The sequence below is a fragment of the Solibaculum intestinale genome (assembly GCF_040096205.1).
In the GTDB taxonomy this organism is placed as follows: Bacteria; Bacillota; Clostridia; order Oscillospirales; family Acutalibacteraceae; genus Solibaculum_A; species Solibaculum_A intestinale.
This window is the reverse complement of record NZ_JBBMFD010000021.1, coordinates 1-43,966: the sequence shown is the minus strand read 5'-3', so window position 1 is coordinate 43,966 and position 43,966 is coordinate 1. Positions and strand designations below refer to the sequence as shown.

The 43,966-nt window shown below is 56.8% G+C and carries 42 protein-coding genes; 19 read left to right on the top strand and 23 right to left on the bottom strand.

Annotated elements, in window-relative coordinates; all coding sequences use genetic code 11:
* Window positions 1–172 precede the first annotated feature (172 nt).
* The gene (locus WMO26_RS10840; RefSeq protein ID WP_349220356.1) at window positions 173–418 is read left to right on the top strand and encodes a helix-turn-helix domain-containing protein; all 246 of its coding nucleotides are present in this window, start codon (window positions 173–175) and stop codon (window positions 416–418) included.
* On the opposite strand, the gene WMO26_RS10835 is transcribed toward WMO26_RS10840, so the two are convergent.
* Genes WMO26_RS10835 through alaS form a run of 6 tightly spaced genes read right to left on the bottom strand, consistent with a single transcriptional unit; the run spans window position 408 to window position 7,909 of the window.
* On the bottom strand, window positions 408–1,034 hold the full coding sequence (locus WMO26_RS10835) for a ribonuclease M5 (protein WP_349220354.1): 627 nt from the start codon (window positions 1,032–1,034) through the stop codon (window positions 408–410). The genes WMO26_RS10840 and WMO26_RS10835 overlap by 11 nt on opposite strands.
* Before the next feature lie 17 nt (window positions 1,035–1,051).
* Window positions 1,052–2,083 carry a DNA polymerase III subunit delta gene (gene holA / locus WMO26_RS10830; protein WP_349220352.1) on the bottom strand — a complete coding sequence of 344 codons (1,032 nt, stop codon included), beginning with the start codon at window positions 2,081–2,083 and terminating at the stop codon, window positions 1,052–1,054.
* Window positions 2,084–2,101: 18 nt separating this feature from the next.
* Entirely contained in the window at window positions 2,102–4,318 is a 2,217-nt protein-coding gene (locus tag WMO26_RS10825; protein ID WP_349220351.1) for a ComEC/Rec2 family competence protein, read from the bottom strand.
* A gap of 33 nt (window positions 4,319–4,351) precedes the next feature.
* The gene (locus tag WMO26_RS10820) at window positions 4,352–4,888 is read right to left on the bottom strand and encodes a phosphoribosyltransferase family protein (RefSeq protein WP_349220349.1); all 537 of its coding nucleotides are present in this window, start codon (window positions 4,886–4,888) and stop codon (window positions 4,352–4,354) included.
* 30 nt (window positions 4,889–4,918) lie between these two features.
* Window positions 4,919–5,257 (bottom strand): histidine triad nucleotide-binding protein, encoded by a 339-nt coding sequence (locus WMO26_RS10815; RefSeq protein WP_349220348.1) that lies wholly within the window; start codon window positions 5,255–5,257, stop codon window positions 4,919–4,921.
* A gap of 21 nt (window positions 5,258–5,278) precedes the next feature.
* On the bottom strand, window positions 5,279–7,909 hold the full coding sequence (gene alaS / locus WMO26_RS10810; protein ID WP_349220346.1) for an alanine--tRNA ligase: 2,631 nt from the start codon (window positions 7,907–7,909) through the stop codon (window positions 5,279–5,281).
* A gap of 454 nt (window positions 7,910–8,363) precedes the next feature.
* On the opposite strand from alaS, the gene WMO26_RS10805 reads away from it, so the two are divergent.
* Entirely contained in the window at window positions 8,364–8,645 is a 282-nt protein-coding gene (locus WMO26_RS10805; RefSeq protein WP_349220345.1) for a DUF6809 family protein, read from the top strand.
* A gap of 119 nt (window positions 8,646–8,764) precedes the next feature.
* On the opposite strand, the gene WMO26_RS10800 is transcribed toward WMO26_RS10805, so the two are convergent.
* From WMO26_RS10800 to WMO26_RS10790, 3 genes are all read right to left on the bottom strand, one after another.
* Entirely contained in the window at window positions 8,765–10,369 is a 1,605-nt protein-coding gene (locus WMO26_RS10800) for a peptidoglycan D,D-transpeptidase FtsI family protein (RefSeq protein WP_349220343.1), read from the bottom strand.
* A gap of 130 nt (window positions 10,370–10,499) precedes the next feature.
* Window positions 10,500–12,062: a putative ABC exporter domain-containing protein gene (locus WMO26_RS10795; protein ID WP_349220341.1), complete on the bottom strand. Its 1,563-nt coding sequence runs from the start codon at window positions 12,060–12,062 to the stop codon at window positions 10,500–10,502.
* Complete coding sequence (locus WMO26_RS10790; RefSeq protein ID WP_349220340.1) at window positions 12,059–12,769, bottom strand: ABC transporter ATP-binding protein; 711 nt, start codon at window positions 12,767–12,769, stop codon at window positions 12,059–12,061. The genes WMO26_RS10795 and WMO26_RS10790 overlap by 4 nt, the downstream gene beginning before the upstream one ends.
* A gap of 238 nt (window positions 12,770–13,007) precedes the next feature.
* Between WMO26_RS10790 and spoIIP the strand changes: the two genes are divergently transcribed.
* The 3 genes from spoIIP to WMO26_RS10775 are packed head-to-tail and all read left to right on the top strand — an operon-like array spanning window position 13,008 to window position 15,124.
* Window positions 13,008–14,114 (top strand): stage II sporulation protein P, encoded by a 1,107-nt coding sequence (gene spoIIP, locus WMO26_RS10785; protein WP_349220338.1) that lies wholly within the window; start codon window positions 13,008–13,010, stop codon window positions 14,112–14,114.
* A gap of 6 nt (window positions 14,115–14,120) precedes the next feature.
* Entirely contained in the window at window positions 14,121–14,423 is a 303-nt protein-coding gene (locus WMO26_RS10780; RefSeq protein WP_349220337.1) for a hypothetical protein, read from the top strand.
* Between the two features lie 35 nt (window positions 14,424–14,458).
* Complete coding sequence (locus tag WMO26_RS10775; protein ID WP_349220336.1) at window positions 14,459–15,124, top strand: hypothetical protein; 666 nt, start codon at window positions 14,459–14,461, stop codon at window positions 15,122–15,124.
* Window positions 15,125–15,269: 145 nt separating this feature from the next.
* Here the strand turns inward: WMO26_RS10775 and WMO26_RS10770 are convergent, their stop codons facing one another.
* The 3 genes from WMO26_RS10770 to WMO26_RS10760 form a co-directional block, all read right to left on the bottom strand.
* A complete protein-coding gene (locus WMO26_RS10770; protein ID WP_349220334.1) occupies window positions 15,270–15,998 on the bottom strand; it encodes a hypothetical protein in 729 nt (242 codons plus the stop codon).
* Window positions 15,999–16,096: 98 nt separating this feature from the next.
* Window positions 16,097–18,097: a beta-galactosidase gene (locus WMO26_RS10765; protein ID WP_349220332.1), complete on the bottom strand. Its 2,001-nt coding sequence runs from the start codon at window positions 18,095–18,097 to the stop codon at window positions 16,097–16,099.
* Between the two features lie 205 nt (window positions 18,098–18,302).
* Complete coding sequence (locus tag WMO26_RS10760; RefSeq protein WP_349220331.1) at window positions 18,303–19,667, bottom strand: citrate/2-methylcitrate synthase; 1,365 nt, start codon at window positions 19,665–19,667, stop codon at window positions 18,303–18,305.
* Between the two features lie 237 nt (window positions 19,668–19,904).
* On the opposite strand from WMO26_RS10760, the gene WMO26_RS10755 reads away from it, so the two are divergent.
* Window positions 19,905–20,435, top strand: a complete 531-nt coding sequence (locus tag WMO26_RS10755; protein ID WP_349220329.1) for a hypothetical protein — start codon at window positions 19,905–19,907, stop codon at window positions 20,433–20,435.
* A 12-nt stretch (window positions 20,436–20,447) separates the two neighbouring features.
* Window positions 20,448–21,392, top strand: coding sequence for an ROK family protein (locus WMO26_RS10750; protein ID WP_349220327.1), 945 nt, complete (start codon window positions 20,448–20,450; stop codon window positions 21,390–21,392).
* Window position 21,393: 1 nt separating this feature from the next.
* Here the strand turns inward: WMO26_RS10750 and WMO26_RS10745 are convergent, their stop codons facing one another.
* The 3 genes from WMO26_RS10745 to WMO26_RS10735 are packed head-to-tail and all read right to left on the bottom strand — an operon-like array spanning window position 21,394 to window position 23,086.
* Window positions 21,394–21,864 carry a hypothetical protein gene (locus tag WMO26_RS10745; RefSeq protein ID WP_349220325.1) on the bottom strand — a complete coding sequence of 157 codons (471 nt, stop codon included), beginning with the start codon at window positions 21,862–21,864 and terminating at the stop codon, window positions 21,394–21,396.
* 40 nt (window positions 21,865–21,904) lie between these two features.
* Window positions 21,905–22,696 (bottom strand): hypothetical protein, encoded by a 792-nt coding sequence (locus tag WMO26_RS10740; protein ID WP_349220323.1) that lies wholly within the window; start codon window positions 22,694–22,696, stop codon window positions 21,905–21,907.
* Between the two features lie 33 nt (window positions 22,697–22,729).
* The gene (locus WMO26_RS10735) at window positions 22,730–23,086 is read right to left on the bottom strand and encodes a hypothetical protein (protein WP_349220321.1); all 357 of its coding nucleotides are present in this window, start codon (window positions 23,084–23,086) and stop codon (window positions 22,730–22,732) included.
* A gap of 115 nt (window positions 23,087–23,201) precedes the next feature.
* On the opposite strand from WMO26_RS10735, the gene WMO26_RS10730 reads away from it, so the two are divergent.
* Window positions 23,202–23,678: a metallophosphoesterase family protein gene (locus WMO26_RS10730; RefSeq protein ID WP_349220319.1), complete on the top strand. Its 477-nt coding sequence runs from the start codon at window positions 23,202–23,204 to the stop codon at window positions 23,676–23,678.
* A gap of 9 nt (window positions 23,679–23,687) precedes the next feature.
* Here WMO26_RS10730 and WMO26_RS10725 read toward each other — a convergent pair whose 3' ends face one another.
* Window positions 23,688–24,305: a CYTH domain-containing protein gene (locus WMO26_RS10725; RefSeq protein WP_349220317.1), complete on the bottom strand. Its 618-nt coding sequence runs from the start codon at window positions 24,303–24,305 to the stop codon at window positions 23,688–23,690.
* Window positions 24,306–24,531: 226 nt separating this feature from the next.
* Between WMO26_RS10725 and WMO26_RS10720 the strand changes: the two genes are divergently transcribed.
* The 9 genes from WMO26_RS10720 to WMO26_RS10680 all read left to right on the top strand — a co-directional run bounded on the left by WMO26_RS10720 (window position 24,532) and on the right by WMO26_RS10680 (window position 36,678).
* Window positions 24,532–25,614, top strand: coding sequence for a carbamoyl phosphate synthase small subunit (locus WMO26_RS10720; protein WP_349220315.1), 1,083 nt, complete (start codon window positions 24,532–24,534; stop codon window positions 25,612–25,614).
* A complete protein-coding gene (gene carB / locus WMO26_RS10715; protein WP_349220313.1) occupies window positions 25,607–28,804 on the top strand; it encodes a carbamoyl-phosphate synthase large subunit in 3,198 nt (1,065 codons plus the stop codon). Before WMO26_RS10720 ends, carB begins: the two co-directional genes overlap by 8 nt.
* Window positions 28,805–29,190: 386 nt before the next feature.
* On the top strand, window positions 29,191–29,769 hold the full coding sequence (locus WMO26_RS10710) for an ANTAR domain-containing response regulator (RefSeq protein WP_349220311.1): 579 nt from the start codon (window positions 29,191–29,193) through the stop codon (window positions 29,767–29,769).
* Window positions 29,770–30,045: 276 nt separating this feature from the next.
* Window positions 30,046–30,879, top strand: coding sequence for a diaminopimelate epimerase (dapF, locus tag WMO26_RS10705; protein WP_349220309.1), 834 nt, complete (start codon window positions 30,046–30,048; stop codon window positions 30,877–30,879).
* A 93-nt stretch (window positions 30,880–30,972) separates the two neighbouring features.
* Window positions 30,973–32,187 carry an LL-diaminopimelate aminotransferase gene (locus WMO26_RS10700; RefSeq protein ID WP_349220307.1) on the top strand — a complete coding sequence of 405 codons (1,215 nt, stop codon included), beginning with the start codon at window positions 30,973–30,975 and terminating at the stop codon, window positions 32,185–32,187.
* Between the two features lie 180 nt (window positions 32,188–32,367).
* Window positions 32,368–33,081 carry a phosphoribosylaminoimidazolesuccinocarboxamide synthase gene (purC, locus tag WMO26_RS10695; protein ID WP_349220305.1) on the top strand — a complete coding sequence of 238 codons (714 nt, stop codon included), beginning with the start codon at window positions 32,368–32,370 and terminating at the stop codon, window positions 33,079–33,081.
* Between the two features lie 158 nt (window positions 33,082–33,239).
* Window positions 33,240–34,658: an amidophosphoribosyltransferase gene (purF, locus tag WMO26_RS10690; RefSeq protein ID WP_349220358.1), complete on the top strand. Its 1,419-nt coding sequence runs from the start codon at window positions 33,240–33,242 to the stop codon at window positions 34,656–34,658.
* 579 nt (window positions 34,659–35,237) lie between these two features.
* Window positions 35,238–35,981: a peptidoglycan DD-metalloendopeptidase family protein gene (locus WMO26_RS10685; RefSeq protein WP_349220303.1), complete on the top strand. Its 744-nt coding sequence runs from the start codon at window positions 35,238–35,240 to the stop codon at window positions 35,979–35,981.
* A gap of 172 nt (window positions 35,982–36,153) precedes the next feature.
* Window positions 36,154–36,678, top strand: a complete 525-nt coding sequence (locus WMO26_RS10680) for a cob(I)yrinic acid a,c-diamide adenosyltransferase (RefSeq protein WP_349220301.1) — start codon at window positions 36,154–36,156, stop codon at window positions 36,676–36,678.
* A 127-nt stretch (window positions 36,679–36,805) separates the two neighbouring features.
* On the opposite strand, the gene WMO26_RS10675 is transcribed toward WMO26_RS10680, so the two are convergent.
* Window positions 36,806–37,075, bottom strand: a complete 270-nt coding sequence (locus tag WMO26_RS10675) for a hypothetical protein (protein WP_349220300.1) — start codon at window positions 37,073–37,075, stop codon at window positions 36,806–36,808.
* Window positions 37,076–37,229: 154 nt separating this feature from the next.
* Between WMO26_RS10675 and WMO26_RS10670 the strand changes: the two genes are divergently transcribed.
* Window positions 37,230–37,553, top strand: a complete 324-nt coding sequence (locus WMO26_RS10670) for a helix-turn-helix domain-containing protein (RefSeq protein WP_349220298.1) — start codon at window positions 37,230–37,232, stop codon at window positions 37,551–37,553.
* Window position 37,554: 1 nt separating this feature from the next.
* On the opposite strand, the gene bioB is transcribed toward WMO26_RS10670, so the two are convergent.
* Window positions 37,555–38,523 (bottom strand): biotin synthase BioB, encoded by a 969-nt coding sequence (gene bioB, locus WMO26_RS10665; RefSeq protein WP_349220296.1) that lies wholly within the window; start codon window positions 38,521–38,523, stop codon window positions 37,555–37,557.
* A 188-nt stretch (window positions 38,524–38,711) separates the two neighbouring features.
* Between bioB and WMO26_RS10660 the strand changes: the two genes are divergently transcribed.
* The gene (locus tag WMO26_RS10660) at window positions 38,712–39,128 is read left to right on the top strand and encodes a hypothetical protein (protein WP_349220295.1); all 417 of its coding nucleotides are present in this window, start codon (window positions 38,712–38,714) and stop codon (window positions 39,126–39,128) included.
* 111 nt (window positions 39,129–39,239) lie between these two features.
* On the opposite strand, the gene WMO26_RS10655 is transcribed toward WMO26_RS10660, so the two are convergent.
* From WMO26_RS10655 to WMO26_RS10635, 5 genes are all read right to left on the bottom strand, one after another.
* The gene (locus WMO26_RS10655; RefSeq protein ID WP_349220293.1) at window positions 39,240–39,761 is read right to left on the bottom strand and encodes a hypothetical protein; all 522 of its coding nucleotides are present in this window, start codon (window positions 39,759–39,761) and stop codon (window positions 39,240–39,242) included.
* Window positions 39,762–39,891: 130 nt separating this feature from the next.
* Window positions 39,892–40,542 (bottom strand): HAD family hydrolase, encoded by a 651-nt coding sequence (locus WMO26_RS10650; RefSeq protein ID WP_349220292.1) that lies wholly within the window; start codon window positions 40,540–40,542, stop codon window positions 39,892–39,894.
* A 150-nt stretch (window positions 40,543–40,692) separates the two neighbouring features.
* Window positions 40,693–43,074 carry a cation-translocating P-type ATPase gene (locus tag WMO26_RS10645; RefSeq protein WP_349220290.1) on the bottom strand — a complete coding sequence of 794 codons (2,382 nt, stop codon included), beginning with the start codon at window positions 43,072–43,074 and terminating at the stop codon, window positions 40,693–40,695.
* A gap of 323 nt (window positions 43,075–43,397) precedes the next feature.
* Window positions 43,398–43,685, bottom strand: a complete 288-nt coding sequence (locus WMO26_RS10640; RefSeq protein ID WP_349220288.1) for a phage holin — start codon at window positions 43,683–43,685, stop codon at window positions 43,398–43,400.
* A partial coding sequence (locus tag WMO26_RS10635) for a hypothetical protein (protein WP_349220286.1) occupies window positions 43,682–43,966 on the bottom strand: 285 nt, incomplete at its 5' end. The genes WMO26_RS10635 and WMO26_RS10640, both read right to left, overlap by 4 nt.

Sequence of the window (43,966 nt, the reverse complement as noted above, 5' to 3'; positions counted from 1 at the left end):
ATCTGTGTTCATTTCTTTCGGCGACGCGAAAGAAATGAACACGAAGTCAGGTAGAAATCGAACGTCAGATTCCGACGAATTGAAAGCGTAAAAAATAAAAAAATTTAGGGTTATTCTCCCTAATAAGCCGTGAAAAATTCTTCATAATAAAGGCCATGGAGGAGGGATCGAAATGAGCCGCTACCGCATCCTTCGAAAGCGCAATCGTCTTTTGCAGATTCAAATTGCGATGAAAACGGGCATTGATCAGAGCGTCTACTCGAAGATCGAATGCGGGCGCCGGGAGGCGTCCCTTTCTCAATGCCGGGAGCTTGCCAAGCTCTTTGGAACCAGCATGGATTACCTAGCCGAACTGACCGACGAAGAAACGCCCTATCCCAGAAGCAAAAAGGAAACCCGCAGTGGAATCAAACCTTGATTCCACTGCGGGTTTCTTCCGTGATAAGCGCCGCCACCGCCGCCCGGTATTCCTCCTTGGTGCAAACGGTGTTGAGCACCTGCAAGAGCGCCCCGGAAGACAGGTGCTCCGGCAGGTCCAGCGCCTTGAGCAAAAGCCCCCTGCGGCGCTTGCTGTCCGCCCGGCCGGTGATGCCGTCCTCGTATAAGTCCGCCGGGGTAATCGGCTCGCCCTGCGTCTGCGGCGCTTCGTCCAGTTCCTCGAAGGTGGCCCCCGCCCTTTTAAGCGCGTCGAGAATCACCTGCTTGGGAACCCCTTCCACCCCCAGCTTCCCTTCCTTGGAGGGCTGTGCCTTGCGGCTTTCCTTGCCCAACAGGTCGGGGATATACGCGTGCTTGACGTACTTCGTGGGGATGGAACCGCCCAAGTACCGGCGGATGACGAAGCCCGCCCCGTCGCTGTCAGTGAGGATGAGAAGGCCCCGGGTTTCGGCCAGCCGGCGAAAAAGCTTGAGCCGGTCCTTGTTTTTGAATATGGCAAACCCGTCCGTTTCCAGAATCAGCCCGTCGATGAGGGAGGAAAGCTTGATCTTGTCGTACTTGCCTTCCACGATCACCGCTTCCTTAATTTTAAGCAATCCCCGGCCCTCCTTTTCTATACCGCCAGCAGCCCGGCCACCGTCTGTTCCAGAATCACCCGCCGGTCGGTTCTCGACCCTTTGAGCATCCGGTCGGCCTTGCTGAGCAGCTCCAGCGCCGCCCGCAGGCGGGACAGGTCCAAAGACGCGCAGTCTCTCGCCGCGTTTCGCAGGCGGAATTCTTTCCCCCGGTAGTCAAAACAGGTCTTGAGGGCCTCCGCCGGTTCCCCGCCCATGCTAGCGACCTTTGCCCGGTATAAGTCCGCATAGGTGGAGCACAGCGCCGCCAGCAGCATCACCGGCTCCTCCCGGTTGGCAAACAGCGTATCCAGCAGGGAAAACGCCTTGTCCGCCTCCCTGCGGGTAATGGCCCGCACCAGGTCGAACGCGCCCGCGTCCAGAGTGGGGGTGGCCACCGCCTTGATCTGCTCTTTGGTGATCTCTCCGCTCCCCGCAAAAGCGCACACCTTTTCCAGCTCGTGGAACAGCGTCTGCATGTCGCTGCCGCACAGGGTCACCAGGTAGCTTGCGTTATGAGGGCTGAGGGTGCAGCCCAGCTTTGCCGCCGCCGCGCATAACGTTTTCCCCAAGGACGCCGCATCCCGCCGTCCCAGCTCCACCGAGCAGCCCACCGCGTCGATTTTTTTCACAAAGGTCTTCCATTTCGAGGACCGTTTCAGGTTGGCCTCCACCGCGTCCAGCCGGAAAATCAGCACGCAGGTTTCCGGCGGGTCCTTGAGAAGCTCGGTCATCTTGGCCGACTCGGAGGCGTTCACGCTTTCCGCGTCAAAATCCCGCACGATCACGCAGCGCTTTTCGGCCATGACCGGCAGCATCTCCACCGCGTCCGCGATTTCGTCCACCGACGACTCTTTCCACTCGAACTGCATCCGGTTAAAGTCGTCCATCCCGTCACCGACCGCCTTATCGGCCAGCTGCTTGCAGTAGAGCTTTTTAAGATAGTCCTCCGCGCCGTGCAGGAGATACACCCGCGAAAGGTCCCCTGCTTTGATTTGCTTTTTGAGTTCCAATTCATTGATGGCCGGCATGATCTGTCCTTTCTTCGTCTATCGGATTTTTTCTACCATCACATCCGCGTTTCCCCGGGTGCGCACCACAAAGGTGTCGTTGGGTACGGCGAAAGCGCTCTTTTCCAGAGCTTGCAGCCGGATGAGGGCGGGCGCGGACGTTTTCGTTTCTCCCGTCACCAGGACCAGCGGGCTTCCTACCTGATGAAAGGACGCCGGAAGGCTGGCGTGAAACACCGCCGCTTGCAGCGGGACACTTGGGCACGCCGACCCGTCCGCTCCCTCGGTGGCGAACAGCGTGGCCGTGGTACCGGCGCGGATGAGAATCAGGCTTTCCTCTCCTTGGGTTACAATCTGCAGCGTAACCCCGTCCCAAAGCGCGATTTCGCAGGAAGCGTAGGGCTGGCAGATGGTGTCCTCTTCTACGGCCTTCTCCAGCTTTTTCGCTTCGCTCCCGTCCTCCGGGAGCATGGCCAGCGTTACCTCATAGGTGTTGAGCAGCTCCGAAGCTCCCGACGCGTATTCGTCGTTCAGCTTGGGGAGCAAAAGAAGGTCGATGCTTTTGACCCCGTTTGCCGCCAGATATTCGTTGGTTTCCCATCCAATGTCCCATGCCCCGCCGCAGCCGATGACCGCCGCCCGGCCATCCTTGGTAAGCACCACCGACGAGCCGCCTTCTGACCCGATAACCGCGATCGAGGTGACGCCCCGGTTGAGAAGCTGCCCCGACAGAATCCCGCAAAAGAGCAAGATGGCGGAAAGCAGGGCGGTCATACGCAGCAGTGTCCCGTTTTTTCGCAGGAGAAGCGCTGCCGCTACCAAAATCAAGGTCCCGCACAGCCACAAAAGGAAATAATCCTCTGCCGTGCTCACGGTGGAGAAGGGGAGATGGGCGCAGAAGCGGGCCGCGCCCATAAGATACCGGGCAAGAAGCCCCGCAAGGAGCGAAAAGGGATATGCCAGGAAGGAAAAGGGGCCCAGCAGAGAAAGTACCGAGCTAAGCCCGCCCATCAGCAGCATCCCCGAGGCCGGGAACATCACCAGCACGTTGGTCAGCGGCGCGACCAGGGACAGCTGGCCGAACACCAGAATCAAAATCGGCGTGTTAAAGAGCGTCGCCGCCAGGGACTGGGCCACAATCCCGCTGCCTTTTCGAAGGAGGCCGCCCACTACCCGGATGTCCGGCATGCGGGAAACCATGGCTCTGTCCAGCCGGCCCGCTAAAAGAATGATGCCCAATGTGGCCGAAAAGGACATCAAAAGCCCGATTCCCGCCGCCGCATAGGGATTCAGAACCGTCAGAAGGAGAGCGGACAGCCCAAGAGAGTTGAGCGGGTCGCTCTGCCGGCGAAGGATTCCGCCGAAAAGCACCACCAGCATCATAATGCCCGCCCGCACCACCGACGGGGTAAACCCGGTCAGCGCCATAAAGAAGAAAACAAATCCCGCCGCAATCAAATTCTTGATCCATATCTTTCCCTTGAGACGCCTCAGCAGCAGCATCACAAACCCGGTCAAAATCACGATATGGGTGCCGGACACTGCCAGCAAATGGCTGATGCCGCTGTCCCGGAAATCCTGACGAACCTGTGGGTCGATGAAATCGTCCACACCCAGAAGCACCCCGTTGATGAGCTCGGCCGCGTCGGGTGCGAGCATCTTCCGATTTTGCTCGAGCATGGCTGCCCGAAGGGAAACGATGTGGGAATAGAAAGGCTTCGTGTCTGGCGTGGTGAACGAAAATCCGTCCTCGCTGCGCACCGTCAGGTAAACACCCTTGGTTTTCCAGTTAAGAACCGTGGGACTGTAGGGCTTCGAAAAGGTCACGTCCCCAGAGAATTCGTCGAAGGGCTCGGCGTTGAGCAAAAAGTCGTTGGTGTAGGTGACCCTGAAATTCTGGGGTGCACCGGGCAGATCTACCGAGGTGATTTGCAGAGTGTACCGGTACCGCCCGCCGGTGGTGTATTCCGGCAGGTCGGTGATATACCCGGTGACGCTGGCCGTTTGTCCATCCAAGCGGACAATGGGCGCGTAGGAAAACTGCTCGGTCAGGCAAAAGGAAGCCAGCGCCAGCGTGCACGCAAGCAAAGCCGCCGGAATCACACGGCCCTTGCGAAGCGCCGGGACCAGAAAGGCCGCAACCGCGCCTGCCGCCGTCATGACCAGAAACACGATGGCCGCCGTAAAACCCAAAAATGCGGCGGCCACCAGCGTCAGCAGCCAGGAAAAGCCAACCACCGCCAGAGTCCGTCGCATTTTGTCACCGCCTGTCTTTAAAAAACGTTTTGGTTATTTGAAGAACAAGGGGAGGGGTTCTAAAAAGAGAATGTCGTCCCGGTTTGCCGCGTCCCCTTCCGCAAGGACAGTGGCACGGCCCGCGATGAGCCCGCCCGCTTCCTTTACCAGCGCTTCAATGGCGTTTAAGGATTCCCCGGTGGAGATCACGTCGTCCACAATCAGCACCCGCTTGCCGCAAAGAGAATCCGCCTCATCCCGGTCCAGGTACAGCGTCTGTACCCGGGCGGTGGTGATGGACTTCACCTCAACCGCAATGGGATCGCGCATATAGAGCTTGGTGGCCTTTCTTGCCACATAGTACCGCTTCCCGCTCTGGCGGCTCATCTCGTAAGCCAGCGGGATGCCCTTGGCCTCAGCGGTCATAATTACGTCGAAGTCCGGGCTTTTTTTGAGCAGCTCCTCCGCCGCCTTTACGGTCAGCTCCGCGTCGCCGAACAAAATAAAGGCCGCAATGTCGACTTTCTCATTAAGAGGGCAGCGTTTTAAGGTGCGGGTCAGCCCGCAGATCTGCATGGTATAGCAATCCATTTTTTGTTCCCCTTTTTATGTTGGATGGGATTAACCCATCTGGCCCTGCAGCGGCCGGCCGCCCATGATGTGAAAATGCAGATGCTTGACGGTCTGAGCTCCGTCGTCACCGCAGTTGGTGACCACCCGGAAGCCGTTTTTGAGCCCCAGCTTCTTGGCAATGCCCGGGATTACCTCGAAAATGTGAGCCACCAGGGCGGAATTTTCCCCCGTAATGTCCGCCGCCGAAGCAATGTGCGTTTTCGGAATCACTAGCACGTGCACCGGTGCCTGGGGATTGATGTCTTCAAACGCGTATACCAGCTCGTCCTCGTACACCTTCGTGGACGGGATTTCTCCGGCGATGATTTTGCAGAAAAGGCAGTCCATATTCGGTTCCTCCTTGATGGATTATTTGTTGATCATATCGTTGACGATGGAGCTGACCGCTTCCAGCGCTTCGTCCAGCTTCGTCAGGTCCTTGGCGCCGGCCATGGCCGTGTCCGGCCGTCCGCCGCCCGAACCGCCGGCGATTTTCGCTACCGCTCTCACCAGGTTGCCCGCATGGGCACCCTTTTTCACTGCCTGCTTGCCGCAGGAGGCCGCGATGGTGGCCTTGTCGCCCAAGGTCCCCGCCACGACAATCACCGTGTCGTCCCGCATGTCCTTGACCTGGTCGCAGATGGCGCGCAGCGCGTCCGGCCCGGTGCCTGAGAAGAGAGCCGAGACGATATGAATGCCTTCGATGACCTCGGCGCCTGCAAAGAGCCCGTCGATGCGGATTTGGGCAATCCGGCTGTTTAGGGCCGCGATTTCCTTATCCTTGGCTTTCCCTTCGGTCATGGCCTGGGAAGCCTTCTGAGGCAGGTCCTCCACGTTTGGCACCTTGAGGGCAGCCGCCGTGCTGTGAAGAAGGCCGTTTAAATGGTTCATATAGTCGAGAACGCCTGCGCCGGTCACCGCTTCGATGCGGCGCACGCCGGAGGCTACCGACGCTTCCGAGAGAATCTTAAAGAGGCCCAGCTTCGCCGTGTTGTCCACATGGGTGCCGCCGCACAGCTCGATAGAAAAGTCCCCGGCTTTTACCACCCGGACCACATCGCCGTACTTTTCGCCGAACAGAGCCATAGCTCCCATGGCCTTTGCTTCGGCAATGGGCATTTCCCGGGTTTGTACCGGCATGGCCGACAGAATGACCTCGTTTACCATCTGCTCCACGTCCTGGAGTTCCTCCGGCGTCAGGCTGGAGAAATGCGTAAAGTCGAACCGGACGGTCTGCTCGGTCACCATCTGGCCCGCCTGCTCCACATGGTCGCCCAGAACCTTACGCAGCGCCGCCTGCAAAAGATGGGCGCCGGTGTGGTTTCGCATGATGGCAAGCCGCCGCTCCTTGTCCACTGACGCGGTTACCGTGTCTCCCACGCTCAGAACACCGCTTTCGATGGTGCCCCGATGGACGAATACGCCGGTTGCCGTCTTAAAGCAGCCGAACACCCGGAAGGTCATGCCGTCTAAGGTTAAAACGCCGCTGTCGCTCACCTGGCCGCCGCTTTCCGCGTAGAAGCTGGTCCGGTCCAGAACCACCAGGGCTTCGCCCTCGCTCACCGCCTCGGAAAGCTCCCCTTCCCGCACGATGGCCAAAACCTTGCCCGTGGTCTCGGTTCCCTCATAGCCGGTAAACACCGTAGCCGGGCAGTCGGCCAGCACCGACCGGGTCCCCGCCCAGGCCTCCGCCGTGGCGGCTTTGCGGGAAGCGCGGGCCCGTTCCCGCTGCTCCTTCATCAGGCGGTCAAAGGTCTCCTCGTCCACCTTGAGGCCCTTTTCCTCTAAAATATCCATGGTCAAATCCAACGGGAAGCCGTAGGTGTCGTAAAGCTTGAAGGCGTCCTCGCCGGAAAGGGTATCTCCGGAGAGGTTTTCCACCGCCGTATCCAGCATGGCAAGGCCCTGGTCAATGGTCTTGCCGAAGGAGGTTTCCTCTACCAAAATGAGCTTCTTGATGAGCACGCTCTTTTCCGCAAGCTCCGGATACGCATCCCGGTTTTCAAGAATCACCGTGTCCGCCACCTCAGAGAGGAACGGCTCGTGAATGCCCAGAAGCCGCCCGTGCCGGGCTGCCCGGCGCAAAAGCCGGCGCAGCACATAGCCCCGCCCCTCGTTGGAGGGCATGACCCCGTCGCCGATCATGAAGACGGTAGAGCGGATGTGGTCGGTAATGACCCGCAGGGAAACGTCGGTTTTCTCGCTGTCTCCATAGTGCACGTTTGCGATCCGGCTGACGTGCTTCATGATATTTTGCACCGTGTCTACCTCGAACAGGTTGTGCACCCCCTGCATGATGCAGGCCAGGCGCTCGAGGCCCATGCCGGTGTCGATGTTGGGATGGTCGAGAGGGGTATAGTTGCCCTTGCCGTCGGAATCAAACTGGGTGAACACCAGGTTCCAGAATTCCACATACCGGTCGCAGTCGCACCCGACCCCGCAGGTGGGGGAGCCGCAGCCGTATTCCTCGCCCCGGTCAAAGTAGAGCTCCGAGCAGGGGCCGCAGGGGCCGGTGCCGTGCTCCCAGAAGTTGTCTTCCTTGCCCAAACGAACAATCCGGTCGGGGGAGACTCCCACTTCCTTGGTCCAGATGTCGAAGGCCTGGTCGTCGTCCTCGTAAATACTCACCCAGATCCGGTCCACCGGCAGTTTAAGCACCTTCGTGCAGAATTCCCAGGCCCAGGCGGTGGCCTCGTGCTTGAAGTAGTCCCCGAAGGAGAAATTGCCCAGCATCTCGAAATAGGTGCCGTGCCGGGCGGTCTTGCCCACCCTCTCAATGTCCGGCGTGCGGATGCACTTCTGGCAGGTGGTTACCCGCTTGCTGGGCGGCGTGATTTCGCCGGTAAAGTACTTTTTCATCGGCGCCATTCCGGAGTTGATGAGCAGAAGGCTTTTGTCGTTCTGCGGGATCAGCGGGAAGCTTTTCAAACGCAGATGCCCCTTGCTCTCAAAAAAGGAAAGGTATTTTTCGCGGAGTTCGTTGAGTCCTGTCCACTGCATGGTCAAAGTCACATCCTCATAAAAAATAAAACGCTTCCGTTCCCAATCGGGACGGAAGCGATTCCGTGGTACCACCCAAATTGCGTTTTGAAACAAAACGCCGCTTTTTCTCCGTTAACGCCGGAGTGACGCGCGGCTCCTCGCCGCGGCGGCTCGGGGGCGGCCGGACAGACGCCAAAAACGCCAAAAGCCTTTCAGCAAAACGGCTTTCTCTCTGCTGCGCGGCGGCTTCTTCTTCCCGTCAATGCCAAGTGTCCGTATAAAACGATCTTCATTGTTTTTATTATACGGTCTGTTTTTTCCCTTGTCAAGGCATGTTTAAATAAGACGGTGGCCTATCTTCTCAACCATCCCTTATTCCTGAGAATAGGTATCCTAAAAAGGATATTTGCGTTATTTTATTCTATCCAATTCGAATATATAATCATTTTACAAGCTTAAACGAGGTGATACTATGACGAATACAATTGAACAGCTTTGGAACGGAACCCTTGAACCTGTTCGGTATTTAGGGAAAAACAATCCGGAAATAAAGCAGCTTGAAATTTTACTACAACGTAACCTTAAAAATCTTGAAGAAAACCTTAATGAAAAGCTAGAAGGACTTTTACAAAAATATAACGACTGTATCAATGAATATCTTGCCCTGACCAATGAACAGGCTTTTTACGAGGGTTTCTGCCTTGGAACAAAAATTACGGTGGAATCGCTGACCGGCGCAGAACAAATCCTATAAAGTCCAGTTTTCCCTGCGATATTTCTTTTGTTTTGTATATAAACGCGATGGCTAAAACGCTTTTTTAGAATTGCTACCGAGGAGTTATAGGAAAATAGCCCATGAATCTGGGCGCCGCTTTATTCCACCTTCACATGGTCGGCGATGTATTTGAAGGCGGGGTTGGTGGTCTTGCTGCCCTGGATGGTGTCCTCCGCCAGCACCGCCACCGCGTACCGGGGGTTTTCATAGGGGAAATACCCTACGAACCAGGACTGGTTGACCGGATTCCCTTCTTTGTTATACATACCGGTCTGAGCGGTGGCGGTCTTGCCGCCGGCGCCCCCATTGTCCGGCATGGCGGTGGTGGCGGTGCCGTAGGAAAGGGGGGCGGCCATCATTTTCTGCAGGGTGCGGGCAATGTCCGGGCTCAATGCCTGCACCCCGTCCATCTTGGCCACCTGGGTTTCCTCCCCGTTTTCATCGAGGAAGCACTCTACTAGGGAAGGGGTGGTGAGGATCCCGTCGGAGGCGATGCAGTTGACCAGAGACGCCATCTGCATAGGCGTGGCCAGCAGGTCCCCCTGGCCGAAGGCGAAGTTCGCCACCGCCGCCGGGGAAGCGAGCACGTTTTCCTCGGGCAGAACCCCCTCGGGAGTGGCTACGCCGGTGCACAGCTGCAAAGAGGACCCAAACCCCAGCCGCTTGGCCATAGACAAAATCGGCTCATACCCAAGCTCTCTTGCTAAGGAGATAAAATAGGTGTTGCAGGACTTGGCCAGTGCTCCTTCCATAGTCAAATTGCCGTGGGTATTGTTGTTGTAGCAGTGAAAGACGACTCCCGCCACGTCCACGCTGCCGGTGCATTCGTGCTCCCACTCGATGGGGTATCCCGCTTCCAGGGCAGCGGCGGCCGTCACCAGCTTGAAGGAGGACCCCACGTTATAATTTTGCAGGGCCCGGTTTACAAGAGGGGCGTCCTCCGATTCCATGGCCGCCGCCAGCGTGTCCATGGTAAAGGAGGGCGTGCTCACGCTGGCCCGCACTTTTCCGGTGGGAATCTCCAGCACCACGATGGCTCCGCTTGGAATGTACTCGTCCGCCGCCTTTTGGGCGATGCTCTGAATATCCTTGTCCAAGGTGAGGACAATGCCTTTTTTCAGCTCCGTCTGGGTATTTTGCACCTTAGGGGAAATGCCGGACAGGGGCCGGCCCAGGGCATTGACCGAGTAGACAACCTTTCTCGCCGGCAGCGCGCCGGTCAGAAAGCTGTCGTAGGCCTTTTCCAGGCCGCTCAGGCCCTTCTCCTGGGTGTTGTCGGTGTAGCCCAGCAGATGGTTCACCGTCTGCCCGTCGCTATACCGGGTGTAGGCGGGAAAGAGGATCAGCCCCGGGGCGGATACGGAGGTGGGGAGCTTGAGGAGAAAAGGCTTTCCTTCTCCCATGCGTTCCAGAACCTGGTCCATCTCTTCTCCATCGAGCACGGTGGAAAGAGCGGTGGCCGCCTCCGGTTCGGGGCTGACGGCGGCCAGGTATCCGTCCTGCCCGCCCACAAGCGGCTCGCCGTTGCAGTCGTAAAAAATGCCACGGCTGCCCGGCACCTGCAAGGACAGGGTGGAATTCTGCTGGGCCGCCTGGGCAAACTGGGTGCCGGACGACACGGTAAAGACCCGCAGCAGCAGCACCATAAAAAAGACGGCGGTGACCGCATACAGGGTCACCACCCGTTTGTGTAGTCTGGACATGAAACCGCCTCCCGCCAATGAAACTCATATCGTTAGTATGCTTCCGTCTAGGAGGGGTTTATGCAGGCCAAGCGCAAAAAAACCGCGAAACAGGAAGGACCGGGATATTTCCCGGCCCTTTTTTGTCTGCTTATTTGTTGTTGAGCTCCGCGTAATTGAGAATGTCCCGGCACAGGTAGAAAATAAGAACAGACACCGCCAGGTTCCACACGGCCATTGCCGCAAAGGCCAGCGCAGTGGAGGACAGGAAAATGCCGACGATAACGCCCACAACCACGCCCGGTGCCGCCAGCACTACTAGAATGAGGAAATAGAGGAACAAAATCAGCGTCTTGCTGGTCAGCGTTCCCAAAATCCGCTCAATCAGGATATTTCCCGCCATAAAGAGCACGCCGAAGCCGATGCGGGCGAAAATACAAGCAGCAATCTCCAGCGGTTTTGCCTGCAAAATAAGCCCGGCCGGGAGAAACACCAGCACCGCCTCCACGCAGATTTTCAGGAAGGTTTCCCGGCAGATGGCCAGAAGCTTTTGAAAGGCCCCGGCCGGTACCAGATAGACGTAAGGCAAAGTAAGCTCCCGCAGCCACCGGCCCATGGACACGGAAAAAATCTGCATGTAGGTGGCAAAGGCAAAGACGGATACCAAGCCCCCGTCGCGCATAAAGAAGGAAAAGAACAGGATAACCCCCACAAACACCAGCGACGTGGTGTCCAGCAAAAACACCCGCGCCCGACGGTTTTCCACCTTGTGCTTATAGTAAAAGGCGGACGCGCCTGAGCCGCCCCCGATGCCTACGGGCCCGGTCTTGACGTTCTTTGGCACCGTTTCGCGCAGCTGGCCTTCCTTTTTGGAGGTGATGGCGGAGAAGGAGACCTCGGTGGCCTTGAGCACGTCTTCATAAAAGTCGGCGTGCATCCTGGTGACCAGCACAAGCATCAGCAGGACAAACAACACCGTCGCCCCGGCTCCCGCCGCTACTAAGATCCAGTTCCCCGCTAAAACGCCGGTTACCGCCGCCGTCAGCCAGCCGAAGACCGGGATAAAGTTCACCCACGGGGCCGTGGCTGACGCCACCGCGCTGCCCAGCAGGTCTTGGGTGTTTTCCAAGAGGGGCACCGCCACCGCCGCGATGAGCACTAGGTACACGCCGCGCATGGTGTATTTGATCAGGCGCTTGCGCCCTTCGTCGGCGCTCGTGAAGGAATAGATGGTCATGGCCGTTAGCTGGGAGCAAAAGGTCACCGCGCCGTATCCCAGCAGAATAGCGAGCATGGCTCCAATTGAAATGCCGTAGGTATTATAAAGCCAGCCATACTGAAAAACCAAGAAAAAGCCCAGAAGCAGGGAGGTTTGCAGCTGGCGGACCAGCCCGTACACCAGAATCTTTTTCTGGGAGATGGGGCAGGAGAACAAGAGGTTTACGTCCGCCATGGAATAAAAGGACGCGCCAGAGGAAAACCCGTTGTTCGAACCTAGAAAGAACATATACCCGTAGAGCACCAGCACCATGGCCGCCAGCTCCTTCGGGTCCCTGCGTTCATTGGTAGGCAAAGGGGCCGCCAGGGAGGATACCACCATCATCCCGATGAGCAGGACGAAGAAAAGCACCATCACCAGCTTTGCCGGATGCTTGACGAGTTCCTTGATGGAGTTTTTCACAGTCGTAAAGAAGAGATACCGTAATCCTTTCATTGTGCGGCGCCCTTTCCTTCGGTAATGTCGAAGAACAGCTCCTCGAGCGTCTTTTCCCCTTCCTGGCCGGGGCGGTTAAACTTGGTAGCCGCAAAAGAACCGTTCATCATAATATGGGCCACGTCCCAGTAATCCTCCACGCTGTCGAGCATGTGCGTGCTGATGAGGACCGATGCCCCCGCCTGCTTGAGCTCCACAAAAATGTCCTTGAGCTCCTTGATGGCATGGGGGTCCAGCCCCACCAGCGGCTCGTCAAAAATGGCGACTTTGGGCCTGTGCAAAAGGGCGCAGCAGATGCTGACCTTTTGCTGCATCCCCTTGGAAAGCTCCTTGCCCAGCTTCTCTTTTTTGTCGGTAAGCTCAAAGCGGGAAAGAAGCTCGTCGGCGTACCCTTCCCAATCGGTAAGTTGGTAGGCCCGGGCGATGAATTCCAGATGCTCGCCCACCGTCAAAAGATCGTATACCGCCGGCATTTCCGGAATGTATCCCAGTAAGGCCTTTGCCTGAAGGCTTTTGTTGGGATAACCGCACAGGTCGATTTCCCCTTCAAAGCGCAAAAGCCCCGCGATACATTTGATAATGGTGGATTTTCCCGCCCCGTTGGGACCCAAAAGCACCGCGATTTCGCCGTCCTTGACGTCAAAGCTAATGGAGTCGTTGGCCACGACCTTGCCGTAGCGCTTGGTTACGCCTCGTACCTGAAACATCGTGCTCTCCTTTGCTGTTTACAAAAATTTTTGCATAGAGTCAGCATCAGTATAGGGGAAAGCGGCCCTGTTTGCAAGGCTCGAAGAAATTTTGTGCCGAAAAAGAAGAGGCATACCTGCTTTTCTCTCCGCATAGCATAAAACAGGTGCGGGGGTTCCCTCGCCCAACGTCCAAATTCAGCCGGTGGACCAAATTGCACATCCCCGCCCACGGCAGCGGAGAAAAGGCAAGAAGACGATGGAAAAGCACAAAAGACCCAAAAAACTGAAAAAAAAGGCGGTCTCTACCGTGGCGGCCGTTTTGTCTCTTTTGATTTTATGCGCCGTGGTACCCTCCTTGGGCTCGGTGGCAGACCAGCTGTCTATCCTATCGGCCGCCTTTTTGCTGCCCGAAGGCTCCGGCGCCTTGTTCGAATCCCGGGCGTCCTCCAAGCAGCCGCCGGACGCCGCACCCCAGACGTCCAGCGCCAGCAGCGCCACGCCTGCCCAGACGCCTGCTCAGTCAAGCGCCCAATCTTCGTCTCAGAGCAGTGAAATTCCCGCGCCCGATGAGGTGCCACAGGAAAACAGAGGCCCCATCAGCGAAGAATTTTTTGAGAATTCCGGCGATAATTACGGCAGCGTTTGGATAAAGAATTCAACCGGGCGCACAATAGATATCAAGAACATCCTGGAGACCAAGCCCACTGTGGATATGTCCACCGAAGGGCCCAAGGTGCTCATTGTGCATACCCATACCACCGAAAGCTATGAGTTAGCCGACCGCGGCTATTACGATACCACCGTCACCGCCCGGCGCACGGATTTAAACCTCAACATGGTCCGGATTGGAAACGAAATCCAAAAACAGCTGGAAGACGCGGGCATCGGCGTCATCCACGATACGGAAATCCACGACTACCCCGCCTACAACGGCGCCTATAACCGGTCCGGCGCGGTGGTCACCGCCATGCTCGAGCAATATCCCTCCATCCAGGTAGTACTGGACGTCCACCGGGACGCCATCACCCGTTCGGACGGCACCAAGGTCAAGCCTACCGCCGTCATCAACGGCAAAAAGGCCGCCCAGGTGATGATCATTTCCGGCTGCGAGTACGACAACGGCGTTTCCTACCCCAACTGGGAGCAGAACCTCCGTCTTGCCGCCCGCGTGCAGCAGAGCATGGCCGATTCCTACCCCGGTCTTGCCCGTCCCCTCAACTTCAAAAACGCCTGCTATAACCAGAATTTAAGCCCCGGCTCCATTCTGCTCGAATTCGGTACCGACGCCAATACCTTGGAGGAAGCGGTCTATTCGGGAGAGCTCGTGGGCAAATGCCTGGCCCAGACCTTGAAAGGACTCTAAATCAATATGAAGGATGTAAAAAGAAAGGAATATTCTCCCGTTAAGCGAACCCTCTTTGTCTGTGTGGTTACCTTTACTCTGCTGAGCGCCGCGGCCTTAATCGTCGTCGGCATTGCAGTGGTGGACGAACGCACCGCCTATACCATCACCGGAGAAGCCGACCGCACCACCCCGCCGACAGTACGCGAGGATGGAAGCATCGCGGGCAAATACTTAGGCCGTCCATATGAAATTTCCCTTCCGAAGATGAAGCCTTTCCAGCTTTGCCTCCCGGATTCGACGAGATTCCTATTTCAGTGTGGAATATAATGGAAAACACATTTCAAAGAAGGGGAAGGAAACAGATGAAGGAACGTGAAAAGCTAGGATTGTCTCTCTTTTTGTCCGTCCTGGGGGCGGTGGCGGTCGGTGGGGGCGCCGGATACGCGCTGGCGGTTCTCGAACAGCACGGCTTTAACCTGACGGGTCCCGGCCTGTGGCGGCTGCCAGCCTTTGCCGGACTGCTCACGGCAGCGGCCATTTTGGTGACCCTTATCTATGAAGGAGGAAGGCTGCTTATGGGAAAGCTTTCCGGCTTAGAGCTGCTTCTGTTTCACATCGGCCCATTTTGCTGGCACAGGGATGGGGGGCATATCGTCTTCGGCTTTGAGCGCAGCTGCCTGTTTACCATTCACTGCGAGATGACCCTGAAACCGGAAGAAACGGATCTGGTGGATGAGAATGCCAGCCTTGCTTCCTATTATTCCGGCGGCATGATGACTACGTCCCTGTTCTTTACCTCCCTGGTGCTGGCGGGTGTGCTGTGGTTCCCCACCGGCGTCTTCGGATGGGACGCGCTGCTTTGCAGTACCATTGCCATGGCGGGATACCGGCTGGTAAACGCTCTGATTCCGGTGCGGCGGTCTGACGGGCAGATGGTGTTGCGCCTCCTGCGCCGCAAGGAAACAAAATCCGCCTGGACGCCCCCGCCGGAACCGGCGGCAAAGCAGGAGGCATCTTCCCAGGTGTGACACAAGCGGCCCGGTTCTCCACAACAGGAGAACGAGCCGCTTTCTTTTAGATATAGCTTTCCATCGGCGCGAAGGAAAGAAAACCCCATGATGCACGGATTTCTCCGATGCACCACGGGGTTTGTTGAAGAAAAAAGCTTTGCCGTTACTGGGAGACCGCGCTGGAAGAAGAATACGACTGCGTCACCCAAGGCATATCCGGGTTGTTGGCGGCGTAGTACTGGTAGAAACTAGTGTCCAGCTTCCATACCCCGTCCACCAGGTACATATTGATGCGGTTAGAGGGGAACGGCATATCCTCGTTGGAGTCAAAATAGAAGTAATCCGGCCCCCGATAGGTAAACTCAATCGTCGCCGAGGTATCGGTATATTCAAGAATAGTGACTTCTTGCACATCCACATAGGCCGGGAATTTGATAATGTCCTCATCGTCTAACACATATAGACTTTTGTCGTCCCCTTTGAGCCGGGGCTTTTCCGCATTTGGAAAGGACAAAAAGAAATTAGCAGACTCGTCGTTTGCGTAAATTTCATTCATCTTCTCCTTAACGGAGGCAAAGGACGGGAAAGTGTTGGAGAGAACCTGCGTGTAATTTTCCGCGTCCGTCTCCTCATCCAGGTATTCTCCATCCTCTACGTAACCGTTGAAAAACAGATCTATAACAGCCGCATCTTCGCTTAATAGCTCAATGGCGGTTTTGGTCAGCTGCTGAGCGGCTTCATCCACCGAAGACTCCGGAAAGGAGGGCGTCACGATGGACAAGTCGTCCGGCTTGGAATAGCGGTATTGATCGGAGGGATCGCCTTCGCAGGCGGTGAGCGTCAGGCAGGCCAGACCTGCAACAAGCAGAAGGGCCAAAATATTTCGCATCATTTTTCTTCCCCTTTTTGAACGTTTTCACTATATATCTTACTCGAAAAACGGCGGCCTGTCCACGTCTTCACCAAAAATTCATAAAATGTTCCAATTTTTTACGTCAGGACTCCAATTCCATACCCCTCCAGGGTCAGCGTTTGTGCTGCTGGCAGGCCGGACAAAAGTTCCTTGGAGAAGCCGGACACCGGCACGGATACCGGATCCTTCCCGTGGTTGAGGAGGAAAAGGACCTTCTGTCCATCCGGGCATTCCCAGGAGACTGCCTCCACTTCCTTTGGCAGGTCCGAAACGGGCGGGGTGATTCCCGCGTCTTTGAGCACGTCGCCAAGCAGCAACTCCATAGCGTCCGCACCCAGGTCGCAGCCCACGTACCAAGCCTTGCCCTTGCCAAAGGCGTTGACGGTGACGGCGGGCGCCCCCTCGCAATAATCGCCCCCGTAAACGGCATAAGGTTTCGCCGTGTCCGGTTCAAGCAGGTCGCACCAGATGGAAGCTTCGCTCTTGCCGAAGGGCCCCTTCACCGGAATGGGGTCTCCGTAAAGGATGGAATTGAACTCCGAGACGGTCACGCCGGTAATTTCCCGGAACAGACCCGGCAGGGTCCGCTCCGTCATCTGGTTATTCCATTCCCGCGCACCCGACCGGAAAGAGAGTACCACATGCCCGCCCCGGCTCACATAGTCCCTGAGCTTTTTGGCCATGGGAGGGGTTACGAGCTGGAAGGCGGGGAGAATGACCAGCTTATAGCGGGACAAATCGTCGTCAATGGAGCACACGTCGCAGGACACGCCGTTTTGCATCAGCCCTTCGTAATAGGAGCGCAGAAGGGCGTTGTAGTCGAATTTGGGGTTATGGGGCTGAAATTGATGGGAGAAAGCGTTGTCATAGCTTTTGATGAGCGCCGCCTCGCTGACCGGGCCGCCCCCCGCCAGCATTTCGTCGATACGCGTCAGCTCCTTGGCCGTCTGTCCGATTTCCCGGTACCGCCGGCGGGGAACCCCGTCGTGGTCGAGAATGCCGTACCAGTACTGCTCGGTGCCGAACAGACAGGCCCGCCAGCGGAAATACACAATCGCCTGGGCTCCGTGGGCGTACGCCTGCCACGACCACAGCCGCAGCTGCCCCGGCCTTGGAGTGTCGCCCATCACCGACCAGCCTGCCGGGCCGCTCTGCTGCTCCATGACCCAGAACTTTTTCTGCTTGAGCCCCCGCATGGTCTCGTGAGCCAGAGCCGCATCCCCATAGGAGGATTGCTGCCATTGATGGCAAAGATAATTGTCCCAGGAGACGAAATCCACGCCCTTTGCCAGTTTAAAGTAGTCTAGATGGTCGTAATTGCCCATAAAGTTGTGAGTGACCGGCTGGGAGCAGCCGGCCTCTTTTAAGGCCTTCACCTGCAGGTCCAAAAAGGCGGCCACGTTGTCGGTACGGCAGCGCATATAGTCGAGCAGCAGCCCCGGATTGTGGCAGAAGTTGCGTGTGCTTTCCCCGTCGCACTGGGCGTAGCCGGGCACAATCACCTCGTCAAAGGACCGATAGGTCTGGCTCCAGAACACCGTTCCCCATGCCCGGTTGAGTTCCTCCACCGTGGCGTACTTGCTCTTGAGCCATCGGCGGAATTCCCGCTGGCAGTGCCCGCAGAAGCAGACCTCGTCGTTGTGGCAGCCGAACTCGTTGTCGATCTGCCAGCCGACCACCGCCGGATGCGCCCGGTAGTGGGCGCCTAAGGCTGCGGCAATGCGGCGGGCCGCCTTCTGGTAATCGGGGCTGTTGAAGCAGTAATGCCGCCTGGAGCCGAAGCCTCTTATACGGCCGTAGCCGTCCACGCTGTACATGCCTTCGTATTTGTCCATCAGCCACTTGGGCGGAGCGGCGGTGGGAGTGCCCAGAATCGCAGAGATGCCGTGGGCGGACAGGACGTTAAGCGCTTCGTCCAGCCAGGAGAAGTCGTAGTTCCCCTCCTCCGGTTCCAGCTTCGACCAGGAAAATTCTGCTAATCGCACCACGGTGAGCCCCATTTCTTCCATCATGGCCGCGTCCGTCTCCCAGCGGGAGACGGACCAGTGTTCAGGATAATAGTCTGCGCCGATGATCATACTGCTTGCATCCTTTCGTATCTGATGATGGTTCACACCGGATCCGGCGTGAACGTGCCGCAATGGTTCTTCAAAGGAAAGTCCTGACTTGGGATTGTCCAAAAAAGAAGACCACATAGGAGCGGCGGACCGTTTTTTTTGGATCGCTTTCGCCTCAAAACAAATCCCCGTCCCCAGGAAAGGGAGGCGGGGGCGAAAACCGTAATTACCGCTCGTCAATGGGAATGTAAGGCCGGCCCTTGGCCACATTTTTGTAAGCGGGACGGATGATCTTCCCGGCGTTGATGAGCTCCTCAATGCGGTGGGCGCTCCAACCGGCGATGCGGGCGATGGCGAAGATGGGAGTGAACAGCTCCTTTGGAAGGTCGAGCATACTGTACACAAACCCGCTGTAAAAGTCAATGTTGGCGCTCACGCCCTTGTAGATCTTGCGCTCCCGGGAGATAACCTGAGGAGCCAGGCGCTCCACCATGGAGTAAAGCTCGAACTCCTTGGTGCGGCCCTTCTCCTCCGACAGGCTCTTGACGAACTTTTTAAAGATGTTCGCCCTGGGGTCGGACAGGGAATAGACCGCGTGGCCCATGCCGTAGATGAGCCCCGCCTTGTCAAAGGCTTCCTTATGCAAAAGCGCCACCAGGTACCGTTCGATTTCCTCTTCGTCGGTCCAGTCTTTGAGCTTCTCCTTCATGTCCTCGAACATCTGCACCACCTTGATGTTGGCCCCGCCGTGCTTGGGCCCCTTGAGAGAACCGATGGCCGCCGCGATGACCGAATAAGTATCGGTGCCGGAGGAGGATACCACATGGGTGGTGAAGGTGGAGTTGTTGCCGCCGCCGTGCTCGGCGTGAAGTACCAGCGCCACGTCCAGAATCTTCGCCTCCAGCTCGGTGTACTTGCTGTCCGGGCGCAGGGTATGTAAAATGTTCTCCGCCGTGGAAAGCTCAGGCTGGGGGGCGTGAATAAAGAGGCTGTTGCCGTCGTGGTAATGGCTGTAGGCCTGGTAGCCGTAAACCGCCAGCATGGGGAACAGGGCAATGAGCTGCAGAGACTGACGCAGTACGTTGGGAATGGAGATGTCGTTGGCGTTGTCGTCATAAGAATAAAGGGTCAGCACGCTGCGGGCCAGGGTATTCATCATATCCGAGCTGGGCGCTTTTAAGATGATGTCGCGCACAAAGCTGGTGGGCAGGGTGCGGTAGTTTGCCAGCATCTTCTTGAACGCATCAAGCTGCTCGTGATTGGGCAGATCGCCGAAGAGCAGCAGATAAGTGACTTCTTCAAACCCGAACCGTTTTTCCCGGATAAAGCCGCCCACAATTTCGTCAATGTCCACCCCGCGGTAGAAAAGCTTTCCCTCACAGGGGATCATTTCGCTGTCCACAATGGTGTAAGAACGGACCTCGGAAATTTCCGTAAGACCTGCCAGCACACCCTTGCCGTTGATGTCGCGCAGGCCGCGCTTAACCTCGTATTTGGTATAAAGCTCGGGATTAATGGAGCCATTTTCCTTGCAAAGCTCCGCCAAAGCCTGGATTTCAGGCGTAATCTCGGTAAATCTGTTTTTTTCCATTCCATACACTCCTTCACACATACGCTTCACCGATGAGAAACCGCAATCGGCAATACGTAAAATTTAACTACAATCATACTCTATTTTTCATTATATCTGACAAGAAAGGGAAAAGCAATTGATATTAGTATAATTCACAGTTTCGTAAAAAATTGTCGTGCGGCCCCGGGCAAACTTCCCGTTGTCAGAAAAGGAAGGGTCTGCTATCATGAAAATAGAGAAAAGGAGGGCGATGGTATGACGGGTTGTCCCATCCCAGCTGAGAAAGCGGCGCCGGTTTTTTACCGCCGGGCCTACCGCCTTTTCGGCGGCAGAACTCCCATCCCGGCCGACTGCGGCCGGCTTTGTTCATCAAAATGCTGTCAGGGCGGGGAAGAGGACGGAATGATCCTGTTCCCATTTGAGGAATTGGCTCTTGCCCGGGCCGATTTTCTCACCATCACAAAGCAGCGTATGGGAACCCAGCGGGTGGCATTCGCCGTCTGTCCGGGCCATTGTGACCGGGCGCTTCGGCCCTTGTCCTGCCGTCTCTATCCTTTCGCCCCCATGTTGGAAAAAGGCCGGGTGCGCATCGTCCCAGACCCTAGGGCCGCCTACTTCTGCCCGCTACTTCAAAAGGAGGCGGGGCCCTATCTGGACAAGGCTTTTCCCTCCGCCGCCGCCCGGGCGGTGGAAAGTCTGCGCGCCCTGCCCGGATTTGACGCATTTTTGATGGACTACGGCCATATGCTAAAGGAATACGCAGCCTTTACCGGAGAAATCCTATAAGGAGATATTCTAATGAAGTATACTATTGGTATTGATCTTGGCGGCACCAATATTGCAGCCGGCCTAGTGGACGAGGAAAACCGCCTGCTTGCGAAGACCTCCGTTCCCACCCATGCCCAAAGGCCCTGGCGGGAAATCGGGAAGGACATGGCGGCGCTGGCGAAAGCCCTCCTTCATCAGGAAGGGATCGACGATTCGCAGGTGACCTCCATCGGTGTGGGAAGCCCGGGAACACCGGACAGCAAGCAGGGCGTCGTCCTCTTTTCCGGGAACCTGGGCTGGGACCGGGTGCCTGTGGCAAAGGAACTGTCCCGCCTTACGGGCAAGCCCGTTTTCTTGGCCAACGACGCCAACTGCGCCGCTTTGGCGGAAGGAAAGGTCGGGGCGGGGAAGGGCTTGTCCTCCCTGGTACTCGTCACCTTCGGCACCGGCATCGGCGCGGGCATCCTGCTGAATGGACGCATCTATGAAGGCTTCAACTTCGGCGCCGGCGAGTTCGGCCATATGGTGATTTGCAGCGGCGAAGAGCCATGCACCTGCGGACGAAGGGGCTGCTGGGAGGCCTACGCTTCCATGACGGCGCTGGTGCGCCAGGCAAAAAGAACGGCCCGGGAACATCCGCGAAGCGTCTTGTCCCGCCTGGCGCACAGCGGCGAGGGGCTAAACGGCCGCAACGTGTTTGAGGCAGCCAAGGGCGGGGATGCCGCCGCCAAAGGGGTGGTGGACCGGTTTTTGCAGTATGTATCCGACGGCGTAGTCAACGTCATCAATATTTTGCAGCCCCAGGCGGTGCTCATCGGCGGGGCCCTTGCAAACGAAGGGGAATATGTGCTTTCGCCGGTACGAAAGACAGCCGAGAGGGATGCCTTCTGCCGCAACAACGTGCTCCCGCGCATTTGCTGCGCAGCTTTGGGAAACGACGCGGGCATTCTCGGCGCGGCCCTTTTGGGCCGCTAACCTAAAGCATGGTGTAAACCACCGCTAAAATCAGCATCCGGTCCGCCCCTTCCGACATCAGAAGGAGGACCATTCCCAGCAAAAGCAGCCGATCGCCGTCCATCCCCAAGCCTTTGAGAATGCCGCCGATGTCCAGCGGCGTGACCCCGTTTTGGTGAGCTGGCGTCCCGCCCCGGCGGGAGCTGCTTTGTGGAAAGGGACGCGGGTGCGGCTTTTCCTTAGGCGCGTGATGCTGCTGGGCATGCTTGAGGGGCTGGGGAATGGAATAGCGGGTGGGGCCTCTCCTGCCGTTTTCCGGCGGCCCCGGGGAATGGGACTCTTCCCGCTGCGAGGGCGGCGCCGGTCCCGGCCCCACAACGTGTTCTTGGCCTTTTTCCAGGGTGCGCCGCGCCCGTTCCTGCATTTCACGGACCCGGCGCACGGCGTCCTGCTGCATGCGAAGCATCTCTTCGCGGGATTCCATCGGGCTCATCGGCCCACCTCCTGCCTATCCGATTTATCATGAGAGCCGGTCAGCGCGGACTTGGGAAAATGCCCTGTTCCTGAAGCAGGGGAAGCAGGCGGGAAAGCCGGAGCAACTGCGCCGCTTCGTCGAGCTTTTTTTGCCGCTCGGGTCTGAGATGGGGGCGCAGGGCGCCCAGCAAACGGGTACGGTCGTCATCTTGGCCCATGGACGCGAGCAAGGGCGCCAGTTTCAGGAGCATTTCCGGCTTGATAAGGCTGTTTGCCCCGCCCGTACCTCCTCCCGACTGACCCAGAAGTCCCATCAGAGAGGAGAGATCCGGTCCGCCTCCTTGGCCTTTTCCCTGGCCTAGAGAGCCAAGCAGCGCGGACAGGTCCGGCATGGAAGAGCCGCTTTCCTGTCCTGTGCCCCCTCCTTTCGAGAGCGCGCCCAACAGGGCAGACAGGTCCGGCCCGCCCTGGTCCGACTGGCTGGAGGATTGCCCTCCCCCCTTAGAAAGGGCGCCGAGTAGCGCGGACAGGTCCGGTCCGCCTTGGTTGGACTGGCTGGAGGACTGGCCTTGTCCCTGGGAAAGAGAGCTCAAAAGGGAGGAAAGGTCGAAGCCGTTGTTTCCCCCCTGGCTTTTGTTTTGGCTGCTCTGTTGGGCGCCGGTCTGCTGAGATGGCCCCGGACTTGCGTGGTGGGCGGGCTGGGAGGAACGGTTTTGTCCTCGGGAGGAGTTCCCTTTGCCGGTGCCGGCTGCGTCCGGCTCTTCGTCCAACAGGTCGGCAAGGCTCCGGATGACCTCCCTCCCTTGCGGCGTGGAGAGGATACGGTTGAGCTTTTCGGTACGATCGTCCATATGGAGCCCCCTTCTGCGTGATACAAAATGGCGTTACTTTCCTCCCATGAACCGCTTGAGAAGCATCTGGGCCTGGGGAGTGGAAAGCAGTTTCTGCGCGGCGGCCGGGTCGTTTAGGATGCTTTCCACCTTCTGGGCCTGCTGGGGCGACATGTTTTTGAGCATCGACTTGACCTCGCCGTTTTGCAAAGCCTGTTTGAGCCGGTCCGGGCTTTGTCCCAGCCGCTGGCTGGCGGCGTTTAACAGCTCCTGCTCCTTGTCGGCGGAAATATTGGGGGTCAAACGGTCCGCGCCGTTGACCTGGGAATTGGCGTTCTGGGCGCGGCCGGTGGAGGCTTGCCGGTTTTGATTGGCTGGATTGTTGGACGGATTATGAAAACGGTTGTTCATGCCATCACCTCATAGTATAATGTATGCATAGCCCTGCCTCCCTATGCTATGCGGGAAAAGCGGGGTGTGACACGAAAACGTTTCCGCTTTTGTAAAACGAAAGGAGGCGCTTATCATGCGGATTTTGGTTCTTTCCGACTCTCACCGGGATTCCTTTTCCCTCAAGGAAGCCATCGACGCCCAGCCGGGGGCGAAAACCGTCTTCTTTCTGGGAGACGGCCTTGCCGAGCTGGATGCACTCATTCCCCAGTATCCAGGCAAAACCTTCTTTTCTGTCCGCGGCAACTGCGACTGGGGGAGCGCCGCCCGGGAAATCGGTTTGGTTACGGTGGACCAAACGTCTATATTCTATACCCATGGACATAACTATCATGTAAAATACTCATTGTATGATTTGAAGTCCGCCGCCCGGACTGCCGGCGCCCGGGTTCTCCTCTATGGGCACACCCATGAGCCTATGCAGTCTTACGAAGAAGGCCTGTATATCGTAAATCCCGGCACCGTGTCAGGGTCCCGCACAGGCAAGCGTACCTACGGGATTCTCGACCTGACACCGGCCGGGGTCGTCACCAATATTGTGGAGCTTCGCTAAGGGAAGAGACTATTCCCCCAGCAGCGCCAGGCACCTGGCGTATTTGGACCGGTTTTCGGGGGCCAGGTCGTATTCCTTGCAGAAAAACTCACCCATTTTTTTCAGGTATTCCTCGCTTCCCGAACAAAGTTCCAGTTCCAGCTCCCAGATTTCCTCCGTTTTTCCGCCTGCGCTTAGAAATCCGTCGTCCACGCACAGCTCGATCACCGCTTCGGGGCTGGTGATGTTGGAGGTGCGGCGGATAAACTGGGTGCGGCAGCGTTCCTCAAAAGGACCGTTTCCCATGGCGGCCAGGATTTCCTTGAGGGTCTGTGTCGGGTCGGTGGAGAACACCTCGTTCGTGAGGAAGCGGGAGGGAACCGGAGCGGCGTCAGGCTGGACAATGTTCCATTCCAGCCGCCGGTGGATGCCGTCCTTGGCGCCTCCCTGAGCTTTGATGGTGGCGATGTAGCGTTCCCCTTCCCTGCGTACCCGGTAGGAGATTCGTTCCCGGTGTAGCCGGCGGTCGGGGGTATCGTAATAAATGGCCATCATATTACGCGAAACCATACTGGACAGGCGTTTGCGGGAGAGGAGGCGGTCGTACCCCTCCTTGGTTGTAAATCGTAGTTTCAGTTCCGTTTCCATATGTTTCCTCCTCGTGCTGCTTTTCATTTCAAGTATAATTATACATCAAGATTTGGCAGGCTCAACAAAAAATAATTTTAATCAAATGGGTATTGCGTACGACAGATAAGGATGATATAATACTGAAAGTTTAAGCATTTTTCCTTTTTCGCAGGGAAAAATGGACAACAGAATGGTCGACCGAAGCAAAAGCAGGCTGTGAATCACGAAGGGAAAGGTGAGACTTTTGAAGAAAGCTTTCCTGCTATTGGAGGATGGGCATTTATTTACCGGGCAGAGCATCGGCTCTGAAAAGGAAGTCGTCTGTGAAGTGGTATTCAACACTTCCATGACGGGGTATCTTGAATTGTTGACGGATCCTTCTTATGCCGGACAAGGCGTGGTCATGACGTATCCCTTAATTGGCAATTATGGTGTTTGCCTTAAGGACGAGGAGTCAAGACGACCCTGGGTTTCGGCTTTTATTTTGCGCGAACTGTCCCGTACGGAAAGCAATTTCCGCTGCGAGGAAAGCCTCAACCAGTACCTCAAAGACAATGACATCACCGGCATCCACGGCATCGACACCCGCGCGCTGGTCAAAATCCTGCGGGAAAGCGGCACCATGAACGGTATGGTCACCACTGAGGAGATCACCGATCTGGACGCGGCTTTGGAGAAAATCCGGGCCTACCGCCACAAAGACCTAGTACAAAAAACCACCTGCAAGAATATTGAAATATTCGGAAAAGGGAATCGCTGGAAGGTAGCGTTGCTGGACTTGGGCGCCAAACAAAACATCGTGCGCTGTCTGGTGGAGCGGGACTGCGAGGTTACGGTTTACCCCGCGACCACCAAAGCCGAAACCATTCTTGACACGAAGCCCGACGGCGTCATGCTCTCAAACGGCCCCGGCGACCCCAAGGACTGCGGCCCCATCATCGACCAGGTGCGTATCCTGCTTGACTCGGATGTGCCTACCTTTGCCATCTGCCTGGGCCACCAGCTGACGGCTCTGGCTATGGGGGCGGATACCTGCAAGCTCGCCTATGGCCACCGGGGGGTCAACCATCCGGTGCGGGATACCAAGTCCGGACGCAGCTACATCTCCTCTCAAAACCACGGCTACTGCGTCATGGGAGAAACCCTGCCCGAAGGGGTGGAGGTGGCGTTTGAAAACGTCAATGACGGCACGGTGGAGGGCATGCGGTTCCCCGGCCGGCCGATTTATACGGTACAGTTCCATCCGGAGGCCTCTCCCGGGCCGAAGGACACCGCCTTTTTATTCGATCATTTTATCGACATGATGGGAGGAGAGCAGCATGCCTAAAAATCCGAACATAAAGAAGGTTATGGTTCTGGGCTCGGGCCCGATCATCATCGGTCAGGCGGCGGAGTTTGACTATGCGGGCACCCAGGCTTGCCGGGCGCTCAAGGAAGAGGGCATCGAGGTAGTGCTTGTTAACTCCAACCCCGCCACCATCATGACCGATAAGGACATTGCCGACCGGGTGTACATCGAGCCCTTAAACGCCGCTACCGTGGCGAAGATCATCAAAAAAGAAAGGCCCGATTCCATTCTGCCCACTCTGGGCGGCCAGAATGCGCTCAACATCGCCATGGAGCTTCAGGAAAAAGGCTTTCTGGAAGAGGAAGGCGTCACCATGCTGGGCACCTCCTCGGAAGCCATCCGCAATGCGGAGGACCGCCAGGCGTTCAAGGATACGCTCGACCGCATCGGCGAGCCTTACGCCACCAGCAAGGTGGTGCACGATCTGGAATCGGCCATTGCGTTTACCGAGAGCATCGGCTACCCGGTGGTGATCCGCCCGGCTTATACCTTGGGCGGCACCGGCGGCGGCATTGCTCACGATTATGAGGAGCTGGTGGCCATCACCACCAACGGTCTGCGCCTGAGCCGGGTGCACGAGGTGCTGGTGGAACGGTATATCGGCGGCTGGAAGGAAATCGAATACGAGGTCATGCGAGACAGCAAGGGCAACGTGGTCACCATTTGTAACATGGAGAACATCGACCCGGTAGGCGTACACACCGGCGACTCCATCGTGGTCGCTCCCTCCCAGACCCTGGCGGACAAAGAGCACCAGATGCTGCGCACCTCTGCTTTGAACATCATTTCGGAGCTGAAAATCGAGGGCGGGTGCAACGTGCAGTTCGCCCTGCACCCCGATTCCTTTGAATATTGCGTCATCGAAGTCAATCCCCGCGTCAGCCGCTCGTCGGCGCTGGCGTCCAAGGCCACCGGCTATCCCATCGCCAAGGTGGCGGCCAAGGTGGCGCTGGGCTACGGCCTCGACGAAATCAAAAACGCCATCACCGGCAAGACCTGCGCCTGCTTCGAGCCTATGCTCGACTACTGCGTGGTCAAGATCCCCAAATGGCCCTTTGATAAGTTCGTCACCGCCAAGCGCACCCTGGGCACCCAGATGAAGGCCACCGGCGAGGTCATGGGCATCGCCCCCTCCTTTGAAGGGGCGATGATGAAGTCCATCCGTTCGCTGGAGCAGCACACTACCTGTCTCAAGCTTAAGATGCTCGAATCCTTGAGCGACGAGGACATTGAGCAGCGGCTTCACAACATCGACGACCGGCGCATCTTCGTCATCGCCGAGGCCATGCGCCGCGGCGTCACCAAGGAGCAGATTCACGCCATTACGAAGATTGACCTGTGGTTTTTGGACCGGATTCTGTCTTTGGTGGAGATGGAAGCGGAGCTTAAGAAGAACGGCACCGCCCCGGCGGTCATCGAACGGGCCAAGTACTTAGGGTTTATCGACAAGGACATCGCCGCCTTCGCGGGCGTAACGGAAAAGGATATCAAGCGCATCCGCATGGAGACCGGCATCGTCCCCGGATATAAGATGGTGGATACCTGCGCGGCGGAGTTCGCCGCTGCGACTCCCTACTATTACTCGAGCTATTGCAGCGAGAACGAGGTGGACACCGCATCCGACAAGAAGAAGGTGCTGGTTTTGGGCTCCGGCCCCATCCGCATCGGCCAGGGCATCGAGTTTGACTATTGCTCGGTTCACTGCGTCTGGGCCCTCAAAAAGCTGGGCTTTGAAACCATCATCGTCAACAACAATCCCGAAACCGTTTCCACCGACTTCGACATTTCCGATAAGCTTTATTTTGAACCCCTCACTCCCGAGGACGTGCAGAACATCGTGGAGCTGGAAAAGCCCTACGGCGCGGTGGTCCAGTTCGGCGGCCAGACGGCCATCAATTTAAGCCAGGCCCTGCGGGAAATGGGCGTGCCGATTCTCGGCACCTCTGCCGAGGACGTGGACGCGGCGGAAGACCGCAAGAAGTTCGACGCGATTTTGGAGCAGTGTGAAATCCCCCGTCCGGCGGGAACTACCGTGTTCACCACCGCCGAGGCGCTCAGTGCCGCCAACAAGCTCGGCTACCCCGTGCTGGTGCGTCCCTCCTACGTGCTGGGCGGCCAAGGTATGCAGATCGCCTTTTCGGACGACGACATCGTCCAGTTCATGGCTATCATCAACCTGACGGTGCAGGAGCACCCGATTCTGGTGGACAAGTACCTGATGGGCAAGGAACTGGAAGTGGACGCCGTTTGCGACGGCAACGACATCCTCATCCCCGGCATCATGGAGCACCTGGAGCGGGCCGGTGTGCACTCGGGCGACTCGATTTCCGTTTATCCGCCCCAGTCCATCGCCCAGAAGCACCAGGATACCATTGTGGAATACACCCGCCGGCTTGCGAAAGCCCTTCACGTCAAGGGCCTTGTGAACATCCAGTTCATCATCTATGAGGACGAGGTTTACGTCATCGAGGTCAATCCCCGTTCTTCCCGGACGGTGCCTTATATCAGCAAAATCACCGGGGTCAACATTGTGGACCTGGCTACCACCGTCATCTTCGGCAAGACCATCCCCGAATGCGGCTATTCCTACGGCCTGGTGCAGCCGAAGAACCATGTAGCGGTCAAGCTGCCGGTCTTCTCCTTTGAGAAGCTCTACGGAGCGGAAATCAGCCTTGGTCCGGAAATGAAGTCCACCGGCGAGGTGCTGGGCCTGGCGTCCTCTTTCCCGGAGGCCATGATGAAAGCGTTCATCGGCGGCGGGTACGACCTGCCCAAGACCAAGAAGCTCATCGCCACGGTGAAGAACGCGGACAAGCCGGAAATCGTGGACATAGCCCGCCGTTTTGTCAAGCTCGGCTATGAGGTTTATTCCACCGGCGGCACCTGCGATTATCTCAATGCCCATGGTGTCCAGACCCACCGCCTCCATAAGATCGAGGAAGGCACGCCCAACATTCTCGATATGATCCTAAGTGGAGAGGTGGACCTGGTGGTCAACACTCCCACCAACATCCGCAAGGAGAACCGGGACGGCTTCTTAATCCGCCGCAACGCGGTGGAAACGGGTACGCCCTGCATCACCTCCCTGGATACGGCGACGGCTCTCCTGATGAGCCTGGAACAGGCGGACAAGGAAGATCTGTCGGTGATCGACATTGCGAAAATTTGAGGCTGCCCGGCAAAGCGGGCGTTCTATGGCTGTGCCGGCAGACGCCGGCACAGCTGTTTTTATGCGTGATGAAGCCCCTTTCCCAATGGTGGGGACGTTTTCGGATAACTTCCGAGGGAGGACAAGGGCGTCGGTTTGTATGTTCTCTTTTAATCCCTATCTGCGCCTTTTTGAATTTAAGACAGGTGTATGTCTCGTGTTTCCCGTAAATTTTTCATTATTTTTTGATCTTTCCGCTTTACAAGCACGGAAAATTGTGCTAGGATACGGAATGTAAGGACAAAGGCGTTCCCTTTTAGGAACGCCTTTGTCCTTTTTTCGTTGATTACCAGCCGAATATTCCGGCGGTTTTACAGGATTCTATGGGTTAGGCAGGGATGAAACACATGAAAAAGGTATTACTCGCATTTTCGGATGGCCTGATGGCGGCCCAGCTTCGTACCGTGCTCGAACAGGCGGGTTTCTGCGTTTGCCGGCAGTGCGCAGCCTTTCAGGAGCTGGTGGATGCATCCTATGAAAATGAGGAGGAATATGTAGCGGTCACCCAGACGAAGCTGGGGCGGGGCAGCATCACTCAGTACGCCCCTATGGTCAGCAGCCGATGCGAGATTTTGCTGCTGCTGGCAGAGGGCGAGGAATACATGGGCCGGGCCACCGGCCTGTTGGCATTGCCGTTGCCCACCACTCCCGCCGATCTGGTGGAGAGCGTCGAAATGCTGTTTGAAACCATGCCCGCCCGACTTTCCCAGGAGGCGCGCACGCTGCCGCCCAAACCGAAGACCGACGAGCAGCGGGAACTGGAACGAAAGGTGGTCACCGAAGCCAAAGAGGTGCTCATGCGCCGCAATCAAATGACCGAGGAGCAGGCCCATCGCTTCATTCAGAAGAGGAGTATGGACTCGGGCGCCCGCATGGCCCAGATCGCTTCCCATATTCTCAGCACGGACGGGGACATGGCCAGCTGATATGGCTTTCGCAGGAAAAACCGCTTTTGACCGGGACTGGCCGAAAGGCGGTTTTTTTTTGAATGCGTCTGCCCACTCTTTTCCCCTTTCATTGGAAAGAAACCGGAAAATGGAGAAAAACCTCCACAATCCGGACGCCGGGCAAAGGAGAATCTCCCTGATGACGCCTTTTCTGTGGAATTTGGATATTCCACAAATGAAAAAAACAGTGTATAATAGCCCCATCAGAGGAACGCGGCAGTTGGATATCACCCGCGGGAATGGAGGAAACGTCCCTTGAAGTTTACCAAAATGCATGGCATCGGCAACGATTATATTTACGTCAACTGTTTCGAGGAAACGGTGGAAGACCCAAGCGGACTGGCCAAACGCCTGTCCGACCGGCATACCGGCATCGGGTCGGACGGCCTGGTGCTCATCCGCCCGTCTGAAACGGCGGACTTTCGTATGGACATGTTCAATTCCGACGGCTCCCAGGCGCAGATGTGCGGCAACGCCATCCGCTGCGTAGGCAAGTATGTATATGACCACGGCCTGACGAAGGAAACCACCATCACCATAGATACCCTGGCCGGAGTGAAAACTTTGTGGCTGACGGTGGAGAACGGCAAGGTGACCGCCGCCCGGGTCAACATGGGAAAGCCGGAGTTTGCGCCGGAAAAAATCCCGGTGGCCGCTGAGGGCGAGAAGGTGGTGGATTACCCGGTAATGCTTTCCGGCAAGGAATACCGCATCACCTGCGTCTCCATGGGCAACCCCCACGCAGTGCTGTTTGTGGACGATGTGGATGCGCTGAACCTGGAGGTGCTCGGCCCCCGGTTTGAGCATCATCCGCTGTTCCCGGAACGGATCAACACCGAGTTTGTCAAGGTGCTCGACCGGGGCCGCCTGCGTATGCGGGTGTGGGAGCGGGGCGCCGGGGAAACCATGGCCTGCGGCACGGGCGCGTGCGCGTCTCTGGCGGCAGCCTATGTCAACGGGCTGAGCGATTACAAGGCGGAGCTTCTGCTAAACGGCGGCTCCTTGTTCATTGAGTGGGACGAGGAGAGCGGCTGCATCTTTATGACCGGCCCGGCTGAAACGGTGTTCACCGGCGAAGTGGAGCTCTAAAAAGGCTCTTGGTGATTGCATCACGAAGCTTCCAGGCGGACCGAAAAGAAAAGGCCGCCTTATCCATAGAATCAGAAAGGATGTTTTATCGTCATGTTCACCATCAACGAAAATTACGGGAAACTCCCGGGCAGCTATCTTTTTTCCAACATTGCCAAAAAGGTCAACGCCTATACCGCCGCCTACCCGGATGCAGACATCATCCGTCTCGGGATTGGCGATGTGACCCGTCCTCTGGCCCCGTCGGTCATCAAGGCCATGCATGAGGCGGTGGACGAAATGGGGAACGCCGCCACCTTCCACGGCTATGGCCCGGAGCAGGGATACGACTTTCTCAAGGAAAAGATCGTCGCCTATGACTTTGCGCCCCGCGGCGTGAAGCTGGATTTGGACGAAGTCTTTGTCAGCGACGGCGCCAAGAGCGACTGCGGCAACATCGGCGACATTTTAGGGCTTGACAACGTAGTGGCTGTTTGTGACCCGGTTTACCCGGTCTATGTGGACACCAACGCCATGGCCGGAAGAGCGGGGAACTACGGCTCCGACGAGCGGTGGGACCGGCTTATTTACATGCCCTGCACCGCCGAGAACCAGTTTACCCCCGACCTGCCTCAGGGCAAAGTGCCCGACGTGATCTACCTGTGCTACCCCAACAACCCCACCGGCGCCATGATTACCTACGAGGGCTTAAAGAAATGGGTGGACTACGCCAATGAACACGGGTCCCTGATTCTTTACGATTCTGCCTATGTGGCCTTTATTTCCGAGGACAAGCCCCACAGCATCTATGAGATCGACGGGGCCAAGAAGTGCGCCATCGAGTTTCGCTCCTTCTCGAAGACCGCCGGCTTCACCGGTACCCGCTGCGCTTATACGGTGGTACCCAAGGAACTCCAGTGCGGCGGGGTTTCCCTCAATGCCCTCTGGCTGCGCCGGCAGACCACCAAGTTCAACGGCGTGCCCTATATTGTCCAGAAGGGCGCGGCGGCCATCTATTCCGAGCAGGGCCAGAAGGAAATCCGCGAAACCATCGACTATTACCGAAACAACGCCAAGACCATCCGCGAGGGCCTGACCGCCGCGGGCTTTACGGTATACGGCGGCGTGAACGCTCCCTACATCTGGATGAAAACGCCGGACAACATGACCTCCTGGGAGTTCTTCGACACCCTGCTTCATAAGGCCCAGGTGGTGGGTACCCCCGGTTCCGGCTTCGGCCCCTCCGGCGAGGGCTACTTCCGCCTGACCGCCTTCGGCACCTATGAGAACACCGTGCGCGCCATCGAGCGCATCAAGCAAGTCTTCTAAGCCATCCGTTTTTGCAGGCCGCTTTCTTTCTTCCGTCTTTTTTGGGGAAACAGGGCGCTGGTCGGATTTTGTCGGAGAAACCGGATTCCTGTCTTGCAATGTGTGCACATTTGCGCTAAAATAGAAGCCGTGAGCCAATCGAAGATTACAGCCGCATCTGGCGGCGGAATGGGTGGTAACATGCAGAAAAGTGAACAGCTTTATGAAGGCAAGGCTAAGAAAGTTTTCAAAACCGACGACCCCGAGGTCTATATCGTCGACTATAAGGACGATGCCACCGCGTTTGACGGCCTGAAAAAGGGCACCATCGTGGGCAAGGGCGTGGTCAACAACCGGATGTCCAACCTCTTGTTCCAGATGCTCGAGAAGAAGGGAATCCCGACCCACTTTGTCAAAGAGCTTTCCGAGCGGGAAACCGCGGTGAAAAAGGTTTCCATCGTCCCGCTGGAGGTCATCGTGCGAAACATCGCCGCGGGCAGCTTTAGTAAGCGCTTTGGCGTGGAGGAAGGCACCGTTTTGAAGTGCCCGACTTTGGAGTTCTGCCTGAAGGACGACGACCTGCACGACCCGATGATCAACGAATACCACATTCTGGCGCTGGGCCTGGCTTCCAAAGAGGACCTGGAGACGATCACCGACATGACCTTCCGGGTCAACGATGCCCTCAAGGAATTTTTCCTTTCCATCGGAATCGAACTGGTGGACTTTAAGCTGGAATTCGGCCGTACTACCGACGGTAAAATCATCCTGGCCGACGAAATTTCGCCGGATACCTGCCGCCTGTGGGATTCCAAGACCCATGAAAAGCTGGATAAGGACCGGTTCCGCCGGGACCTGGGCGGCGTGGAGGATGCCTACCACGAGGTTATGCGCCGCATCGGCCTGGAGAAGTAAGCAACTGAACAAAAATCAGAGGACAGAAAACGGTCCTCTGATTTTTAGGCTTAATTTGGAGTTAAATGGCAGATAATACTTTTACATGTAATTGCAGAAGGCCAAACACAGACAAAAGGAAAACGATACCAATGGATGGGAGACGTAAAACTTTGGCTATGACGAAACCGATGCCCTTTGATGGGCTGCATGAGGAATGCGGCGTATTCGGTGTCTACGGATGTGAGGACGGGGAGACGGCGTACCATATCTACCGGGGCCTGTTTGCCCTGCAGCACCGGGGGCAGGAAAGCTGCGGTATCGCGGTTAACGACCGGGGCGTCATCGCCAGCCATAAGGATATGGGGCTGGTCAACGAGGTGTTCTCCCCGCAGGTTCTGGAGGGGCTGCCCGGCCAAATGGGGATTGGGCACGTCCGCTATTCCACCACCGGCGGCAGCTTCCGGGAAAACGCCCAGCCGTTGGTGCTTCGTTACATCAAAGGAAGCCTAGCCATCGCTCACAACGGGAACCTGATCAACACCGTGGACCTGCGCCGGGAGCTGGAGGTCAAGGGTTCCATCTTCCAGACCACCATTGACTCTGAGGTGATCGCTTATTTGATCGCCCGGGAACGGATTCACTGTAAGTCGGTGGAGGAGGCGGTGCGCCGCACCATGATGCGCATCAAGGGGGCTTATTCCATGCTGGTCATGAGCCCCAGCAAGCTCATCGCCGCCAGGGATCCCCAGGGCTTTCGTCCGCTGGTGATCGGCAGGCTGGGGGAAGGCTATGTGTTCGCTTCGGAAACCTGTGCGCTGGACGCAGTAGGTGCGGAGTATATCCGGGACGTACAGCCCGGTGAAATTGTCCTGGCCGGCAAGGAGGGCCTTACCTCCATTACGGACTTTTGCGGCCAGAAGCACGCCCACTGTATCTTTGAATACATTTATTTCGCCCGCCCTGACAGCCAGATCGACGGCCTGAGCATCTACGAGGCCAGGCAGGAAGCAGGGCGGATGCTGGCGAGGCAGCATCCGGTCGAGGCAGACTTAGTTATCGGCGTGCCGGAATCGGGCATCGACGCAGCCATCGGCTACAGCCAGGAATCGGGCATTCCCTACGGCAAAGGGTTCGTTAAGAACAACTACGTGGGCCGTACCTTCATCCAGCCTGCCCAGGGCCAGCGGGAGAACAGCGTGCGCCTGAAGCTCAATGTTCTAGCCACTGCCGTCAAAGGCAAACGGGTGGTCATGCTCGACGACTCCATTGTCCGCGGCACCACTGCCGCGCGGATCGTCAAGATGCTCAAGGACGCTGGGGCCACCGAAGTCCATGTGCGCATCAGCTCTCCGCCCTTTCGCTGGCCCTGCTATTTCGGCACCGACGTGCCCGAACGCAGCCAGCTTTCCGCCGTGCGCTATTCGGTGGAGGAAATCCGCCGCCAGCTGCACGCTGACAGCCTGGGTTATCTGGACCTTTCCACCCTCGGAGAGATGCTCTGCGGCCAAAACCTATCCTATTGTGACGCCTGCTTCTCCGGGCGCTATCCCATCACCCCCCCGAAGGAGCTGCTCCAGCTGGACCAAAAATGTTAGCAATTGAACAGGCGCCCGGCTGCAACGCCGGGCGCTCATTTTATTTTGTGCCCTGTGTACGGGACAAGGACAGAGTTTTATCCAATCAGAGGAAACCAAAGGCCTCTTGTTAACCGATTGGCTCAGCTTTGTTCACAGTTTCAGCAAAGAGCTGTTACGGTTGTAAGAAATTGTTCAAAACCGTATCCATTTTGAAATGCTTTTGTAACCAGATTGTGGTTTCTTTTCCCTTTTTTCGGGGTATAATAAAGACAACAACAGAACATTCCCTTAAGCAGTTTGCATCCCTTTTTTCTTCCTCCTTTCTTATTTCTCATAAAAAAGCAGCGCCTGTGAGATTCCGACTCACAGGCGCTGCTTCGTATTGCGGAAGAATCGCCGGGAACATCAAAGTCGAGCCGCCCTGCATTGTGCGCCCGTGTGTGTTTGACATGCTGTTTCCCGGCCCGGTCGCCGCACAGAGGCCAGGCAAGAAGACGGCACGCTTTTTTATAAAGAAACCGACAGAAAATTCGTGCCTTTGGGCGGCATATTTCCATCCGAGTCCGGCAAGACTACTGTCGGAGGTGCATGAGACCTATGGGAAATATGCGATTTGAAAAAACAAAATTCGGAAAGTTCTGGTCCGGAAAAGGCTTTTATGTTGCACTTGCCATCTGCATGGTGGCGGTAGGCGGCGTTGCCTGGGGCGCGTTCGACGGGTTCGGCATTCTCAACACCGAGGATCCCGCGCAAAGCTCCAGCAACACGGTGGTGGACTATAATTACAACGAACCGGCCGGCAATACCGTCAGCGGCGTCCCCATTGAAGACAACAGCGACCCGGCTTCCTCTTCCGAGCCGGTTTCCTCGGCCCCCACGTCTTCATCCGAGGCCCCGTCTTCTCAGCCCGCCGAGCCGACCAATACCACCCCTTCCTATGTATACCCCGCCGGGACCTCTGTCCTGAAGGAGTTTTCCGGGGAGGCGCTGGTCTACTCGGAAACCATGAAGGACTGGCGTGCCCACGAAGCGGTGGACTTTGAGCTGGAAAAGGGAGCCATCGTCCGTGCCATGACCGACGGCGTGGTCAAATCGGTCTATGACGACGACCTTCTGGGCAAGGTCGTGGAAATCGACCACGGCAACAACCTGGTCGCCTCCTATTGCGGCCTTGGAAACACCGTGTCGGTGCGCAAAGGCGACGAGATCAAGGTAGGTCAACAGATCGGCACCATTGGGGACGTTCCCTGTGAGATCGCCGAGTCTGCTCATCTGCATCTGATTCTCACGCAGGACGGTGAAACCATCGACGCTGCCAAATTTCTGAGCGAACAGCCCTGACGCGCCCTCGTCATCGCTTCAGGGGCACCGGGCGCAGCAAGCTGCGTCCAATTCAAGAAGCCCGTGGGGAAAACCGGATTTCCGGTAAGCCCACGGGCTTCTTGCGCAGTTGACAGCACATGGATCCCGTGCTATAGTCAACCCAGAAAACGTGCATGGGAGGAAAGCGGATATGACAAAAGGCTATGTCCAGGTGTATACCGGCGACGGCAAGGGCAAGACCACTGCGGCGGTGGGTCTGGCGGTGCGGGCCGCCGGCGCGGGTCTGCGGGTGTATTTCGGCCAGTTTCTCAAGGATGTTCCCTGCTGTGCAGTCAAAGCGCTTTCCGACCGGTTCCCGGAAATCACGGTGCGCCAGTTCGGCAGCGGAAAGGGCTTACTTCTGGGACGGGACGAAAAGGAAGAAGACCGGGAATGTGCCCAGCGGGGCTTTGTGGCGTGCGGGGAAGCAATCCGGTCGCAAGTATATGACCTGGTCATTCTCGACGAAATCAACGTGGCGGTTTCGCTGGGGCTCGTTTCGGAAGAACAAGTGCTTTCCCTGCTGGAGCACCGCCCTTCCGCGGTAGAGCTGGTCCTTACCGGTCGGGGCGCAGGCGAATCGGTGCGGAAAGCGGCCGATCTGGTGACCGAAATGTGCGAGCGCAAGCACTATTTTCATCAGGGAGTGGCCGCCCGACAGGGAATCGAGGAATAAAAGGCTATGTTCGCTGAAATCAGCGCGGCAAGGGGCCATCCTGTGAAATTCGGCAGACTCTCGAACATCTGTAGCAGGCAAAAAGCGGACACGTCTCTCCATTGAGACGCGTCCGCCTGTTTTTTTCTTATTGTGCTTTCCAATTTAGTCCGACGGAACCAACCGGTCCTTTCTGTGCCAACGCCTCAATGACCGTTTCTTTTACAGCAGTCATGTCATCTGTCGATGGCTTTTCCATAGTCAAATACTGCGCCGCCTCCAGATAGCTTTTTTCTTCAAACATTTGGATGGGCAAGGCGCGCAGCGCATCCGCCTGCTGGCGGGTGATGCCGCATCGCTTGAGATCGGATAAATACGGGCAGCCCAGAAACACCGCAAGATAGTCGAGAAACTCCATCGAAATCCTCCGCTTCTCTCTTCCTCCATTTCATTGGATACAAGTTCAGGATACCACGATTCAGCAGAGAAATCAACACTGATAACTAAATGTTTAGCTATTAATATCTGTATAATTGAAGCTATTCCTAATAAACTATCCTTAGGTGATAGGGATGAGTGTGGATTATAGCGCGATTGGGCAACGGATCAAACAAAAGCGGAAAGCGGCGGGGAAGACCCAGGATAATCTTGCGGAATCCCTGTCGGTTTCGGTGGGATATATCAGCCAGCTGGAGCGGGGGATCACAAAAATCAGCCTGGATACCCTTTCGAAAATTGCGGAGATTTTCGAGTGCGACCTTGCCGATTTTGTCAGCGACGTAACCCCGTCCCAAGACAGCTATCTGGACGCGGAGATGCAGAGTATCTACCGGGAAATGGGGTACCGCAAAAAGCAGCTTTTGCTGGAAATTGCAAAGATGCTCGCAAGGTATTGACTCAATCAATTGAACGGATGCGGTAGCCCAGCGCCTGGGCCAGCGCCCGGTCGCCTTCGGCCGTAAACCCGGCGGTGGTCAGCATGTCGCCGGTGATGGCGGCGTTAGCTCCCGCCAGGAAGGCGTCCTTTCCATGGTCGGCCATGGCGCCCCGGCCTCCGGCCAGGCGGATGGCGCTGTGCGGAAGGAGAAACCGCAGCACCGCCACCGAACGAAGAAGCTCCTCGTGTGAGAGGGGCTTATTATTTTGCAGCGGCGTTTTAGGGATGGGGCTTAGCACGTTGATGGGAACCGACCGCACCCCAAGTCTGCGCAGCTCAAGACCCAGGTCGATGCGGTCTTCCATGGTTTCCCCCAGCCCGAAAATCCCGCCGCAGCACACCGTCAGCCCCGCTTTTTCGGCAGCAGTTACCGCGGCAAGCTTGTCGTCATAGGTGTGGGTGGTGCAAATCCGGGGGAAAAAACGCCGGGAAGTCTCTAGGTTGTTGTGATACCGGGTAACCCCCGCTTCCCTTAACCGCACAAACTGCCCTTCGGTCAGCAGCCCCAGCGACGCGCAGAGGGAAAGGGACGTGCTCTTTTTGATCCGCTGGTACGCGTCGCACAGGGCGTCCACTTCTTCGTCGGTCAGCCGCCGCCCGGAGGTAACCACGGAAAACCGCAGCACACCGTGGGCCGCCTGCTCCTTTGCCGCGGCCTCGATGGCGTCCCCGTCGAGCAAAGGATACTCGGTGACAGCAGTGGGGTAGTGGGCGGACTGGGCGCAGAATGCGCAGTTTTCTGGGCAGCGGCCCGATTTTCCATTGAGAATGGCGCACAGGTCGAAGGCATCCCCCAGAACCTGCTGGCGCAGCGTGTTTGCTTCCTTTGTCAGCTCCCCCAGGGGCTGCCTGCTCAAAAGCAGCGCCTCCGTCTTGGTCAGTTGCTGTCCTGCTTCCACTTTTTTGCGCGCTTCTTTGGCAAACGACATGTTGATTCCTCCGCTTTTCATGAAGATGCCTTTATTGTAGAAAGGAAACCGAAGATTGTCAACAACATTATCACTATACAGTTTACAATCCGTGGATTTAGTCCGTTATTGTTGCAAAAAAACCGCGTTGCGCCTATAATGAAAGCAGAATCCCGGCTGAAGATACCGGTACAAAGGAGGAAGGCAGGATGAAAAAACTCCAGGGAAAAGGGCGTACGGCGGCTCTATGGACGGCAGCGGCTGCTACGGCGGCGGCCATTGTTCTCATGGCCCTGCCCATTGGGGCGGTGCTGACCTTTGCAGCGGGTCCGCAGGAATGGATTGAAAGATGCTATTCCTATTTTGATATCGGAGTTCTAGGCATGTCGGGCAACGGCTTTCCATTTTTGACCGCTTGTATGAGCGTCCTTTTGCTGCTTTGGGTGGTGTGGCATGCCGTATGGCGCAAGAACCCGGGAATCGATGGGCGTCTGGTCAAGCTCCTTTCGGTGGTGTGTGTGGTCACCTCGGTTCTGGGCCTCTTTTTGCTCTCCTTCAGCCCGGTGGGCTATGGGATTTCGGCGTTGCTGGCGGCGACCAGTGTGCTGTTGTTCCTTTCCATTTAAGTCCATGATACAAAAAGCCCCGGTACAGGCATGTGTTTGCTGTGCCGGGGCTTTTTGTATCATGAAAACTGAAGATGGAACGAAAAGGACAGGGATGCGAATGGAAGAAACTCATTCGATTGCATTCCCGTTTTCATCGTAGTAAATTGTGCTTTGGATTTCATATTCGCATCCGGATGGGTTCTCCAACGGGTCTTTGCGTTGTTTGTAAACTTCTCTTATCCGGATTCGGTCTCCGACAACGACGGCATTGACATAATCGTAGTAAGACACATCCGCATGCCGAAATCCTTTTACATACGCCACGTATCGTTTTCCGTCCCTTTCAACCACGTGTTCCGGCGTATAACTGAGTACGGCGATAAAGTAGATCACTGGGCTGGCGAAAAGCAAAATAATCCCAAATATCGCCATCCAAAGAATTTTTTTGCTTCTTTTCTCCCATTTTAAAATCAGTTGGATGACGCCAGCGATCGTCCCAAGCAGTATAATGGCGCCTGCTGCGAAAAATACCCATTCCCGAAACGTCATATGAAACGCTTTTATCACGAAGAGAGCTGTCACAGCCATCGCCAAAAAAACAGCGGTATCCAGCAATAATATTTTGGGAATGTATTTTCCTATCTTTTTCATTGGCTCCCCCATGTTTCATCTGCCAAAGCAAAGCGGGAATGGAAGGGTCCCTTATGGATGGAAGAAGTCCATCCGTCGGCATAACGGATACAACCAGACCCGTGCCTATTCTCCGCATATCCTACGCCGGTCAAACACCAAGCCAATCGGTCATCTGTCCCAAATGATCGGCAATCAGGAGATGGGGATACTCCTCCATTTGAGCCCGGGTGGTGGTCCCAGTGAGCACGCCCACAAAATCCACCCCGGCCGCCTTGGCTGTCCGAGCGTCCACATAGCTGTCTCCCACATAAAGCACCTGCTCTTTGGAAAGGCCCAGCATGGCAATGGCTTTGTTGAGCCCCTGAGGATCGGGCTTGGGGCGGTCAATGTCCTCAAACCCCACAATGACATCGAAAGAGCCGGCCAACTGAAACTTGTCCAGGCTCAAAAGAGTCCGGGCATGGTTCTTGGAGGTGACGATGCCCAGCTTGCAGCCAGCCGCCCGCAGCCGGCGGATGGTATCGAGCGTGTGGGGGAGCAGCGAGGTTCCCGGTACCATTAACTCATCCGCCTTGATGCGGTATACCTCCCGATATTCGGCGATGCGGGCCTTGTCGTGACAGCCGGACATCTGCTCAAGAGAATCCTCCACCGTCAGCCCAATGGTGCGGCGGATCACTTCGTCATCCGGGGGCGTGCAGCCCATTTTCATCAGCGTATGCTTATAGCAGGCGAGGATGGCGGGGCTCGCGTCAATTAAGGTTAGGTCGAAATCAAACAAAACCGCACGGTATTTCACAAGCATTCCTCCTAGGCAGATCGGGCGTTTTCCCTAATGATACCACACGTTGCGTTTTTCCAGCAACGGCAAAACCTCCAAAACCCCGTCTGCTAATCTAGAGTTCTCCGGCAGGCCGCCACAAGGACACCCTCGCCCAGGGGCTGTCGATCATCGGGCCGCCTGTTTTTCCTGGTGCCGCCGCCAACCTTCTTGGATGCTCCGATAGAGCCATTGGTAAAACCAAAAGAGCAAAAAGCAGCCAGCTAATACCACAAACAAAATCAGCACGAGAACCGGCGTAAAGGTGGACAGGGAGAAAAAGTCCCGGAAAAAGACAAAGCAAATCAGCAGCGCTCCGCAGATGCTGCAAAACAACAGCCGGCGCAGCAGGTTGAAGGGGACGCACAGCTTATAAATCAGCAGCACGCCCGCAAAAGCGGTCAGCGCCACACAGAGGGTGGAAATCTGTTCTCTTGTCAGGGCAAAGGACGGACCGAAGAGCATCACGCACACGACCCCGGTCAGAATGGTGGCCGCCGTCGGAATGGAGCGGGAGACGACGTTTAGAATGAAGCTGCCCTGAATCCGGTCGTGGTTGGGTTCCAGCGCCAGAACAAAGGAGGGATACCCGATAGTCAAAGCGCTGACTAGGGTCAGATGGATGGGGAGGAAGGGATACCGCATGGGCAAAAACAAAAAGAGCAGCGCCAAACAAATGGAATAGATGGTCTTGACGATAAACAGAGAAGCGGAACGCTGCAAATTGTTGATGGAGCGGCGCCCTTCCTGTACCACCCTCGGCATGGAAGCAAAGTTCGAGTCCAGCAGCACCAGCTGGGAGACGTTTCGCGCCGCGTCGTTGCCGGACGCCATCGCCACGCTGCAGTCCGCTTCCTTTAGCGCCAGTACATCGTTGACTCCGTCCCCGGTCATGGCGACGGTGTGCTTTTTCTTTTGCAGAGCCTGTACCATCTGCTTCTTCTGCTGGGGGGATACCCGGCCGAACACTGCATACCGTTCCACCGCGTCCGCAATGTCCTCCTGGGTGTGCAGGGTGGTAGCGTCCACATACCGGTGCGCATCCGGCAGCTCCACTCGCCTTGCGATGGTGGACACGGTGATGGGATTGTCTCCCGAGATGACTTTGAGGGTCACCCCCTGCTCGGCAAAATACCGCAGCGTATCCTTTGCATCGGGACGGATCACGTCCTGAATGAGCAGCAAGGCCATGGGGGAAAGGTCTTGCGGCAGCTCCTTGCCGCGAAACCCTCCCTTTCCATGAGCAAGCAGCAGCACCCGCCCCTGGGTGGCCAGCTCGTCCAAAGGTTCCTTCAGGTCTCCAAGTGCAGAAAGCACCATTTCCGGCGCCCCCAGCACATAGCTGCCCGTTTCCCCAAAGGAGGCGCCCGACCACTTTTTCTCCGAAGAAAAGGGGACCACTTGCGTAGCCTTTTGCGAATCCGCACCACTGTACCGCCTGGAAATGGATTGAAAGGTGGGAGTGTCGTCCTCCATCACGGCGCACAGGGCGGATAACGCCGCCTCCACGTCCTCCTGCGCAGTCCCACAAACCGGCCGCACCTCACTGAGCTCCATGGATCCTTCGGTGATGGTCCCGGTTTTGTCCAGGCACAGCACATCCACCCGCGCCAGCGCCTCGATGCAGGTAAGCTCCTGCACCATCACCTTGTGTTTGGAGAGCCGGATGACGCTGATGGCAAGCACCGAGCTCGTCAGCAGCACAAGGCCCTCCGGAATCATTCCAATCAAGGCCGCCGTGGTAAAAACCACCGCGTGCTGCAGGGTATTTCCATCCAGATTATACTGGTTGTAAAAAAGCGCCGCTCCAATGGGGATAATCGCAATGGACACCACCAGAATGATCCGCTGCAGCGCGTTCATGATTTCCGACTTGGCCTTCTTGTGCTTGCGCGCCTCATTGGAGATCACCGCCACATAATTGTCCGCTCCCACGTGTTCCGCTTTCGCCCGGCAGCGGCCGTTGACCACGAAGCTGCCCGACAACAGCAAATCCCCCGGCTTCTTGCCGATGGAATCGGACTCCCCGGTAATCAGCGATTCGTTTACGTCGCAGGTCCCGTCCAGCAAGATACAGTCACAGATCACCTGATTGCCGCGGGTCAGCTCCAGTACGTCGTCGAGCACGATTTCCTCCACCGGCACCACCGCCGTTTTCCCGTCTCGCACCACATGAGCCCCAGCGGCGGACAGCAGGGAAAGCCGGTCGATGATGCGTTTGGCCCGGATTTCCTGAACGATCCCGATGATCAGGTTGCAGAACATGATCCCCATGAACAGCAGATTTTTATAAGACCCAACCAGCAACACCGCCACCCCCAAGATGGTGATAACCAGGTTGAAGAGGGTGCAGACGTTGTCGCGGACAATCCGTGCCACCGACTTGGTGGGAACGGTGCTGTTGTGGTTAACCAGATCGTCCGCCACCCGTGCGGCCACCTGCCCGGAGGAAAGGCCTTTGTGCGGGTCCGGATGAAAACGAATGGGTTTTGGCTGCGCGGTTTCTTTCATAATGCGGCTCCTATCGGCTGTGATGTGATACCATTATTATACGCTGCCCTGTTTGGGCTGGCAAGAGGCCAATCCAGCAGGCGAAGAAAGCCTGCATATCCCCTGCAAATGCAGCTTTTGCTTTCTGGCTGCACATTCCAAAGCATTTGTGAGTGTGCGAAAAATCAGCTTTTGGAACAGAAGTCCCGCCATTTGAGCCCACCAGTCATGCCAAAAGTGAGCTTTTAGCCAATTGAGCAGTTTTAAAATTCTGCCTGTGTCCCACGAAATCTTTCCTTAAAAACAAAAAAGCCCCGGAACCGTAAGGCTCCGGGGCTTTGCTGCTATTTGTTTTTCTTTTCTGCGTTGGGATAGTCGTAGGTTAAGGCCCTGGCCGAGTCGGTGACTCCTGTGGTGGTGGGATCGGTGACCGCGTGCCACATACTCACCAGCACCGCCACCACCACCACCGGGTTTTGTACCGCCTGCACAAACAGATTGCCCAGTGCCGGCCAGGAGGTCATATCCTCCCAGTTAAGGCCGAAATAAGCCAGAATCGGCGCGAGAATGGATACGGCCGCCTGCCACCAGAAGATGGGGTTTCTCAGCCGGACTTTCCAGTTGATGTTCATGGGATCTCCTTTCCGCCCGCCGCTTCGGTGGGCAGGTTCATGATGTCGTCATACGCCTGTTTTCCGGTCCCATTGCCGCCCAGGGCGGCGTAAGGCCGGAACAGGTATTCGATGTTCTTTTTGTCGCCAAGAGGGCAAAACCCAAGCAGGGAGTAATACCGGTGGGCCTGATAGATGCGGTCATGCAGGATGGCCTGGAGGCCTTCCCGTATAGCCTCTTGCTCGCCCCGCTGGGCCTTGAGCCTCCGGCAGACCCAGACGCAAAACGCGCCCAGGCCGCC

What these genes read in the sequence shown, in the direction of transcription:
- WMO26_RS10840 (WP_349220356.1), top strand. Translation starts at nt 173, where the DNA reads ATGAGCCGCTACCGCATCCTTCGAAAGCGCAATCGTCTTTTGCAGATT.
- holA (WP_349220352.1), bottom strand. Translation starts at nt 2,083, where the DNA reads ATGCCGGCCATCAATGAATTGGAACTCAAAAAGCAAATCAAAGCAGGG.
- WMO26_RS10825 (WP_349220351.1), bottom strand. Translation starts at nt 4,318, where the DNA reads ATGCGACGGACTCTGGCGGTGGTTGGCTTTTCCTGGCTGCTGACGCTG.
- WMO26_RS10820 (WP_349220349.1), bottom strand. Translation starts at nt 4,888, where the DNA reads ATGGATTGCTATACCATGCAGATCTGCGGGCTGACCCGCACCTTAAAA.
- WMO26_RS10815 (WP_349220348.1), bottom strand. Translation starts at nt 5,257, where the DNA reads ATGGACTGCCTTTTCTGCAAAATCATCGCCGGAGAAATCCCGTCCACG.
- alaS (WP_349220346.1), bottom strand. Translation starts at nt 7,909, where the DNA reads ATGCAGTGGACAGGACTCAACGAACTCCGCGAAAAATACCTTTCCTTT.
- WMO26_RS10805 (WP_349220345.1), top strand. Translation starts at nt 8,364, where the DNA reads ATGACGAATACAATTGAACAGCTTTGGAACGGAACCCTTGAACCTGTT.
- WMO26_RS10800 (WP_349220343.1), bottom strand. Translation starts at nt 10,369, where the DNA reads ATGTCCAGACTACACAAACGGGTGGTGACCCTGTATGCGGTCACCGCC.
- WMO26_RS10795 (WP_349220341.1), bottom strand. Translation starts at nt 12,062, where the DNA reads ATGAAAGGATTACGGTATCTCTTCTTTACGACTGTGAAAAACTCCATC.
- WMO26_RS10790 (WP_349220340.1), bottom strand. Translation starts at nt 12,769, where the DNA reads ATGTTTCAGGTACGAGGCGTAACCAAGCGCTACGGCAAGGTCGTGGCC.
- spoIIP (WP_349220338.1), top strand. Translation starts at nt 13,008, where the DNA reads ATGGAAAAGCACAAAAGACCCAAAAAACTGAAAAAAAAGGCGGTCTCT.
- WMO26_RS10780 (WP_349220337.1), top strand. Translation starts at nt 14,121, where the DNA reads ATGAAGGATGTAAAAAGAAAGGAATATTCTCCCGTTAAGCGAACCCTC.
- WMO26_RS10775 (WP_349220336.1), top strand. Translation starts at nt 14,459, where the DNA reads ATGAAGGAACGTGAAAAGCTAGGATTGTCTCTCTTTTTGTCCGTCCTG.
- WMO26_RS10770 (WP_349220334.1), bottom strand. Translation starts at nt 15,998, where the DNA reads ATGATGCGAAATATTTTGGCCCTTCTGCTTGTTGCAGGTCTGGCCTGC.
- WMO26_RS10765 (WP_349220332.1), bottom strand. Translation starts at nt 18,097, where the DNA reads ATGATCATCGGCGCAGACTATTATCCTGAACACTGGTCCGTCTCCCGC.
- WMO26_RS10760 (WP_349220331.1), bottom strand. Translation starts at nt 19,667, where the DNA reads ATGGAAAAAAACAGATTTACCGAGATTACGCCTGAAATCCAGGCTTTG.
- WMO26_RS10755 (WP_349220329.1), top strand. Translation starts at nt 19,905, where the DNA reads ATGACGGGTTGTCCCATCCCAGCTGAGAAAGCGGCGCCGGTTTTTTAC.
- WMO26_RS10750 (WP_349220327.1), top strand. Translation starts at nt 20,448, where the DNA reads ATGAAGTATACTATTGGTATTGATCTTGGCGGCACCAATATTGCAGCC.
- WMO26_RS10745 (WP_349220325.1), bottom strand. Translation starts at nt 21,864, where the DNA reads ATGAGCCCGATGGAATCCCGCGAAGAGATGCTTCGCATGCAGCAGGAC.
- WMO26_RS10740 (WP_349220323.1), bottom strand. Translation starts at nt 22,696, where the DNA reads ATGGACGATCGTACCGAAAAGCTCAACCGTATCCTCTCCACGCCGCAA.
- WMO26_RS10735 (WP_349220321.1), bottom strand. Translation starts at nt 23,086, where the DNA reads ATGAACAACCGTTTTCATAATCCGTCCAACAATCCAGCCAATCAAAAC.
- WMO26_RS10730 (WP_349220319.1), top strand. Translation starts at nt 23,202, where the DNA reads ATGCGGATTTTGGTTCTTTCCGACTCTCACCGGGATTCCTTTTCCCTC.
- WMO26_RS10725 (WP_349220317.1), bottom strand. Translation starts at nt 24,305, where the DNA reads ATGGAAACGGAACTGAAACTACGATTTACAACCAAGGAGGGGTACGAC.
- carB (WP_349220313.1), top strand. Translation starts at nt 25,607, where the DNA reads ATGCCTAAAAATCCGAACATAAAGAAGGTTATGGTTCTGGGCTCGGGC.
- WMO26_RS10710 (WP_349220311.1), top strand. Translation starts at nt 29,191, where the DNA reads ATGAAAAAGGTATTACTCGCATTTTCGGATGGCCTGATGGCGGCCCAG.
- WMO26_RS10700 (WP_349220307.1), top strand. Translation starts at nt 30,973, where the DNA reads ATGTTCACCATCAACGAAAATTACGGGAAACTCCCGGGCAGCTATCTT.
- purC (WP_349220305.1), top strand. Translation starts at nt 32,368, where the DNA reads ATGCAGAAAAGTGAACAGCTTTATGAAGGCAAGGCTAAGAAAGTTTTC.
- purF (WP_349220358.1), top strand. Translation starts at nt 33,240, where the DNA reads ATGACGAAACCGATGCCCTTTGATGGGCTGCATGAGGAATGCGGCGTA.
- WMO26_RS10685 (WP_349220303.1), top strand. Translation starts at nt 35,238, where the DNA reads ATGGGAAATATGCGATTTGAAAAAACAAAATTCGGAAAGTTCTGGTCC.
- WMO26_RS10680 (WP_349220301.1), top strand. Translation starts at nt 36,154, where the DNA reads ATGACAAAAGGCTATGTCCAGGTGTATACCGGCGACGGCAAGGGCAAG.
- WMO26_RS10675 (WP_349220300.1), bottom strand. Translation starts at nt 37,075, where the DNA reads ATGGAGTTTCTCGACTATCTTGCGGTGTTTCTGGGCTGCCCGTATTTA.
- WMO26_RS10670 (WP_349220298.1), top strand. Translation starts at nt 37,230, where the DNA reads ATGAGTGTGGATTATAGCGCGATTGGGCAACGGATCAAACAAAAGCGG.
- bioB (WP_349220296.1), bottom strand. Translation starts at nt 38,523, where the DNA reads ATGTCGTTTGCCAAAGAAGCGCGCAAAAAAGTGGAAGCAGGACAGCAA.
- WMO26_RS10660 (WP_349220295.1), top strand. Translation starts at nt 38,712, where the DNA reads ATGAAAAAACTCCAGGGAAAAGGGCGTACGGCGGCTCTATGGACGGCA.
- WMO26_RS10655 (WP_349220293.1), bottom strand. Translation starts at nt 39,761, where the DNA reads ATGAAAAAGATAGGAAAATACATTCCCAAAATATTATTGCTGGATACC.
- WMO26_RS10645 (WP_349220290.1), bottom strand. Translation starts at nt 43,074, where the DNA reads ATGAAAGAAACCGCGCAGCCAAAACCCATTCGTTTTCATCCGGACCCG.
- WMO26_RS10640 (WP_349220288.1), bottom strand. Translation starts at nt 43,685, where the DNA reads ATGAACATCAACTGGAAAGTCCGGCTGAGAAACCCCATCTTCTGGTGG.